The following is a 52258-nucleotide window of genomic DNA, read 5'->3' as shown; positions in this document are numbered from 1 at the left end:
CATCGGACAGCGTGATCTCAACAGCAGAAGGTCCACGATGCGACACACAAACAAAATATCAACTTACTTGCCTGATTTCAGGCGCGACACACTAGACAGCCGTGACCGCTCCTTCGTGCCGCTCTCCACCGGATCGGCCAATGGTTTCGCAAGCCGACCAGTTACTGGTATGCGTCTGTCTTCGGCACGTCGAAGTAGTGGTGTCATCGGCTCTGAATTCGCTGTAGCTGCCTGTAGTCGCGGGCGTTCTCATTTCATGAATTCGACTCCCGCGCCGTGGTTTGCGCCGGTGCAAGGGTGTCCTCGATTCCCATGCGGGTGAGCAGACGCACACGCTGGACTTCGGCAACCGCGGCGACCGGGATGTCTCCGAAGTCGGAGAAGTCGACCGTGGAGCGGTAGGGACGTCGGCCGTGGGGCAAGTCGACGATCCGCGCGATTTCGTCGGCGACTGCTTGGACGTTTTGCACCACACCGGGTGCGAACAGCGACTCGGTTGCTTCCTGATTCCGTGCGATCGTCTCCCCGTACAGCTCCTGATAGTCCGCCGTGACCTGGTGGTCGTCGGCCATGCCTGCGTTGGGGAAATGAGCGGTGCCCTGGGTGAACGGGCCGGGCATGACTATCGAGGTCTCGATTCCGAAGCGGGCGACTTCCACCGAGATCGACTCGGCGAACGAATCCATCGCGGCCTTTGCCGCAGTGTAGGGAGCAAGGAAAGGGGGTACGACGAAACTCGTACCGCTGCCGACCCAGAGCAGGAGACCGGAGCCTTGCTTGCGCATTACCGGTAGCGCCGCCCGGTTGACCCGCAACGGACCGACAGTGTTCGTGTCGAAGGCGGCGAGGATCTGCTCGGGAGTGAAGGCTTCGGTGATTCCGTACAGCAGGTGGGCCGCATTGTGTACGACAACGTCGAGCCGACCGGAGGATCGGACGATCTCGGCGACGGCGGCGCGAGCCGACTCCTCGCTGAGGATATCGAGTTCGACGACGTCGAGGTGGTAGCCGTTGGCGCGGCCGAAGTCGCGCAGGTCGGCGGCCTTGTCCTGGTTGCGTCCGTCGGGATCGCGCATCGAGGCGACGACGTGGTGTCCGCCGGCGGCGAGTGTGCGTGCGGCCAGGCGTCCCATTCCCGTGCCTGCTCCGGTGATCAGGATGGTGGACATCGCGTGGGACTCCTTCGGTTCGGTCGAGTGGTGGAAGACGCGGGGATGGATTTCGGCGGCCGGTTGGTGTGACGTCGAGGTCAGATCGCGCCGCCGTTGGCGTAGATGACCTGTCCGTTGATCCACCGCGCGGGGCCGGCGAGGAAGGCGACGACCTCGGCGATGTCGCCCGGTGTTCCGAGGCGCTCGAGCGGGTTCATTGTCGACATGCGGTCGATGGTTTCCTGGTCCTTGCCGTCGAGGAACAGTGAGGTCGCGGTGGGTCCGGGCGCGACGGCGTTCACGGTGATATCGCGGCCGCGGAGTTCCTTGGCCAGAATCAGGCTGATGGCGTCCACGGCACCCTTGGAGGCGGCGTAGGCGGTGTAGCCGGGCAATGCCAATTTCTTCACGGAGGTGGAGAAGTTGATGATGGCGCCACCCGGACGCACGGTGCGGGCCGCGAGCTGGTTCACCACGAAGGTTCCGCGAATGTTGGTGCGGTGCATCCGGTCGAGCACCGCGAGGTCGAAGTCGGCGAGCGGTGCGAGCGTCATGCTGCCAGCGGCGTTGACCACGACGTCGATCCCGCCGAACCGGGCCGCGGTCGCATCGAACAGGGCGGTCATCTGATTCTCGTCCGCGACGTCGGCGCGCATGGCGAATGCCGACCCGCCACCGCCGGCAATCCGGGCGACGACCTCCCCGGCCGCCTCCTTGTCGCCGGCGTACGCGATGGCGACGGCCATTCCGTCGGCGGCAAGTCGCTGGGCGACTTCGGCACCGATGCCACGCGACCCGCCGGTGACGATGGCTACTCGAGGCTGGCTGGCGATGCTCTTTGTCACGTCGAACTCCTGTGTTGTCATCGGTAACTATCTACCGAATACAACGGTAACACTACGTCGATAACGTGCAACTGATAGCATCGATCACATGAATGGTGGATCTGGGCCCGGTAAGTCCGGGCGGGCCTCCGGAAACTCCACCGCCGGGTCGGAGCGGGAAGAGGGCGCCGCGGGGGAGCGCGACCGGCGGCGCGATGCCCAACGGCACGCCATCGAGGCTGCTGCGCTGCGGCTGTTGGATGAAGGCGGGCCGCAGGCGGTGACCAGTCGCGCGGTGAGTGCCGCCGCTGGGGTCCAGGCCATGTCGATCTACCGCCTTTTCGGGGACATGGATGTACTGATCGCGCGGGCCGCCGCCAAGGGATTCGCCGAGTACGTAGCAGCGAAGACGAATCGTGAACAGTGTGACGATCCGGTCGACGACCTCAGGGCGGGATGGGATCTGCACGTGGGGTTCGGGCTGAGTCACCCCTACGTGTACGCCCAGATCTACGGTCGTCACGCTCCGGGGCAACCGAACCCGGCGGCTGACGAGGCGGCCGTTATCTTGCGAGGCCTTGTGCAGCGTGTTGCGGAGGCCGGTCGGCTGACCCGTGATGTCGAGGGCGCCGCGGTGTTGATTCATTCCGCGGGTTGTGGTGTCACGCTGACGCTGATGTCTGTTCCGCCGGACCGCAGAGACATGTCGATCTCGGACTTGTGCCGGGAGACGATCTTGGCTGCCGTCACAATGCCCTCAGCGGGGGCGCTGGAGGATGGCGCACCCCCGGTGTCGTCCAGGTCGGCCGAAGCGGCGCGGCATGCCGTGTCTCTGGCCGCGGTCCTTTCGGGAGGCGGCGATTGGCAGCCGCCGTTGACCGAGGCCGAACGGGGCATGCTCGGTGAGTGGCTGGAACGCTTGTCTTGACGCACATGTCGGGCCCGTTTGCGTGCGAGCCGGCCTGGACCGGATGCTGACCGCGCTGGTCTGGGGGCTTCCCGTCACCTGTCGGCCATAGGCCGCACCGTACTTTACGTCGGCCCCGTTGCTACTCAACGTCATCCAGCGGTCATCCCGCCGTCGATCGCGAGCGCGGCTCCTGTGATGAACCTTGCTTCGTCGCTCAGCAAAAACGCTACGAACGCAGCGATCTCATCCGGCCGGCCGATTCGCCCGACCGGGTGCAGCGCCCCGGCCGCGCGCAGCGATTCTTCCGGTGTCGCGCCCAAGTTGCCCCGCAGTAGGGGAGTGTCGACGCCACCGGTGACCAGAGCGTTGATCCGTATGCCTGCCGCGGCGGTGTCGAGCGCCGCCGACCGGGTGAGTCCGACCACGCCGTGTTTTGCGGCGCCGTAGGAAGCCATGCCTGCTTGTCCGGTGACACCGAGGACGGACGCGTTGTTTACGATCGCGCCGCCGCCGTTCGCCCGCAGGGCGGGAATTTGATGCTTGAGGCCGAAGAAGACGCTGCTGAGGTTGAGTGTCAGGTCGGCGTGCCAGGCGTCGCCGTCCACGTCGGTCACCGGGCCGATCGCGGTGGCGGCGCCGACGTTGTTGAATACGCCGTCGATCCGGCCGTACCGGCTCATCGCCTGCCGGACCAACTCCGCCTGCTCGGCCTCCACCGTCACATCCACCCGCACGAAGGTGGCCTCTCGACCGGCGGCGCGGAGGTCGGCTACCGCAGCATCGCCAGCCTCCTTGCCGCGGGCCGCCAGGACGACCTTCGCGCCCTCGGCGGCGACTCGTTCGGCGAGGGCGCGGCCCATGCCGGAGGTGGCGCCGGTGATCAGGATGACCCTCTCTGCGAAACGTGTGGACACGATCTTCTCCTTGTCGGGTGTCAGGTGGTGAGCACGAGCCGTTCGTGGCGGTTGTCGGCTTCGGCCGCTCGCTTGATCGCAGTTCCCGGGTGGTTCCGTATGGATACCAACTACGCCTTTCGTACCTTGCATCCTTGCGACGGAGGCGGCAAGAGAGCACTTCGAGGTGCGCAGGTATCGCCGGGAGAACCATCCCAGGCGAACCTGGTATCGCTCGTATACTGCGAACCATGGCGCATCCGATCAGGGCGGCGGACGACACCGAGGTCGAATTGTGCGAGCAGGGCCGCGACCTGATCCGCGATGTGCTCGAACGGATCGGTGACAAATGGTCGGTGGTGGTCATCTGCCAGTTGGGCGACACCACCCGACGGTTCAACGAGTTGCGCCGGATGAGCGAGCCGATAACCCAACGCATGCTCAGCGCGACACTGCGGGGGCTGGAGCGGGACGGCCTGGTGACGCGAACCGTGCACGACACCAAACCCCCGCGGGTCGACTACAGGCTGACCTCGCGCGGGGTCAGTCTGCTCGAGGTCGTCCGTGCGCTGGCCGGATGGGCGGAGGACAACGCCGCCGGAATCCTGGATTCGAGGACGGCGTTCGACGCCCGATGACCTGGGTCGTCACGGTCATGGTCTGGCGGCAGGGCAGGACAGCCGCCTGCCGGGGCCTCGCTCGGAACGGCAGGTTCGCCATGAAACCGATGGTCCGCGTGACGTCCCGGGGCTGATGCCGACGTAGGCGCGGCGGCTACCCGGTCGGGTATTGACGGCAGTGGTCGCGCCGAGGCGCCGGACGCCGCGACAAGGTGGGTGATCAGGCTCACGAATAGGTACCGGCAGCTCGTGAGAACGGCAGCTGAACAGTATTTTTCGCGAAGAGTGCGGGTGGATCGGCTAGAAAATCACATGATTTCTGTCGGTGCGGACCGCAATACTGACGCGCGCCCGATGAGTTCGAGCGGCCGATTCCGTCTCCACCCCTGTGGCGCCGGGAATCGATCCGATGACTCGGCGACGGGCCACATATTCCTGCCAGCACCCATGCCCCGGAGGTATCCGATGTCCGCCGAACCATCCGTCCCCGCGTTAGGAGGGCGGACACCGACCGTCATCCGGGTCCTGGTCCTCGCGACGTTCGTGGTGATCCTGAACGAGACCATCATGATCAACGCGATTCCGCGGCTGATGGCCGACCTCGCGGTCACCGAGCGGGCGGCGCAATGGGTTTCGACCGCGTTCATGCTGACGATGGCTGCGGTGATCCCGACCACCGGTTGGTTCCTGCAGCGGGTGTCGACACGGCAGGCGTATGCCGTGGCGATGGCGGTCTTCCTGGCCGGTACCGCGCTGTCGGCGGTCGCGCCGTCGTTCGCGGTGCTGCTCCTCGGACGGATCATCCAGGCCGGCGGCACCGCGGTGATGATGCCGCTGCTGATGACCACGCTGATGACGGTGGTGCCCGAACAAGACCGCGGCCGGGTGATGGGCAATGTCACCCTGGCTATATCGGTGGCACCCGCGATGGGGCCGGTAATTTCCGGAGCCGTGCTGCAGATCGGCTCGTGGCGTTGGCTTTTCGTGCTGGTGCTGCCGATCACCGGAGTGGTCGCCTGGCTGGGTATGCGCCGACTGGAGAACGTGGGCGAACCGCAGGCCGGGGGAATCGACTCGGTCAGCGTGGTACTGGCCGCGCTCGGGTTCGGTGGTCTGGTGTTCGGGCTCAGCCGGTTCGAGAGCGGCAACCTCACCGGCCCGGCGGTGATCGTCGCCGCGGGCTCGGCCCTCATCGCCGCGTTCGTGTTCCGGCAGGTGCGGTTGCAGCGCACCGGCACTCCGTTGCTCGATCTGCGGGTGCTGCTGTCCGGCACCTACACCAAGGCGCTGGTCCTGATGTCGGTCGCGTTCCTGGCGATGCTCGGGTCGATGATCCTGCTGCCGTTGTATCTGCAGAACCTACGTGGTCTGAGTCCCTTGCAGACCGGTTTGCTGGTGATGCCGGGCGGGTTGGCGATGGGTCTGCTCGGACCGACGGTCGGTCGCTTGTTCGACCGGTTCGGCGGGCGCTTGCTGGTGATTCCGGGGTCGGTCGGGATCACCGCCGCGCTGGCCGGGTTCACCCAGATCTCGATGACCATGCCGTACTGGCAACTGCTGGGTCTGCACATCCTGCTGATGGTGTCGCTGGCCGCGGCCTTCACCCCGGTCTTCACGCTCGGTCTCGGCGCGCTCGCGCGGCAGTTGTACTCGCACGGTAGCTCCATGCTCGGCACCCTGCAGCAGGTCGCGGCGGCGTTCGGTACCGCCTTGGTGGTGACGGTGATGTCGGCCCGCAGCAGCACGCTGGTCGCCGAGGGCGCCGACATCATCACCGCCCACCTCGACGGAATGCGCCTGGCTTTCGGGGTCTCGGCCGGACTGGCGGTGATCGTGATCGTCATGGCAGTGCTGTTGCCGAGTCGGGCCGCCGCTGTGGAAGAAGTCGAGACCACGAGCCCCGAATTGGTCAAGCGCTGAGTGGGATTTAGCACGAAATGTGTCCTGGCCGAGACGGACCCGCAGAGGTCGCGTTGAGTGGATCGACCCGCCGAGGTTGGTCGTGGACGTGGACGTGACGAGCCGAGCCGATGGTGGTGCGGGCGCTGCGTGAATCCCCCGCATCGTCCCTCATACTGCGACGTCGACCCCCGCGCAGCCGTTACCGCGAACGTGTTACCGGATCGGCCCACCGTGCCAGTGCTCGGTAAATTCAGTACCGGCGGCACCGGAGGTCTTGATCTCGATGGTGAGTGTCCAGTAGCGGTGATCGACGCTAGTCGATCCAGTCGGACTCCCTGACTACCGCCAGCGACGAAATCCCTACCACATCGCTGATCCGGATAATCGGTAGAGCTCGGTTTGACCGCAGGTCACTTCTCGGCAAGTAGGTTTTTCCCCCATACCGCTTGATCGTCAGGCATGAAAGACTTGGCTCGTGGTAATCACTGTGTGCTGCCGTCGCCCGACGGGTATCGCAGATATCGCGAAATCGCCACTCCCACGCTGTCACCAGCCGATCGCAGTAGATCTCGAGGAGGTGCGCGATCGGCCGTCGGCCGGTCCGTTCCAAGCTTCGACGGCACCGTCGCGTACCTCTGCGATTGCCTCTTGCGCGGGACGTCGTCGGCCGCTAGCGCCTGCACCGTCGTTCTGCATTGAGAGATCGACGGCGCGAGCCGTCACCAGGGGGTGAGCTCATGGCGGATCGGCTGGTTGTCGACCTCGCCGAGTTGGCGCGGCTGGCCAGAGAATATGCGGTGCTGGCAGACGAAGCGATGGGGTGGCTACAGCAGCTGAAAGTCGGCCTCGGCACGCTGGGCGCGCCATGGGGCGATGACAAACCCGGCCGTACTTTCGCCGAGACGTATCTGCCTGCTCTTGACCAGTTGCTCGACGGATTGCACATCACGGTGCAGAACGTTCAAATGCATGGCGAAAACTTGGCTGGATTCGCGAAAAACATTGCCGTCCAGGACTATAGTCTGGGTGACTCCGTGCGCGGAGTCGAGAATTCGATGGACGCTATACCATTCGCCGGCTCGCTCTCGAGCTCGGCAGGGGCCACCACGACTCCCGCCGCTCCCGGCGTCGTGGCGCCGACACCGCCCGCTGGCGATCATGCTGCGAAGGCTGTTGCTGCCGCGCAGCCAGCTTTCCTTCCTTCCCCAACCGCATCAGCCGGCCAGCCAATGCCGACTGAGCAAGTCGCCCTACCGCCGTCGGCCCGACAGCCGCCCTCGCCACCCCCTCGGACGCCGTCGCCACCCGCTGAATCGCCGTCGCCCCCTCAGCTGAAGTCATCGACTGGTCAGCCGCAGTCGCAGGACCGTGTCCCGCAATCACAGCAGCCGATTTCGCAGCGTCGGGGCCAGATTACCGCAGGACACGATCGGTCCAGTGCACGAACGACAGCGACTGCCGCACCTGTAGGCTCCGGAGCGACCGTGTCACCGGCGATGCCTCGCGGGCCCGGACCCGTATCTCCGCAGCAGCGACCGAGCGTGCCAGCTGGAGACGCCGATCCGCCGCCGCGCGGATCCGGCAACACCAAGCGTGACTCGGCGAGTCCGGCTATGGCGCCACGGCCGAAGCCGGATAGGGACAGACCAGCGATCACCCGGTCTGTGATCGAGCGTTACGGAATCGAGGTTTCAGGGTTCGACGACCCGGATATCGATGACGACGTCGTTGTCGAGTTCGCCACCGCGCTCGACGACGTGCTGCCCAGGTACCCGGCAATCGATCTCCGCGGGGTGGCGATCTGCGAACTGCGGGCGGACGAGGTATCTACCGCGACGTGGAATTGGACGCCCGCACCGGACGGCCCGCACCCATACACGGCGCGAATTGCGCTGGCCAGCGCGGTCGCGCGCGATCCGCTCGGCCTGGCGCGTCGGGTTCGTCTGGCTGTCGAGTCCCGAGAATTCGTCTCCGGATCCGAAGAACGGCCGGTGTATTCGACAATTGTTCGAGAGTTGGCCCGAGCCCTTGATGTGGCAGGTTGTTTCCGAGCCCGCCGCCGGGCGCAGAGTGCGCTGTTGGCGCACTTCTTGCCGTCGATCGGGAACCGGGATGGTGTGCGCACGGCACTCGATTCCTACCGCGAGTGGCGTAGCGCGTTGAGCGGTTACGCCTTCTACGGTCGGCGTCTGCATCCTGGAAGATGCCTCGCCGAGGCATTCACCGAGGTGCACCTGCACGGTACTTCGGCATCAGCGCCCGCACAGGTGTTGCACCATCTGCTTGTAGAGACTGCCTGGGAGGTGAGTTCTCCTCTGACTTTCGACAGTGATGAGTCGTCCGTCCGGAGTAGGCATCCCCGTCGTCAGTTGTCTGAATGGCAGGCCAGCGCGAGTGCGTCTGCCAGGTAGCGATACAGGGAAGTCGAGCACAGCGATGCCCGGGGGACTTTCGCGGCGGGCGATGCGCAACGCATTCACCGATGCGCTGGAGGCGGCACTCGGCGGTTGTGACCTCTCGCTCGACGGCGGATTCGGGCCGGACACCGAACAGGCACTGATTGATATCGCTTTCAACCGGGTCGATCCTGATCACAATCGGATCACCAAGGCACGGAGCACTTTCCGGACCGAATTGGCATTGGCGCCGGACTCGCTGCCGTCGTACCACGAGGCGACACGGCGGATGCTGGCCCGGATGGCGCACTGTTCGCTGGTGGCATGGCAAGCGGCGGGAGAGGATCCGCCGGATATCGAATCGGCCCATCAGCACCGCGACCGCCGTCGGACCTTGCTTGCGCGGATGGGCACGCTCGATACCGATCATTTCGATTCGGACGATATCGATCCGATTGGCGGCGCGATACCGATCACCAGCCTAGTATCGGAACACCATCCGCCCGAAACGCTTGAATCAGATGCGCTCATTGCAATTTTCGACCACGATATTGTTCCGGAGATCTTCACCGCGAACAACCCTCGTGCCGAGCCGAGTGCACTGTTGCTGTGCCGATCCTCGGCGAATCGGCAGTCGGCCTTACGCCTCGCCGTCGAGCGCGACTGCGCTGCAGTCGATCCCGATTTGCTCGCGGCCTATCATCCGCATGCCGCCGTGTCAGTGAATGCGGGGGTGCTCCACGACACCCTCCTGTGGACGGTGATGGCGATCAGGTATGCGGTAGAGCGCAGCCTAGATGTCGTCGTCCAGACTGCCGCGGATGAGCCACAGCGGACCGCCGAAGTAGCGGCCTTGTTCGCCCATTCCGGCTACCAGGTTGTGGTACGCGGCGTTGACGGCAAGGAGGTTGGCTTGCCGGTGGAGTCGGGTAGCGAACGGTGACCATCGAAATTCCGCCGGATATTCCGCAATGGGCAGTGGTCGCCGCGGCGGGTGAGAAGTTCCCGCTCCTGGACGAAGATCGCATGCGTGCGTTACAAGCGCTCTTGCTGCAGGCGATGCAGGCATCCGAACGCTCGTCGTCGAACTTCGACAATCTATTGGCCCAGCTGAGGTTGTCCGGTGAAAGCGAGGCGGTCACTGCGGCAGTACAGTCCGGCCGAGAGATCCTTCTGGCCTGGGGTGGGCTGACCGCTGGGTTGGGCAAGGTGGCGTCACACGTCGGGAAGACGGCGGGTGACGGCGAATTCACCAAGGTCGTCATCATCACCGCGCTAAGTCAACTCGTAGCGCAAGTAGGACTAACGGTGCTGTTCCCGCCAGGTGCGGTGGCGGCGGACTTGAGAGCCTTCGCCGCGGCACGGGTGGCGGTGCGGGAGGCGATCGAGTGGCTGATCGCCAAATTGGGTGGTCGCGGCCTGCATTTGGTGGTGCTGGGCGGTGCGGCACAAGGCGCTCTGCCGAACTTGGTGGCGCAGTTGTACCAGATCGACAATGGGGAACGCCAAGGAATCGATCGCAAATCTCTGGGAACAAGCATCGTTGCCGGCGGCGTCGGTGGAGTCGCCGGACAGAAGGCGGCAGAACGACTGATGCCGGTGCTGAATCGCATCGATCAGCGCTATGTGGCGCAGCTTCCGCAAAAGTGGCTGCAGAAGTCCGCTCGCGGCGCCGAAGTATTAACGCTGATCGGCGCGGCTGGAGCAGCAGGTGGTGTGGCGGGTCTCGTCGCGGCGACCGTTGGGTCGTCGCAGGAGTTTTCGCTGAGCTATCTGGTCAACGCAGCTGCTGGGGGTATGTCGGGCTCGATGATCGGCGGCGCGGTACATGCCTTTCGGTCCGGCCACTCGATTTCCGGGACGGATAAGCTCGGCGAACTCGCCAAGGTAGAGGCTGCCGATCCATATCGTGCCGATCTCCTCGCGGCCTCGTCGATGAGCAAACGGGTATGGGAGGACGCTGTCGTCGCCCAGCGCGCTGCCACACCTCAGCGTCAGGCCGCGATGGTGCCCGCGGCGACGGCAGAATCTGTAGTGATCGCACCCGGTGAGGTTTCGGACGAGGCCGCGGATGGTCAGACACCGACCGCGGTAGTACCCGCCGTCGCGAAGGCCGCGCCCGCAACCCGCCCTGGTACTGATGTTGTGCCGATGGACTCAGCTGGGCCGTCGCAAAGTCGCACCACTGGAACGAGTTCCGGCGTTGGTGCGCCTGCCGGTGTCCCGGGCGTGGCTGCACCGCATCCTGACGGGGGCATCCCGCGCATCGGTGACACCGAGGCCGGTGTGCTGGTCGAGCCACGGCGGCCCGAACTCATCGCCATGGACGCTACCGCTGCCGCCGCGTCACAGCCCATCGAAGTCGCCCCCCGAACCAGTGGATCAGTCGGGACCGCCCGACCGGATGACAGCCAAACTGCCCACGGGGCGAGGCTCGCGCCGGCCGGCGCGGCGGAGGCCATCGGTGATCGCGTCGGCCAGGAAGGTGGCGTTCGCCCTGGCCGGCCCGCGGCCGACATCGGTGTTTCCAAGGTCATCGCTCCCGAGGTCGTCCGTCCGGTCGCGGACTCGATAACCGATCGGCGCACGTCGGTGGCGCCTTCCGAAGTGAACTCGGCCGCACCTCATCCCGCGACGGCCGGCGCCGCGACAGTTTCCGGCGCGACCACGAGGGACCAGGTCCCGGCCGCCCCGGCGCGCTCGTCGACAGCGCCGTATTCGCCCGACGCGCGTGCGGCAAGTGCCGACGCGGCGCCAGGGTCGATGGAGCTCCCGAACGACGATCGGTCCCAGCTGGAGGATGCGGTCATCGGCGGTGCGCTTGCTGACGGGGATCGGCAATTCAGTAGCGGTGACGACGGGGTCGTGGACCGGAGACTCGACGTCGAGGAATTGAACGGCAAGCGACTCACCACTACCCAGCAACAGTTGCGCGCGGCCGCCCAGGAGATCCTGGACGAGTACCACGCCCGCTCCAGCGAGCTCGTCCCGGAGTCGATGCGGCTGAACGACGTGCCCGACGAGGTGCTGAAGTTCGGTCTGCTGCACGGCGACGAGCACGATTCGTTCCTAGCGGCGATCGAGACCATTCGACGTCATTCGGGCAAGCTGTTGTACCGCGAACAGTTGATGGGCGTGCTCGCCATGCGAGACGGGCTGATACCCGAGATGGCCCCCGGCAGCGGCAAGACGCTGACGGCGGCGGTGCACAACGTGTGGACGGCGGTGCATCGCGGTCCGACGCTGCTGGTCACGAGCTCCGATCCGCTGGCCTACGAAGCCTTCGTCGAATACAACGCGATATTCGGTGAATCCGGTGTGAAGTTCGTGCGAATAGACCCGGACCGTCCGGTGCCGCCGCCGCAGCCTGGCGAGCCGACCGTCTACATCGCCACGCAGGACGCGCTCGGTTTCGCCGAACTGCGTGGCCATCTGGACAACTTCGCGTTCGAGTTGGCGACGATCGACGAGATCGACGCGGCGCTGTTCTACATGAACCCGACCTATGTCATTAGTGACGGCGCGGTACGCCCAGCCAGCCCGGAAACAGCGCAGGCGATCGTCGAAGCTCGTGATTTCGTCGATGACGCCTTGGCGGCGACCACATTGACCGACATCGACTTCGGCCGCGACCCGGCGCTGCCGCGTTCACCAGCTCGATTGACCGACGAGGCACTGGCGAACGTACGCCGGCTGTGGGAAGGCGAGTTGACCGACGACGATGTGAAGCGGATCAACGCCGCCGCGGCGGTCGCGCTGGGCGACTTCGTCGAGGGGGATCACTTCGTGATGCACGAAGGTCGCCCGGTCATCATCGATCAGGTCTCGCACAAGGTGATGCGCGATCCGCGCACAGCGACCGAAAGTCGATGGCACGACATCGCACCCGCGATCGAAGCCGCGATGGCGAAGAAATACGACGCGGCCGGGCGCGAGCACACTGTCGTTATCCACGGCAATTCGGAAACATCGAAGAGTACGACCCTCGGCGAGGTACTGCGGCGGCACGTCGACTCGCTGACCGGCACCTCTGGCACTGTCATGAACACCGCCGAGTCGATCTCGACGGTCTACGGCACTGGCGACGCCGTCGCGATCCCCCGCACCAAGCAATATCGACTGGAGCACGGCGGCACGATCGTCGCGGAAAGCCAGCATGAAAAGCGAACCGCCCTGATCGACAACATCGTCGAGGTGTCAGGCAAGGAAGGACTTCCGCAATTGGTGCTGACGCATCGCAATAGCGATGTCGCCGGTATCGCCGCAGACCTCCGCACTCGCCTCCCCGACGAGTCGATCGCCGTCGTCGACGCGAAATGGATTCTCGACCAGGGCGCCGATTGGGAGGACCGGCTGCACGAGATCGTCGAGAAGGCCGGCGAACCGGGAAAGATCACCCTTATCAATATGCAGGGTGGCCGCGGCAACGACTACAAGGTGCCTGACGAGATCTCCCGAGACGGCGGTATGGTCGCGCACCTCTACGGGAACTCGTCCATATCCCAAGACGTCGACATGCAGGCGCGAAACCGCGTCGCCCGTAACGGTCAACGCGGCCGCGTCTACGAGTACCTCGCGGTCGACGACGCCCTCTTCGACCGGACCGGCCACCCGCCCGCGCAGCTGGTCATCACGCAGTACCGCGACGCCGCGACCGCATACCGCAACGATCCCAGCGAACAGCACCAAGCCGCTCTCGACCATGCCGCCAATGACGTCCTCGACATGGTGCCCGTGCTGCAACAACTATCCCTGCACCGTCTGAAGTCGCTGTTCCTGCCCACCAATATCGCTGCCTTGGTCGACGGACCCAGCTCTTCCGGGGCCATCGAGCCAACGGCTTTCGTCTCAGAGCAAACCAAGCCTCAGGCAATGACCGCGCCCGAGTCCGCGCCCGCCGACCACCACGATCGAGACCAGGTCCGCAATCAGGTGGCCGACCCCAGTGACAGCCTCGAACCGTTGCCATCGCCCATGCGGGTGCCCACCAACGTCGCGTCTGATCCTGCATCCACCGAACACGCCGACCCTGCCCCCGACACCAACGCTGCCGAACTCGACAGCACTGGACGGCTGCGCCAGCCGCCACCCACAGCCGAGTTACTGCAGCAGGCGCAGCATCAGATCGCGACGCGCGACCTGATGGTTCTCCTGCCCGGCGAAGTATGGCCCACCATGCCGCACCACCTGGACTCGGCGGGCGGTCCCGGCCGCATCGACCCGGCCATCGTGCAGCCAACCGATCCAGGCTTCGCTGCTCCCACCACAGACGCGGCGGAGACAGCGCCGCGACTCGCTTCGATTTCCCCGCGACCCGCCGCCACGGTGTCACCGGTAGCGGTGGAACAGCTGCCGCAGTACACGACGACCACCGACTACCTGGAAGCCGAATCCGGCGCGAGGGTTGTGGCATCCGCCGCTGATGCGGTGAACACCGCTATGGGCACGACGCCGTGGTCGCACGCGCCCGAGCACCACCAGCGACGGCGGTCACCACGGTCACTTCGACCACCCCGAGGGAAAAACGCGTCTACGACACCGTGGCAGGCGCGGCGTCCCCCAGGTGATCCCGCCGCCGCGGCCGGAACGCCGTGGTCGTCGGCGCGCAGTCAGGTCATCCCGGTCGGCGGCTCTCCTTCGGCGGGGTTCGATGTGTCTGGGTTGTTGCGTCGGCAGGGGGTGGAGGTGGCGTTGTGGCAGGCCGAGCGGGCTGGTGATGTTGTGACTGTTGCTGAGTTGCGGGCGTTGGCTGTGGGGTTCGATGAGGCGGGGAGTTCGGAGTTGGTGCGGTTGTTGGATGCCGCGGTTGTGGAGGGGGTGAGTGCGCCGGCGCGGCGGTTGTCGGGGCTGGGTGGTGTGGCGTGTGCGGTGGTGGTGGCGTTGCGGTTACGTGATTTTCAATCGGCGTTGGGCAATGAGTGGGATAGGGGAATTCCTCGGGTTGTGCTGGGTGAGGAGGAGGTCGACCCGATCGCGTGGTCGACTGTGCTGGGTGGGCATGGGGAGGATCGGCTCGGTGGTGGGGTGGGTCATCGGTGGGTGCAGGATTTCCTGTTCGGTGTGCGCGAAGGCGAGTCCGGCTCGGTGACTGTAGAGCAGGCAAGGAGGTTTCACGGTCGTGCCGTGGTGGTGATGGACAAGGTGGGTGCCGGGTCTGCGCATACCTACTTGGTTGTCAATTGGAAAGGCACGCTGCTTGTTGTCGATCCGGCTGGTTATGAGCGGCCGTTTCGGTTCGATCCGTCTCGTGCGGGGTCGGTCCAGGCTGTTCGTCTGGTGCGGTTGGAGGCCGATGGCAGACCGTCCGATCCGATTGTCACGCAGATCGTCGATGTGCGGGTCGACGGTGCGAGGCCTCGCACGGTGGTCGAGGATTATTGGAAGTCTTTGCCGACCGAACGCCCGCCGGATGCCATCTCCCACAAGGACTGGATGCCCGCTGTTTCCGGCGTCGAGTCCAGGGGGCCGATTCCCGACCCGGCGGATCGGAACGATCCCGAGCAATCTGGTGAAACCCGGCCGATGGTGTATCAGGCCATGCATGTGGTCGCGCCGACGCGAAGAGATGAGATCGATCCCGATCCTTCCCCAGAGCTCGATCGACTCGGTCGCCTCGTCGAGTCCGACCAGGAACTGATCAGCCACCATGCGTCCTGGGATCCGGAGGAAAAGGCATTCACCTATCTCCTTTTCGACGGCAGGGTCGGCACGATCGAGCTGCGGATGGACCCGGATTCCGCCGCCGCTGCCGTCCGGCGGGAGACCGATATTCCCGGTGGCCGTCACATCCTGCATGTCGCCACGTGGGCGTTGCGGGCAGACGCGTCGGACGTGCAGGTCGGTCGCGGTATCGCGCGGCACGTGGAGGGCATCCGTGCGAATGACCAGCAGCACGCTGTGCCGACCAGATGGAACCACGAAGACCCCACGACGATATCCGTGGACATGATCGGCAAATTCGCGGAATTGCGGTATGTCGTCGGGAGAATCGACCGGGGCGATGCCGATCACTTGCCCGAGCTGACCCGAGTCCTCGAAGAGTTGGTTACCGGTCTCGGTCTGCCTCCGAACGAACCCCACGCCGCGACGCGCATGACGCTGCTGAACGCCTGGGATCCCAGGTCTCGCCTAGCTGATCGGCTTCGCGAAGTCATGCCCTCGTTGACGCCCGATCGAGACGGTCGGTTCTGGTCTCACCTCGCGGAGTCGAAAATCGCGCGGCTCGAACGGCTGTGGTACCAATCCAGGGTCTATCGCAATTTTCCTCCCGAACGGCTCGGGATGGCCCCACTGGAACAACTCCATAGCGAGGCGCGCGGATCGGACCCGTCGCACACCCATGCCGAACTGCTCCGTCAGGTCGACGCCGACAGCGACTTGATCACCCGAGGTTACGGGTTCTGGGATCCCACCACCGCCAGGTTCACCTTCATCGATGGGGATAACCAGCGTGTTGAGCTGGTGGTCTGGACCAGTCCGGACCCGATCCCCGGATCGGCCGGCAAGGTCCATCAGAGCGACTACGTCGACGATGTCTACCATGTGTTCGTCTCGCCCACCGTACCGGCCGCGCATGGCTCGCTCGTCGTCGCGGATGCGTTTGGCCAGATCCGACACTTGCGGCGGCACGCTGTCGGGCCGTCCGCCCCGATCGGTAGTCGTGGGGCACGTATGACTGTTGCGATCGCAGGGCGGTTCGCGCAGCTGGGCGTCTTGGTGGGAAAACTCGACCGAGCGATGGCAGGTTCCGGCACAGAGTCGGTATCGGACCTTCGTATGGACTTGGCGCAGGTGGTTTCGGATTTGGACCGGCAGTTCTCGGGTCCGGACTCGTTCACCTGGCCGACCTTGCTGGCCAGATCTGACGCGCTGCTGGCGGAACGGGTCGCATACTGGCAGTCGAGGTTCGGGTCCGAACATACCGAGGTGACACCGTCGATCCTCGATGACATCGATTACCCATACAACGTCGAGGTGCGCAACGTTGGCGACTTCCACGGCCGCGCCCGCCCCGACAACCTGCCCGACTTGACTGACGACGAGCTGAGACACCACATCGAATCGGACCTCGCTCTGATCCTCGACGGCAGCCAGATGCGGTGGGTGCAAGATCACTTCGAATTCACCACCCGAGAGGGCTCGATCCAATATCTCTATGTCACAGCGCACAAGGTCCGTTCCTACATGGTCGCGGCATGGGGCCATGACTTCGGCAGGAGCTACCGCGTCTCGGTATCGCCCAGAACACACCCCGAGGATGTGTCGCGCGCTGTCAAGGGTGCGTTGGATCAGTTCACCGACGACTACAACGAACCACGAATTCCTTGGATCTACGAATACGGTCAGTTGCGCTTTGTGGTCAAAAAGCTCGATGCGGCGTCAACACTCGGACAGGACGCGGTAGTAGAGGTCTTGGGCCGGAAGTTGGCGGCGTTGGCCGCCGACCTCCGTATACGGCCCGCTGATCCCGGCTCCGATCACCGGATGCGGGTACTGGCAGAGCGCGACGAAGACCTGGCGAGACGATTGACCGAGTGGATACCGCGAACACAGCGCAACCGAGTGCCGGTCGACGCCGTGTATCGCACACGGCCACAGGCGGTTTTGAGTTTGCAAGGCGCGGCTGTTCGGGCTAATGCGGCGGTGTTGACCCAATCCCGCGAGACGGTCATCGGTGAGATATGGGACCTCGCGCCGGTGGAATCGGCACGTGCCATGCGTGAAGGCGGAGTACGTGAGCTGCACGCGTCGCTCCAGGTCGCGCTGCAACTGCGCCGCGCGGGAGAAACGTTGCCGATCATGGTAACCGGGCTGGCGGTCGACGAATACCTCGCGACGGCAGCGATCGAGAATGATCTGACTATCAGCGTCTCCTCGATCGACCAACTTCAGGTGGTGGTGGCCATCGCCCAGTTACGCGGCAAAACAGCGAAGGTTGCGGTGGAAGTGGACACGGGCAAGCACACCGGTGGGGTTCCCGTGTCGGAATATCTGACGATGTTGATCGAAATCAGCGGACACGTCGCCGATGGAACAATCGATCTGTGCTCGATCTTCACCGAGCTCGCCCACGACGACGATCCCTTTAATCCGATGATCGACATCCAGGTCGATCGCTTCTACCAGGTGCAGCAGACCACACACAGGTACGACGAGCTAGACCGTCCCGGAATCTTCCACATCGCGGGAGCCGCATTGGCGGTACGACCGGAACTGGGTCTGGCCAGCGCGGCCCGATTCGGTGCGCCACTGTATGGGCACTTGCCCGTGGAGTTCCCCGGCCTCGTGTTGCAGCACGCCACGACGTGGTGGTCGCACGTCATCTACATCCAGGATGTGCCCGCCGGGGAAGGGGTTGGCTACGACGGCGTACCGGTGGACCATGCGCGGCGGATCGCGTGGATCGGAGGCGGATACGCCGATCGCATGCCCTATGAATGGGGCCGATCGGCCAAAGATCTCCACGTATCGGTCAATGGGTTTCGCCTTCGGGTGGCCGGACCCGTGAGCATGGACGCATTTCCCGTCGAAATCCCACCGGGAGCAGAGGTCGACTTCGGTGACGTCGCGGTACTGGCGGGACCGGGAGCCGACGGCGAACTCACCCTCGATCAATGGTCCGATGTACTGGGAGTTCCAGTCGAACAACTGCTCAATACGCCGCCCGGTCGGACCATGGTGGCCAGCCATGACGGGATCGCTCTGGTAGCCCCGGAGATCTTCGACCGGAGTACCTTCGACCCGCGTCTGGCCTCAGCATGGGCGTCGGCCGATACCGATGCGTTGGCGAACAACTTGGCTGTTACCAGGCATCGAATCAGCGACAAGATACGCCGGACGGATCTGCCTCTCGTAGAGCCTCGGGTCATGTTGGTGCTGAAGGCGGATGCGTACGGCAATGGTGCCGAGGTCATCGCGCTGGCCGGTGCGCAGGCGGGTGTCGACTTCATCGGAGCGGCGCTGATCGACGAAACGCTCAAGTTGCGCGCCTCGGGCGTCACCACGAGGCTGCTGGCGTGGCAAACTCATCCCTACTCCGACTTCGCCGCCGCCATCAGGGCAGATGTGTCGGTCGCGGTGTCATCGCTACCCGTGCTACGCGCGGTGGCGGCCGCCGCGGCGGCCGTCGGCAGGCCGGCGAAGGTACATCTCGCGGTGAACACCGGCCTGAACCGCGAAGGCGTCTCGCCGGACCGATTGGCCGAATTCATTCCACAGCTGTGGGACTCGATCGATCACGGATGGATCGAGTTCGAGGGGGTGATGTCGCATGTCGACCATGTGGAGGAGCGATGGGAGACGCAATATCGCCGGTTCAGCGCGGCAGTCGAACTTCTTGTCGCATCCGGTCTGACGCCGGAATTGCAACATCTGTGGGCGAGTGCTGCGCTCGACGTCCCGGCGGATCGGCTCTTCACCATGGTGCGCACCGGCATCGCACTGTATGGCATGCCCTCGGATCTCGGGCCGGATCCCGATTTGCGACAGGTGCTACGGGTTCACAGCCGGGTGGCGCACGTGATGGCGATATCCGAAGGTGCGGGCGTCGGCTCCCGACAGGCATGGATCGCGCCGCGTGACACCACGATCGCACGAATTACGATCGGGTACGGCGATCTTCAATTGCCCCGGCCAGGAACGTACCAGGTATGGATCGAGGGTGAACGCTATGAAGTCGTCGGACAAGGGCGCGACTTCATCCTCGCCGACCTCGGCCCGAATTCGGACATCCGCGAAAACACCGAGGTGGTCCTGCTCGGGCCCGGCGATCGTGGCGAGCCGACGCTGCGCGATTGGGCGATAGAGGCCGGTTTCAGCGAGGCGCCCATGCTCGGCCGGCGGGTCGCGGTCACTGCTGTCCACGCTGAGCCGGGACTGTCGGATCAGCCCTCGTCGACACCAGCCGACGAGGGCCACCGTGGCGAGACCGCGACGACACGTTCGCGCGCGTCGGCGGACGCTACAGGCCGGTCGGCTACCGGTGCTGTCGCGACGGGCGAAGTTCTCGTCGGACGGGATGCTCTCGGGCAGGTGGAAGGCGACGAGATGGCATCCGGTGATGGGGCGGTGGCGTACCAGCGGCCGCGGGATGGTCGAGGCCATGCGGACAACCAGTGTGGGCCGATGGTGGTTGATGATGTGGCCGAGCTGTTCGGCCGCGGTGATATTCGACGATTGGGCACCGCCGGTCTGAGCGGGGTCTTGATCAGTGAACTCGAGGGGGCACTGGGGGGACATGCGCAGCACCTGACGGGGACAGTGGATGCGGTAGCGCGGTTGGCTGCCTTGGGGCGAGCATTGGATGTCGAGCAGCCCGGTCGAGGCAACGGCGTGGCGGTGGTGGTGTTCGAGCCGGCTGTGTCGGGTCGGCGGGGGGATCTGGGACATGCCTGGTGGCTGATTCGTCGCGTAGGGCCGAATGCGACGGAGCGCTTCGAACTGCGAGATCCGGGGAAAGGGCGAGTACTTTCGGATTTCGTTCCTCCGCAGAGCGCTTCGAACGGTCGTGGCGTCTTGGCGTTGTACTTGGACAACAAGGGTCATCCGGTCGCCGGAGGTGCTCCCGATTCGAATGGTGTTGTGCGATGGCGCGGTTCGTTCGACGACTTCGCAGTGGGCAGAGATCTCGATCCCGCGGTCGGCGCGCGCTCGGCGATCGCGGGGTTCGGCCCGCACCATGGGCTGGTCGACGGGCAATTCAAACAGGTCGAGGAACTCGACAAACCCGAACGGGCCGGGCGTCTCACCGGGGACACTCGGTCGGCCGCCGGAGTCAGTAAAAAGGGCGCGAACCACGAGCGCAACGACGACGCGATGATGGTGGTGGAATTCACCCGCCACGGGAAACCGGTCGTGGTCGCCGCGGTGTTCGACGGGGTAGGCGGAGCGCCGGATGGCCACCGCGCCGCGCGCGAAGCAGCGGTCGAACTCGGTGCCTACCTGAAGGCGAATTGGCCACACACGCTGTTCAAGCGCACCCTGACCAGGGAGGCGGTGCTGCGCGACGCGTTACATCATGTCCATCAGAAGGTCCAAGCCCTGGGACGACAGCCCGAATACGCCGACTCCGAGGACAAGCCCCAGTGCACCGTCGCGGTGGCGATCACGGAACCGGACCGGTACACCGTCGGGTGGGTCGGGGACAGCCGGGTCGGCTGGGCATCCGCGGATGGAAGACATGCGATGTGGTGGACCGCTGACCACTCCTACATTCGGCGATTCGCGAAGGAACTCGGTATAACCGAGCCGCAGGCGATCCAACAATTCCCGTGGCTGGAAAACAGCCGGCACATCATCGAATACGCCCTCGGCCGGGCGATCCCGGCGGGACCGAACGACCACAAAGCGTCGGAGGAATACGTCACGACAGTTCTGGTGTCGGATGGTATCGACGCGCCGGTGAGAGCCGAGAACGGCCAGCTCGAGGCGCCTCGCGGCGGTGTCGTGATAGCGGGGACCGATGGTGCGGTGAAGACGATGTCGACTGCAGAGGAGTTCGGCAGCGTCGTTCGTAGGCACGCCGGAGACCTGGGCGCCATGGCAAATGACGTGGTCGACCGCGCGGTCGAGTCGGGGGAGAACGATGACATCACGGTCGTCGTCGTACAGCACTCGCCGCAGGAGCGCCGCGCGTGGTGGCGGCGCAAGCCGAGATCCGAAAGGGAGGACGGCAGGGCGAGCGCCGCGCCGCAGGCCTCGAAAGACGGCACGGCCGAGCGCGTTCCGGTGGCGGCGAGCCCGTCGGCGCATGAACTCAACCAGTGCGGACCGGAGGTTCTGAAGCTGCATCGTCAGGACACCGGCAATCCGGGCGTGGTGACGACCCGCGTGGTCGGTCTGGGCGGGATGTGGGTCAAGGACTTGGCGGCTGACTCCGGAGGGCGACTGCAGTATTTCTCCGTCGACCGGAACCGGGCGCACCTGCATGTCGAGGCGGGATTGCGGGCGCTGGTGGCGGGATTGCCCGAAGGGCAGCGCGATGGAGTGTCGGTGCTGGTAGTTGACGGCCATCGTGAATTCGGTGAGTACGGGGTGAGTGGTCACGTCTACCGGTTGGTATACCGGGCTGACGAGAATGGCGAGAACGGGTGGATCGAGGTGCAAGATCCGGGCAAGGGACTGTCCGGACTATTCGAGGACACAGTAAATCCGGATGATCTGGAGGGAATTTGGGCGATGGCGTTCGACAGGAACGGCCATGCGCTCGAGCTGCCGGGCGGCGCGACGGACGGTCCTACCCCCGAATTCTTTGTCGGCCGGTCCCGAGACCATGACGAACAGCATGCTCCGACGGAGCCGGTCCCCAGTGCGGCCGTTGAAAACGAATCGACTGTCGGCAGGCCTGTCCAGACTTCGGGCAGCCAGGCATCGGAAGCGGGCACAGCCCGGTCTGCAGCAGGTGGACTACTTGTCGGTGGGCGGCGCACTGATGACCCGACCGACCCGCATCGGCCGCTTCGGGTCGTGACCTGGAACATTGCTGGCGGTCGCCGGGTACTGTCACAGGATTCGAATAAGCCGTTCGACTATGGCGGGGTCGATCTGCCCTACTTTGTCGAGCAGCTCCGGCGGATTGATGCCGATGTTATCTGTCTGCAGGAGACCGAGATCGACCCGGACGGCTCTACCGCGCAACAATTGGCCGCGATGCTCGGCTACCGGTATGTCTACGAGACCGAGATGAGTCCGTCGCATATGGATACCAGCAAGCGATTGGGAATCGCGGTGCTCAGCCGACTCCCGATCCAGGATGCCGAATCGCAGCGACTACCTTCCCCGCAGTTCGAACTGAGAGTCCGAGCCGAGCAGGTGCAGCCTTACGCCCGCTTCGCGCAGGTCGTCACAGTTGCGGGCATCCCGGTGGGGAATGTTTCGCCGATGCCACTGCACGTCTTCAAAGACGAAGCGGGAAGACGATATACCTACGAGAGTGGCGAAGGCGCGACACTCGCCAAAGAGATCGGTCGGACTGTTACGGCAATGATGCGAGGTCGGGGCATATGGGTCGGCGACACGAATACAGATAATCCGGTCTTGGTGTACGGGCCGGTCTTCGACAAGCTCGGTATGATCGCCGCGCTCGATCCCACCGCAAGAACTGTCCCGCCTCATCCGCGCCGCCCGGTTGGCGCGCCGGATCAGTTGTGGGCAACGGCTGAAACATTCGGTGTCGCCGCCAGCGGCACCGTAGCTACCGAGACCGACCACTATCCGGCTTGGGTGGACTGGGATGTCGCCGACCCGGAATTGGCCGGACTATTGAGGGCTACGCGGCAAGTCGAACGCGAGGTTGCCGCGGGTGAAGATTCGAAGCCCGAGCGTCCTGGCGACACCAGCGGGGTGGACAGACCGAGTGCCGCTGACGGAGGCACGACGGGGCGGGCATTCCAGGTGGGTGGAGCCACATTCTATGCTACTGGTGAACAGGTGCTCTCGGATCCGCCGAGTGATGGCGCGAACACCGGCACCACCGCGACCGAATCGGGTAAGCGACTCGGCTCACAAAATGATGTCGTGTCCCGCAATCCGGCAAAGGTCGATTGGGACACACTGCTGGGTGGACCGGGGCAACCTCGGGTGGTGCTGCTCGGAGAAGAACACAGCAATAGCCGGACCAGGTTCTATGTGGCGGACCTGGCAGCAGAATTAAAGGCCGCGGGTGTTACACATTTCGGCATCGAAGCCCTCGATCATCCGCAATTCGATGCGCTGAACAACGGTGAATCTGTCGACCTCGAGGGGGTGTCGTGCGGTCCCGGTCGATATGGACTGGGCGCTATCGGACGAAGCTACCGGCAAATGGTCCTGGCGATCGCGGCACAAGGAATCAAAATTGTGCCGATCGACCTCAGCATCAGCAACCCGCGCAGCATCGACTGGCGCACCCTGCTCGAGCGGGAGGAGCATATGACGAATGCCGTCGCCGGTGCATTGGGCGAACGGCCCGATGCCAAAGTGGTCGTCCTCGTGGGAAAATCGCATGTCGGTCCTGAGATATGGGGCAATAAATCCCTGAGTCGACGCCTTCGCGAAGAACAATATCCGGTGACGTCGGTCCTGCTCGAGGGCGGATACGACTCGAAAGAACCAACATTCGAGGATGGGGTCCTGAACCTTCCTCCAGGCATGGACCATCTGCGACTCGAAGCCATTGCCGAGACACATGTCGGTTTGCTGGGGCACGGTTTGCCGTCGCCGATGGTACAGGTCGCCAGCGGGGTGGTCTCTACCCTTGTCTGTCTCATGGACGGCGAAATGCAGCTGAAGTTGCGCAATCTCGCTGATCGCGGTGTCGATGTGCTGGATGTCGGCTTGACCGGCCAGGCGGGCGGGGCGTCGTACATGGTTTTGAATGGTCCGCCGGGCGACCCGATACTCGAACAAATACTGCATGTGCGTATGCGAGCCGAGGACCTGGTCGCGCGGGATATGGGTCAACTGATCTCGGAGATGTTGTATGACTGCGACCATGTCTCGACGCTTTCGGGAACTGTCGCCGCTTTACTCACCCGGCTGCCCGTTCACCCACAAGATGATTTCACGTGGTCCGCGAGCGTCGGCCGTGACCACACGGGAAGGCGAATGTTGCAATGCTCGGTCTATGACCAAAGGGGCAAACCCCTTGCTGATGTGAAGATTCCACTATTAACTGTCCCGAACGACACCCGATCGCACGACGCGGGTGCGGAACTCGCACCGCCGGATGGTGAAGGAAGCCTGCCGATCGGCGGTGCGGCCTCATCGATTGCGCAGCAGCGTGCTGCTGCGGATCCGATGACCGCACAGCGGATACCCCATCTGGTGGAGTCTTCTGACAGCAGCGGGTACCGGGGAACCGATATCATCGTCTACCTGCCGGCCGAATTGGCGCGTTCCTTGCTCGGGACAGTGGGGGAGCCGGGGCGTAGAGCTCGGGAGATATTGGACGAGTATGGGATCAGCGTTTCCTATGGAAGTTACCCGGTCTCCCGATACGACACGGTGCGCAACCATATCGATCTCGAACTCTGGGAAGACGGGCATGCGGGCCGTCTGGTCGAGATGACGGTGCATGCCAAGTGGGCTTTGGAAGGTTGGTCGGCCCGGAATGATCCGGTCGCATTCGCCAGGGACGTGTTTGTGCACAGAGCCCATGAGGAAGACGCTGCGGCTGCTGTCGAACGCATATTCGCCACGATGGAACTGCAACAACTCGACCCGGGCGTCCCGGATGCGCCTGCCCAGCGGGAGTATCGAGAGGGATATCGACTGGCGCTGGCAGAAGCCGAGTCGGCTGGACTCACCGTTGAAGAACAATTGGACGCAGCTGACCGGGGCGGGCGTAGTGCAGTGTTTCGGCATCTTGTTGAAACCGATTTCAAAAATCCGGGCGCGGATTGGGATATCGCGATGGCGGAGTCGCAAGACACATCAGAGTGGGTCGATCTCTACAGTGGGACAGACCGCAAATGGGCTGCTGTCATTCGATCCGACGGAGTGGATACCAATTTCCCGAGATATCGTTGCGACTTCGGCCAGGGCTTCTACCTCACTCGTGACCGTGCCCAAGCCGAGGAGTGGGCAAGTTTACATCCTCATCCAGAGGTTTTGCATTACCGAATTCGCTGTCAGGATTTGGATGCCCTCAGTCGGAAGTCGTTCAGCGAAGAAAGCCATGATTTGGCTGATTTCGTCAGGCACTATCGTACCGGCGGTGGTGGCACACCCCACGATGTGATCGAGGGGCCGATGCTTCTCAACCCGCGGCAATTCCTGGCGGGGGATCCTCCGGAGTGGGGTGGTAGCCAAGTAGTTTTCTTCAGAGCAACCGGCGCGATGCTCGATGCGGCCCTGCAACCGTAACTGACGTCGGATAATTCGCGCAGGTCCCGCCCGGTGCCCCCAGCAGCATCTCACCGCCGTGCGGAATGATGGCTCGAGTGCGCGGACGTCCCTGCTGAGCGGCACAGCTGTGCCTGTGCCGAGCCACTCGCCAACGAAAGGTGGTGCCGGTGCGAATCCACACCGCACCGATCACGCCGACTCGTCACCAGCAAGCAGCACCGCGGCTAGACTGGAGCCCACCGACAGCCACGCCAATACCTGAGGCAGTCAATACGATTCACGCCCAGAGTCCATAGCTCATCCTGCTTTCCGCTCGCCGAGCCGCCGATCACGTCATAGTCGCCCAGCTGCGGTGTACATCCGGACGCCGCCCAGAAAGATCGAAATGTGAACACTGCGTTCGCAATACTTCGAGCGGAGATCGAATCATGAAATCGGAGAACGACGAGTACCAGGGCGCCTCACCGGATGCGGTACGGCATCACTACGACGTCGGGACCGACTTCTACCGGCTGTGGCTCGACACCAGCCTGACCTACTCGTGCGCGCTGTGGGCCGACGGCGACGACCTCGACCGCGCACAGCTGCGAAAACTCGACTACCTCATCGACTTGGCGCGCATCTCCGGCACGGAGCGCGTGCTCGACATCGGCTGCGGCTGGGGAAGTCTGCTGCGGCGGATCACCGAACGGCACGAGCAGGTCCAGGTCACCGGCCTCACTCTCAGCCGCGACCAATACGACTATGTCCGTGCCTTCGCCACGGACCGAATCGACGTTCGCCTCGAGCACTGGAACTCGCATCATCCCGACCAGCATTACGACGCGATCTTCTGCATCGGCGCACTCGAACACTTCGTCCGGTTCGGATTGTCCCGGCAGCAGCGCACTGCGGCCTATCGCGCGTTTCTCACCCACTGTCACGGTGTGTTGCGCCCCGGCGGCGCGCTCGTCGTCCAAACGATCGGCAAAGGCAACCGGCCGCTCGACCACAGTGCCATCCCGGATGTGCAATTTCTCGCCAATGAGATCTTCCCGGAATCGGATCCACCGCGGTTGGCCGAACTCACCCACGCCGCGGAGAAGCTCTTCGAAGTCCGTTCGCTGGTCAACGACCGCCAGGAATACTCGGCGACCTGCGCGGAATGGCTGCGCCGACTCCGGTCGCATCGCGACGACGCAGAAGGAATCGTCGGCACTCACAGCGCTGACGACTATGAACGCTACCTGGAGGCGTCCATCCAGCAATTCGACGACGAACACCTGGTGCTCTACCGAATTTTGCTTCGGAAGGTGCCCGATCGGTCGTCACCACCCGACTGACCGACCCGAGTTTGTTCGATCCGCAGGGTCACCCCCGGCGATAGCCTTCTAGATCGTCCGCCGGGTCGGTTCGGTCAGCGCTCTCGAGTAGGCGTTTCGGATGCATCCCATCAACTGCACCCATGAACGGTGGATGAATGCTGTAGCCGAGCATGCGCCGGATGTCTTCGGAGACTGTCCGTGCGGTGTGTCGACTGGTGGACAGCGTGAATGCTTCCTGCGGTCGTAGCCAGGGTTCGCAGTACTGTGCCGTCACGGCCAGCCGCGGAGCGTTTGTTCGGTTCGCGCCGCCACCGTGCCACAGGGTGCCGAGGTAGAACACGCACGATCCGGTGGACATCTGTGTGATCACCTCGGCATCGGATTCGCTCGGTCGACGGACCGAATCCCAGCGATGGCTGCCGGGCAGGATGACCGTGCCGCCGTTGGCATCGGTGAACGAATCAATCGCCCACATCGTCGCGGCACTCAACGGTGGGCGCGGACGCGGGATTGGGTAGAAACCGTCGTCGTGATGCAGCATCTGGGCCTGTGCACCGGGGAGGATATTGATCACCTGCAGTTGGGAGAGCAGGTAGTTCGGTAAGAACAGCCGGTCGAGCAGAGCCAGGATTCGAGGGTGGTCGACCAGACGGTCGCAGGCGCGAGTCTTCTGGAGCAAGCTGTACACCCGCTGGGTTCGCTCGCCTTCGAAGACATTACGGCCGGTGTGGCCGAGCAGACGCGCGACCGCCGCGCGTATGCGCTGGCATTCGTCCGGAGTGATCAGGTTCTCCAGGATGATGTACCCGTCTCGGTCGAGGGCGGCCAAGTCGGCGTCGATCAACTCGGGATCGGCCGACGCTCCCTGCCCCGCGGTACTGCGATAGCGGCGGGCCAAGTCGGCACGGAGGTCATCCATCTCGGTGATGACGTCGCCGGCGCGCGGCGTGCGTGCGGGATTCATGGCTTCTCCTCAGCGGATGGGGCGTGACCGACCGCCTCGAATCACCGATGCGGCGTTATTCCTGCTCGTCGCAGCCCGAGCGCCGGAAAGTAACGCGCAGGCGCACGGCGGAAGTCTCACCTACGTCCCGATGCACATCCATAATCCACGATCGGAGTGTGCTCGGTCGCGGATCGGGTGAATATGCCCGCGTTCGCACTTCGCGAGGCGGATCACCGAACATGGTGCTACCGACCGATTGACGTCTGGGGTGGTCGGTGCGACGGCGGGTCATCCACCGGTGGACCGGGCAAGTTCGCTCGCGTGCGGTTCGCACTGCTGCTGTGTCGAATCATGTGGCGAACCGAATCCAATCCGACTCGATCCGCGCGCTTGCGCACGCAGCCCGCGATCTGGGCACCATGATGCTGTGACGCCGCTCGGGCGGGCAGCTGACGGCCTGTCGGGCGGGCATCGTCGGTGTGGGATGTGGAGCACAACCAACCGGGGTGCGATCGGCGTGTGACCGGGAAAAGCGCCCGCGTGACCGGGAGCGTATCCGGTTGATCGGTGGACTACGCGTAGTCCGCCGATCATCTTGATTGGGCGCACCGTGCCCGGGTACGCGGCTGATATCAGCCGATCAACGATTCGGAGGTATGTCATGCCGGAGCACCAGAGCGGACCTCGGGAAGCTGTCGAGGGTGTTGTAGAGGACCTCAAGGGCAAGGCGAAAGAGGCTGCCGGCGTCGTCACCGACGACGAGGGCCTGAAGCAGGAAGGTCGTGCGCAACAGGACAAAGCCGAGTCGCAGCGCGACGCGGCACAAAAGGAAGCCGAGGCCGAAAAAGCCCGCGCGGAAGCCGATTTGGACGAAGCGAAGCAGAGCGCCTACCAGCACGGTAAGGACGCTTAGTCTCCTGAGCGAGATTCGCTGCGGCGGTACGGCGGTACGACTCGGTCCCGTTCGGCGGCGATCTGCCCTCGCCGCGCCGCCATCGCTTCAGCGGGTGTGGAACCTGCGGAAAGGGCGTGGTAGATCGCCGCGGCGTCCTCGATGGCATCCCGTGCGCCGACGCCTTCGGCGGGGGTGATGGCGTGATCGGCATCACCGCACAGGACTACCGGCAGCGCGGGGGGACGGGCGGCGGTGAGGGGCACGTTGCGTGCGTTCGAGACATGGACGGTTTCGGTGCCGGCGAGTAGACGTTCCACCACATCGGCAATGCCCGGAGCGACGGTCCGAATGAGTTGCGCCCAGTGTTCGACCGGATGGAATCCGATGTCCCGCAGGGGAAGCGGCGGACAAGTGACTCTGGCAAACCAGACCGAGATTTTGTCGTCCCACAGGTGCCCGAACGCCCCCGCGGGGCGGCCGTCAGCGCCGATCCGGGCGTCGAAGTGCAGCACCGAGCGGTCGGTGCGCAGCCGCAGCGGTTGCTCGGTGCGGCCGTAGAACACGATTTGACCAGCGTATTGGGGCGTTCGTTCGGGTTCGAGACGACGGCGGGCCATGGAGTCGATGCCGTCGGCCGCGATGATCACCTCGTCGGCGGCGAGCCGGGTGGCACCACTGAACAAGACACCTGCGGCTATGTCGACATCGGTGACCGGAGTGCCGTAATGGAATACCGCCGGTGTGGCCGCGGCGAATTCGTTCAACACCCGCATCAGCTCGGTCCGCAGATACAGCCGATGTCCCCGGCTCGGACCGGTGCGGGCTGGTCCGGGCAGGTATGCGACCTGGAGCGCGTCCACGGTATGAGCGACTCGGCGCAGTTGGTCGGCTGGTACTCCCAGGCCGGTCAGCGCGGCCTGCGCGCGATCATCCAGCACCAGGAACGCGCCCGACCCCACGGACGGCTGACTCTCGTACACCTCGACCGGAATCTGTTCTCGTCCAAGCGCTCCGGCGAGAGCGGTCCCGGCGATCCCGCCGCCGATGATTGTGACCATGCACTCAGCGTAGGGGCGCCGGAAGCACCGATACCCGACGGCCGGTGCCGGCGAGCGTTACCTGCGCTCAGCAGTTACTCGGGGCGGGCTCACCGCGGAACCGCGCGTCGACCCAGGCCAGCGCGAAGGGCGCGCCGAGCACGGCGGCGGCCAGATGGTCGGTACTCGGCTCCAGTTCGGACTGGACACGCACGCCCGCGTCGCAATATCGCCGCATCGTGTTGTCGATCGAGTCCACCGGGATCAGCGGGTCTTGAAACGCTCGCCACTGGAAGATCGGCACCGCGGGCACCTTGTCGTAGAGTTCGAGACTGTTCTCTTCGAGTACGCCCCGTGCGCGCTGGTCGTGGGCGAGCGAAGTGGAGGCGGCGACGTCGGTGATGCCCTGTCCAGCGCCGACGTACAGGATGTCGTTGGTACAGCTGTCCGAGATCCGGTCGCGCACCGACATGCCGAACGCGTTCAGATTCTGGCTGACCGGTAGCTGCGTCGGGTACTCGCGCTCCAGACCGATGGCGGCCGCGATGATCAGGCCGAAGGCCGGATGCCGGCTGTATCCGAGCCCTTCCATCATCTTCAGCAGGTTCATCGGCACACCGCCCTCCGCGGCGCCCACGATCGGGAGTTCCGGCGCATAAGTGGGCGCCATGGCGGCCGCCCACGCGGTGGCCATGCCGCCGCCGGAGTAGCCGAGCATGGCCACCGGGCTGGTGGCCAGACCCAGTTCGGTGACGCGGCGTGCGGCGCGGATGCCGTCGAGGGTGATCATGCCGCCGAGCTTCGCGGCACCATAGGCGCTGGTCGGGCCGAGGTGGTCCGGAAGGGCGACCGACCAGCCGCGCAGCAGTGCCGCGTTGAGTGCGAAGGCTTCACGCACCATGAGATTGGGGTCGGTCTCGTACAGCGCGTGGGACACGGCGCATCGCGCGCCGAGGCCGTTGATGATGTGCTGGTAGGACAGCAGCGGCCGGCCCGGGGCGGGATTCGGCGGGGTCAGCACGGTGGTGGTTGCCGCGATCGGCTTGTCCGCCGAATTGGTGGAGCGGAATTTGATGAGCGTGACGGTTGCTCCCGGGAAGCCGAGCGCCTCGGGCATCGGTCGGACCGCGAGCACATCACCGGGTGCGGCGCGGTCGACATCCGCCGGCGCGGCGTAGAACGGATCCGGGTCGGGTGCTGGATAGATCGGCTGCGCTGCGGCAAGTGGTGCCACCGTGAGCACGGCCACCGTGGCGGTGAGGACGGTGCGAAGCATGGCTACTGATCGACTCCCATTCATCACGGCGCTCTTTCCGGGTGGGACCTTGGTGGACGAAGTCGAAACTCCGGGTAGCGGTGGCATTGCCACAGATACTCGAACTCGAGTCACATTAGGGGAAGATCGAAATGCTGGGAGGTAGCCGCGCCGCGCGATGTGCTGCCGGGTCGACCACACTACCGCTCGTCGGTGCGGCGACCGCTACCGTGGCCGGGTGATTCTGCTCGTCATCGGTCTGATCCTGCTCGGCGTGTTCGCAGTGCGATTCCACCGGGACCGGCGGCGGCTCGGGCACGGTGTGTACCTGCTCCTCGGCGGGACGTTCACCGGTGCCTGGGTGATCGGCTCGGGCGCGGAACGCGATCTGCCGGTGGTGCTCGCGCGGCTGTTGGTACTGCTGTCTCCGGTCCTGGTCCTGGTGCTCGCCGGGCTACTGATGGCCAACAGCGTGCAGATGGTGCGGCAGGAGGGGCTGCGCGTGTCGAATCTGCTCCCGTTCGGGCTCGGCGTCGTGCTGGTGGTGCCGTTCATCGTGCTCGCCACCGCCATCCTCACCCAGGATCGGTGGTTGGTGGTGGCTCTGGCGTCGTTGACCATGGCAGTCGGCTATATCGGGTTCCTGTTCGCGGCCTTCCTGCTGTATTCGCTGTGTTATGGCTGGCTGCCCTATCGGTCCGGGATGGACGCGATCGTCGTGCACGGTTCCGGACTGGTCGATGGCGGAGTGCCGCCCTTGCTGGCCGCACGGCTGGATCGCGCGATCGAGGTCTTTCGCGCGGAGGTCGCGGCCGGTCGGACACCGCTACTGGTCGCCAGCGGCGGAAGAGGTTCCGATGAGATGGATTCGGAGGCGTCGGCGATGGCGGGATACCTGGTCGACCACGGGGTGCCCGCCGACCGTGTACTGCGCGAAGATCGGTCGACGACCACCGAGGAGAACCTGTCGTTCACCCGACAGCTACTGGGAGAACGCGGCCCGACCGCCCGAATGGTCCTGGTGACGAGCAACTTCCACATTCTGCGGACGGCGATCCTGGCGCGCCGCCTGAACCTCGATGCCGAGGTGACGGGCGCCAAGACCGCTTTCTACTACCTGCCGAGTGCGTTTCTGCGCGAGTTCGCCGCGATCGTCGTGGCCTACAAGTGGATGAATGTGGTCACGGCGATTGCGCTGGTATCGCTCCCGCCACTGGCCCTGGTGGCTACCCGCGGTCTGCCCACGCACTGAGCTCAGTCGGTGAAGGACTTGTGCGGGATACCGGCCGTGAGGCCGCCGTCGATGACGAACTCGGCTCCGGTGGAATACGACGATTCATCGCTGGCCAGGAAGGTCACCAAGGCGGAGACCTCGGAAGCTTCTGCGGCCCGGCCGAGCGGGATCTGCAGGAAATCCGCCGGGATGTTCTCGGTCATCGGGGTGCGGATCAGTCCGGGGTGCACCGAGTTCACCCGAATCTTGTACTGCGCCAACTCCAGTGCCGTGGACTTGGTGAGTCCGCGCACGGCGAATTTGGTGGCTGTGTAGCCGTGCAGACCAGGGCTGCCGCGCATGCCCTCGACCGAGGAGATGTTGATGATCGAGCCGCCGCCCGCCTCGATCATGGCGGGCGTCGCGGCCTGCATACCGAGAAAGGTGCCGGTCAGGTTGATGTCGACGATGCGTTGCCATTCGGCGAGCTCGAAAGCGACGAGTAGGTTGCCGTTCGCGATGCCCGCGTTGTTCACCAGCACGGTCAGCGATCCGTAACGCCGCACCGCCTCGGCGACGGCTGTGCGCCAGTCCTCCGGCTCGCGTACGTCGAGGTGTACGTAGGTGGCGTCGTCGCCCAGTTCCGCCGCGACCGCGGCGCCCTCGTCGTCGAGCACGTCGCCCAGTACGACACGCGCGCCCTCGGCGACCAGGGCTCTGCCGTGCGCGGCGCCCATGCCGCGTGCCCCGCCGCTGATCAACGCCACCTTGCCGGTCAACCGCCCCATGGCGGCACCTCCGTCTCTAGATAACCGCAACACGTCCTGGACATGCGCTCGTGCGCGCACCACGCGACAGTAACTCAGCGCGCTGCCCGAGGCCGGTCGCGCATGAGGCCGGCGCGACTATCGTTCGACGAGTGAGCGAGCCGACTGTTTTCACGATGGAGACGCTGCGGACCGCGCTGGGCGCCGACCTCGGGGTGAGCGGCTGGATCGAGATCGGCCAGGAGCGCATCGACGCGTTCGCCGCGGCGACCGGGGATCACCAGTGGATCCACGTCGACCGGGAACGTGCCGCCGACGGGCCGTACGGCACCACCATCGCGCACGGGTACCTCACGCTTTCGCTGTTGCCGTCGATCATCGGCGAGGTTTTCCGGATCGATGGCGCCGCCGCTCGAATCAATTACGGCGTGAACAAGGTCCGTTTCCCTTCGCCTGTTCCCTCGGGGGCTCGTATCCGGGGCAGGGCGACGATCGTGCGGGTCGAAGACGTTCCCGGCGGGCTGCAGGCGGTCCTCGCGGTGACGGTCGATCGCGAAGGTACAGACAAGCCGGTCTGTGTCGCGGAGACCATTGTGCGTGCTCTGGCGTGATCGACGGGCGTCGTTGCCCAGCGTGCTGGTGACGGTGCCGATGTGTCGTAATCGCGCATCCGGGGCCGGAAGGTGAATCGGCGGCAAGTCCTTGCTCGGCGGCGGTGGCGAGCCGGGCGGCGGCAGAATCCGGTGGGTATTCGGTGATCAGGCCGATTCCCGTGCCGCGGTGAGTAATTCGGTGAGCGCGCGGGGCACGGCGTCGGCCAGGTCCGCGATGTCGGGTACCAGTTCCTTGCAGGCGATGAAACCGATATTGAGCTTGTCGTTGTTCGATAGCACAGTCGCGGTGAGCCCTGCGCCGTGGAACACCGGCCCGAACGGGTACATCCCGTCCACGCGCAGGCCGAGGAAATACAGCGGCATCGGCGGGCCGGGCACGTTGGACACCACCAGGTTGTGTACCACGGGGTGCATCTCGGCCAGTCTCAGCGACGAATACATTCGTGCCGCGAGCCGAAAGGTGTTCGGCGGACTGTACTTCGACAAATCCTGCAGGAAGTCCGCGCCCATCAGGTCGTGCTCCTCCTTCGCTCCGCGATTGGCCTCAGCGACCTGGCGTAGTCGTTCCACCGGATCGGCCACGTCGGTGCCGAGTCGCGCGAACAGCGCGGACACCTTGTTGATGCCCGAGGTGTGCCGCGTCGTGTCATGCACGGATACCGGCACCGACGCGATCAGGGAGCGATCCGGCAACTCGTCGCGCTTGCTCAAATAGTCGCGCAGCGCGCCGGCGATGACGGTCAGCACCACATCGTTCACCTTCACCGCGAACGCCGCCCCGATCTCTTTGGCGGCGCCGAGGTCGGCCTGGGTGAAGGCGACGGTGCGGTGTGGCGTGATGGTGACATTGAACGGCGTGCGCGGAGCGGAGAACGGGGTCGCCATGCCGGCCTCGTTGTTTCGGCGGCGCTGCGCGAACCTGGCGATCACGCCGAGGGTTTTCGGCATCATCCCGACGATGCCCGCTTTCGCCGGAAGCTTCAGTGCGGCCTCGGCCAGTAGCTGCCAGTCGTTCGGGCTCGGCTCGGGTTGCCGATCCTGCTCGGGTTCGGGCCGCACGACGCCCGGTTCGAGGTCGCACAGGTGCATCATCATGTCGGCGCCGGTGATGCCGTCCATGGCGGCATGGTGGTATTTGCAGATCACCGCGACCTTGCCGTCGTCGAGGCCCTCCACTACGGAGAACACCCAGAGCGGGCGATCGCGGTCCATCGGCCGGCTGGCGATATCGCCGACCAGTTCGGCGAGTTCGCGGCGTCCGGCCGGTGCGGCGATCGCGATCCGGCGGAGGTGGTAATCGAGGTCGAAGTCGTGGTCTTCGACCCAGACGGGATGGTCGAGGTTGAGCGGCACCTCGTGCACGCGGCGGCGCAGCTGCGGAATCAGTGGCAGTCGCCGACCGAGTTCGGCCTTGAATTTCTCGAACGAGTAGTCCCCGGAGGACGGGTCCAGGATCAGCAGGGCGCACACGTGGAGGTGCTGGGTCCCGGTTTCCAGATAGAGAAAGCTGGCATCCAATCCGGTCAGTCGTTCCATAGCGAAAGACTACTAAAACGCGTTCTACTTCGGCGGTGAACCAGGGCGTCGGTGCGGGATTGCACCGCGGCCTCGGCGGGGTGGTCATCCGGGAAAGCCGCTGCTCACTCGAGTGCCGGTGACGGGCGGAACCCATATTTTCCGGCGCCCGGCGTAAGATCAAGAACGTTGGTGCACGGTCGGTGTTCGCCGATCTGCGACCGGGGTGGCCGCGAGGAAGCGGCTCACAAGGGAGCTGAGTGTGCGCATCGTGGTGGATCTGAACAAGTGTCAGGGATACGCGCAGTGTGTCCCGCTGGCGCCCGATGTGCTGAAACTGCTCGGTGACGAGGCGCTCGCGTACGACCCCAACCCTGATGAATCACAACGCCAGAGGGTGCTGCGGGCTGTGGCGGCCTGCCCGGTGCAGGCGATCATCGTGGAGAGGTACACCCCCGATGCGGAAGATTCGCGGTGAGCACCGCGGCGTTGCTCACCGAGCTGGTGGCGACGTTTCGCGCGGAGGGGCGTATCGTGATCGTCGGCGCCTCGCTGGCTGGTCTGCGTGCCGCGGAAGCACTGCGGGAACGTGGTTTTCGCGGCAGGCTGACGCTGATCGGGGACGAGCCGTACGAACCCTATGATCGTCCACCGCTGTCGAAGCAGGTGCTGCAAGGGTGGGTCGGGGCCGATCGCACCAAACTTCCGCGGCTGCGGGCCGTAGCTGCCGAGTGGCGGCTGGGGGTCGCCGCCACCGGGCTGGACCGGGTCAACCGCCGAGTGCTGCTGGCCGATGGGGACACGGTCGACTACGACCGACTGTTGATCGCCACCGGGGTACGAGCACGGTCGTGGTTCAACCCCCGAGAAGGTGCGCTCGAGGGCGTTTTCACGCTGCGCACCTGCGATGACGCGGCACGTCTACAGACCGCGCTGCACGCCGGCCCGCGGCGGGTCCTGATCGTCGGGTCGGGATTCGTGGGATCGGAGATGGCCTCCGCGTGTTGCGCATTGGAGCTGCCGGTGACCGTCGCGGAACGCGCGAACGGGCCGCTGGTCGGCGCGCTGGGCGGGGTGATCGGTGATATCGCCGCCGACATGCAGCGCGATGCGGGCGTCGACCTACGCACCGGGGTCGCGGTCGAGGCACTCGAGGCCGACAGCGGCGGCCACGTGCGGCGGGCTCGGTTTTCCGATGGAACCGATGTCGATGTCGATGTCGTGGTCGCTTCGCTGGGGTCGATCCGCAACGTCGAGTGGCTCGAGGGCGCCGGGCTGGCCAGCGGGTTCTGGGGCGTGGGGTGCGACGCCGGTTGCCGCGCGTTCGACGTCAACGGCGTGGTGACCGACAACATCTTCGTGGCCGGGGACGTCGCGCGCGCCCCGCACGTGCTCTACGAATACCAGTTCATCGCCATGGAGCACTGGGGCAACGCGGTGTCCGGAGCGCAGGTAGCCGCCAACAATATGATCAGCCTGCAGGCCGAGCGGTGCGCGCACCTTCCGCTGCCGATGTTCTGGTCGGCCCAGTTCGGAGTCAACATCAAGGGCGTGGGCGTGTGCTCGTTCGGCGACGAGATCGTGTTCACTCGGGGTTCGCCTGACCAGCGCCGCTTCGCCGCCGCCTACGGCCGTCGGGGACGCATCGTCGGCGCGGTGACATTCGACCACGGCAAATGGTTGGACTATTACGGTGCTCTGATCGAGCGGTCGGCGCCATTCCCGCCGCCACCGCCCGGGTCCGACCGGCCGGTGCAGACGGCACCGATCCCGGCGCGCTTCCCGGATCCGCGCGTGCCCACCGAGCTTCCGACCGTTGTGCTCACCGGCTACGACCCGACCTCGCGCGAAGCCGAGTTCCGTCAGCCACGCCGACATCAGACGCCGCCGCCCGTCGAATCGAGGAGATCATGACCGCACAGACGGCGTGGGCGGCAGCGATGACCTACGACAACCGCTCCGATCCGTACCCGTTCTTCGCCGAGTTGCGCAGAACTCCCGTCGTGCAGGTGGCCGACGATGTCTACGTCGTCACCGGCTACCGCGAGCTGCTCGCCCTGGCGCACGATCCGCGGATCAGTTCCGACATCAGCCGCAGCCCGCTCGTAGCCCACTTGACAGCTGGCGCCGAACCGGCCGCGGGCGGCGCGGAATCGCAGGCGCCCGGCAGCCGTCGACCGAGCATCATCGTGTCCGATCCGCCGGATCATGACCGAGCCCGCCGGCAATTGCTGCGTCACTTCGGCCCGCCGCACTCGCCCGACCTGATCGCGAGTACGGAGCCCGGCATCATCACGTTGTGCAACAGGCTGCTGGATGACATCAAGACCCGCGAGTCGACCGGGTTCGATGTGGTCGACGACTACGCCTACCCCGTTCCGGTGACCGTGATCTGCACAATCCTCGGGATCCCCCTTGCGGACGAACCAACCTTTCATCTCTGGATACGTGACCTGTTGACGGGTGTGGATCTGGGCCCGGATGGCGCCACCGACGAAGGAAGGGCTCGCGCGGCACGAGGCCGCGCCGCCGCCTCGGCATTGCGGCACTACCTCGCCGAGCTGCTCGAACGGTACCGTCGCCAGCCCGGAGATGGCCTGCTGTCGAACCTGATCAATGACACCGACGGGCCGGACGGTCCGATGTCATTGGAGGAAGCGATCTCCAACGCGCAGCTGTTGTTCGTCGCCGGCCACGACTCCACGGTCAACACCATCGCCAACTGTGTGATGACGCTGCTGCGTAACCCCGGCTCGTTCGAACTGCTGCGGCAGCGCCCGGAACTGATCCCACGCGCCATCGAGGAAGTCCAGCGACTCCAGTCGGCCGTGCAGTTCTTTCCCAGCCGCAGCGCCACCGACGACATCGAGATCGCCGGCACGGTAATCCCGAAGGGTGCGGCGGTGCATCTGATGTACAGCGCAGCCAATCGCGACCCCGCCCGTTTCGCCGACCCGGACCAATTCGACCCCGAACGCCCCGACAACGAGCACCTCGGCTGGGGCAGCGGTATCCATATCTGCATGGGCGGCCCGCTCGCGCGCCTGGAAGTCAACCTCGCATTGGAAACGTTCCTGCGCCGGGTGCGGGGCCCGCGCTTGGTGAAGGATCCACCGCCCTATCGCCGAAGCCATATTTTCCGCGGACCCTTGCACCTCATGATCGACGTCGACCGCATCGTCGACTGAGGCCACCTCATTTTCCGCCGCGCGGGTGCTCACCCGCGGCCGTGAGTGGTCCTGGCGAGTTCGGCGCGGACGGCTTCGACTCGCTCGGCCTCGATGCCCCACGGGTGGTCGACGCCGACCCGGCGGTCCAGATCCCACAGCACGCACTCCTCGCCCGGCGCGGCCACCAGCGACCACGCCACGACGGTGCGGCCCAGTTGCTGTGCCATGGCGCGGTGTGCGTGGTTCGGCGGCCCAGCGCCTTCCGGAAAGTGGTGGAGGAAGCGGCCGTAGGCCGCCGCGCAGAACTCGGCGTAGAGTTGCGTGCACAGGATGAAGCCGTGCCATGCTTCGTCGACCGCGTGCGACGGCATCCCGATCACCTGATCATCGCGCATCGCGGCGCCGCAGCAGACCAACCACTGCCGCAACCCCTTCGCCACCAGCTCATGTGGCTGCCACGGGCAGGTCTTGTAGACGGCCGCAGGGAACTCCAACGCGTCGACCACGGAGCGGACAGTCACCAAGTCGACCCCGGACCGGCGGAAGCTGAAGAACACCACGGTTCACTGTATGCGTATGCCGGCCTGCCTCTACCGTTTTGATATGAGTGCGGCAGTCATCCTCGTGTTCATCCTGTTGATCGTGGCGGTGCCCGTCACGGTGGTGTTGGTCGTGCTCCGCGCGCAACGCACTCGGTACGCTCCGCCGACGGATGGGCGCGCGGTGCATCGTGGCGGAGGGTATTTCAGCGGCGGATCCGATACTTCGAATCCGTTCTGGGCGGCAGGTGGGGCGGGTTTGGTCGGCGGCTACGACCCGAATCAGGCGAATGGCTGTGGCGGGGGCTGGAATCCCGGCGATGGGGGCAGTCACCATCACCATGGCGGCAATTGCAGTGGGGGAGCCTGGGGTTGTGGTGGGGGAGCTGGAGGCTGCGGTGGCGGCAGCAGTTGCGGTGGTGGAAGTAGCAGTAGTTGCGGTGGTGGAAGTAGTAACTGTGGTGGCGGCAGTAGCAGCAGCTGTGGGGGAGGGTCCTGATGATCACGGCTTGACCTCAACTGGTCTTCAGGTTCGATGCTGGTCGCTGTCCGATGTGGCAACGAACGATGGAGGCAGTGCTATGCGGGTTATGCGGGCTGTGCAAGCAAAGGAATTCGGTGGACCGGAAGTGCTCGCGGTGCGCGAACTGCCGGAACCGGTGGCCGGGCCGGGCGAGGTAGTAGTCGACGTTGCGGCCGCCGACGTGATGTTCCTGGACACCCGGCTGCGCGGCGGCTGGGGTGCCGATTTCTTCTCGATCGACCCGCCGTACGTGCCGGGCGGAGCGATCGCGGGCGTGGTCGCTGCGGTCGGCCCGGACGTCGATCCGGTCTGGGTGGGAAGGCGGGTGTCCACCGCGACCGCGGCCAGCGGGATCGGCGGCGGCTCACCCATCGGCGGATACGCGGAGAAAGCGCTGGCCAAGGCGGACACGCTGGTCACGGTGCCCGACGCGCTGAGCCTGCCGCAGGCCGTCGCACTCGCACACGACGGCAAGACCGCGTTCGCGGTGTTCGACCATGCCGCGGTGCAGCCGGGGGAGTGGGTGCTGATCACCGCGGCCGGGGGCGGGTTGGGAACTCTGCTGATCCAGCTCGCCCGCGCAGCCGGCGCGAACGTAATCGCCGCCGCACGTGGCGCCGCGAAACTCGAGCTGGCGGCACGACTGGGGGCGACCGCCGTCGTCGACTACTCCGAACCCGATTGGTCGGCAAAGGCGCGCGCCGCCACCAGGGGAGAAGGTGTCCAGGTCGTCTTCGACGGCGCGGGTGGCAGCCTCGGCGAGGCCGCGCTCGCGGTAGCGGCGGACGCCGGCCGGTTCCTCGGATACGGCGCCGCCGCAGGCGAATTCGCCGGAGTCGATCGCGCGGCCGCGGAGGCCCGTGGCATCGCTGTGTATGGGCTGTTCGACATCACCGGCGCCGACATCGACTGGCATGCGCTCGCCGAACGCGCCCACGCCGAGGCCGCCGCGGGTCACCTGGAGGTCGTCATCGGTCAGACGTTTCCGCTCGAGCAAGCCGACCGGGCGCACGCCGCCATCGAATCCCGGGCAGCGATAGGGCGCACTTTGTTAACAGTGTGAACTACCCCGCAACTGGCGAATCGTCGTAGTGCGCGGTGTCTGCGACGGCGCTAGGGTGCCTGCGTGGAAACTCTGATCGTCGTCGGTGTCGTCATCGTAGTCCTCGGTATCGTCATCGCAGTTGTGCAGTTCGCGAGCCGGCCGCCGAAGGATCCCGAGTCCTGGGACGATGCCGACGCCGAGGACTACGAGGACGACTGGGACGAGGACTACCGCGACGACTGAGCCCGCTCAGTCGACCGGGGTCAGCACAACGACCGCGATGGGCCGCTTGGTCAGCTTCTGATAGGCGCTGTAGCGGCCGTGGTTCACCTTGTCGACGATCGCCCATCGCCGCGTGTAGTCCGGATCATCCGGCATCGTTGCTCGCGCCAGCACCGACAGTTTCCGCCGCCCGACCTGAATCTCGCACTCCGGCTGCGCCTTCAGATTCGCCAACCACCCCGGCGGTCGCGGCGACCCGCCATTGGACGCGGTCACCAGATAGTCGGCGCCATCGCGTCCGTACGTCAGCGCCGCGGTCCGCGACATGCCGGTCTTGCGCCCCACGGTCCGCAGCAGTAACGTCGGATTTCCCAGCAGCAGCCGATGCCCCACCAGCCCACCGCTGCATTCGTACACCCACTGATGGACCTTCAGCGCCTTCGTGAAGAGATTGGCCATGTCTGACCCTCCAGTAAGTTTGCTGGACCAGGACATCGTAAGCGGGCCCCGCTCCGACTGGTCTCCACCCCACTCCAACCGGTAGCATCCCCAAGGCTCGCGGAATCACCCGCGACGAGGGGCGGTAGCTCAGTCGGTTAGAGCCGTGGACTCATAATCCATTGGTCGCGGGTTCGAGCCCCGCCCGCCCCACAAACACTATCTGATCAGCGGAAACGCTGAATTCGACAGCCGAGTTGGTCCAGAACAGCGCTCCGACAGCAATGTATTTTGCCGGTAGAATCCGGACATGGGGCTGGATCTGGACGACATTCGAGAGCTTGCGGAGGACTTCGCGACGGAGCTACGTCGCAGGAACCGGAGCAAGCAGACCATCGACGGCTACCTCACCCGAATCAGGTACTTCGCCGACTTCCTCGAGCAGCGCGAGCTGCCGACCACGGCACCCGACATCACCCGCGCCCATATCGGCGGCTATATCGAAGATCTGCTCACACGGCCGAACCAGCGAACCGGGGCGCCGTTGTCGCCGGAGTACGCACGCGGCCAGTATCGGTCGCTGCAACAGTTTTTCAAATACCTCGCGGCCGAGGAGATCATCGACGCGAATCCCTTCGACAAGATGAGCCCGCCGGCGGTGCCTGAGCAGAGGGTGCCGGTACCGAGCATGGACGCGGTGAAGGCTCTGCTCACCGAGTGTGATGGCACCGAATTCGCTGACAGACGAGACAACGCGATCATTCGGATGTTCGCCGATACCGGGATGCGGTGTGGCGAACTCGCGCCGCTCGAGGTGGAATCTCTGGACTTCAATGAGAACACCGTGCTGGTGATTGGCAAAGGTGGCCGGCCGCGGACATGTCCGTTCGGCGACAAGACCCGAACGGCACTGCGGAGGTACCTCCGCGTTCGGGCGAAGCATTCGGGCGCGAAGAATGACAATCCTGCGCTCTGGCTTGGATATCGCGGCTCGATGACCGACTCCGGTATACGGCAGATGCTCGAACGCCGTTGCGACGCTGCGGGTATCGAGGGACTTCACCCGCATCAGCTCCGCCACTTCTTCGCCCACACCTGGCTCGACAGCGGCGGCCAGGAACAGGACCTGATGATGCTCGCGGGGTGGCGGTCACGGCAGATGCTGGCACGTTACGGCGCCGCGGTGGCGGACAGCCGGGCGAAGTCCGCGCACCGCCGGGCGCGACTGGGCGACAAACTATAGTCGCAGCTTCCCGCCGCTCGTCGTGCGCCGCAGCTACGGTGTTCTCGTGACTGACGACCTGGTCGGTTGGGCCGAGAAAACCGCACGTGAATATTTGCGAGATCTGCCGCGGCGGTTGAGTCATGTTGAGGGTGTAGTCCGTCGCGCCGAACTTGTCGTCGACTTGGTGGACAACGCGGAGATGTTGGTGGCTGCTGCATGGCTGCACGACGTGGGGTACAGCGCCGCCATTGCACATACCGGGTTCCATCCGGTTGATGGCGCAGAGCTTCTGCGACGGGAGCGCGCGCCCCTCCGGCTATGCGCGCTCGTTGCGAACCACTCGTGCGCACACGTTGAAGGTCGCCGCCGACGCATTGACATCGGATGGCCTGACGAACGCAGCCTGCTACGGGATGCCTTGTGGTGGGCGGACATAACCACAACGCCGACAGGCGGGGTTACTGATGTGCGTTCCCGGATTGACGAGGCCCAGGAATCCTGAAGCTGTCATGAGCCGCAAAGTAGATCCGGCGCTTTGGTTGGTTCGGGGGTGGCAGATGTGTCGGTGTTCGGCGGTTGCGTTGATCGGCAGTGTCATTCGCGGTGGCAAATTTGGGGGATACGGTAGTGCCGAAGTCGAACGGGACCAGCTGGGATGCAGGGGAAGCCTGCCGGGGCTTGTTGTAGGCCTGGCCAATGATCCGAGTGTCGGTTATCCGGTGGGCGCTTGGGTGGGGTGGGGCTCGAGGGCGCGGTAGAGGGTGGAGCGGCCGATCTTGAGGTGTTTGGCGATGGCGGTGACCGACTCGCCGCGTTTGCGGCGGGCGATGGCGATGGTGTCGGGGTCCACTGCTGGGGGGCGTCCGCCTTTGCGGCCTTGGGCTGCTGCGGCGGCCAGGCCGTCGAGGGTGCGCTCGCGGATCAGTTCGCGTTCCATTTCGGCGGCCATGGCCGCGACCATGAACAGCATCTTCTCGGCCATGGTCTGGCCGTTGGGTTTGTGCAGGCCGGCGCAGATGCCGGTGAGGATGTGCAGGTTGACCTCGCGGGCGTGCAGCTGGTCCTCGAGCAGGACGAGGAGTTCCTTCATCGAGCGCGCGACCCGGTCCGGCTTGTAGATCACGAGTGTGTCGCCGGGCTTGAGCATGGCCAGTGTGGTGCGCAGCTTCGGTCGGTCGCCGCGCGTGCTGGCGGTCTCCACGATGACCTCGCGGCAGTCGGCCTCGGCCAGTGCATCGAGTTGGAGTTGGTGATCCTGTGATCGTCCGGACACCCTGGCGTAGCCGATCCGGACGGTGTTGGTGCGCGCCATCCCCGGATCGTCCCGCAAACTGTCCCGGAACTCAACGTCGGGCACCGGGTTGCGGGATGCATTCCGGGACGGCTCGTCGTGGGCTTTCGCGACTGCCCGTCGGTCGTCCCGGATTCGACCGATATCGGGACGACCACTCAGCCCGCCCGGTCAAGATCTCCGCACCAAACTCAACTTCAGCAGGGGCCAAACGTCAGTTTCACAAGATCGTTGGTCACCGGCCAGTACGGAACCGTGTTGGCGCGATGCCGCGCCAACCTACTGAATCGCGTCAGTGACAATCCGAAACTGGTGATTGCCGCCCGCGTTGAACAAGATATCGAGGCCGGCGGGTACGACCTTGGGCAGTTGGGCACCGAGGATGGATCGCCAGCGCGGCAATTTCGAGTGTTGTTTGTGAATTTCGGCGGTGACGACGAGTACGCATGGCACATCATCCGGGGCCGTACCGACACACAGCTGGCCTTGGTCGTCGCACCCGATCTGAACGACGGTATCCTTCAGTGTTTGGATGATCTGTTCGGCGCAGTTCTCGCCGTTGGTGATCAGTCGCAGTAGGGCATCAATGGGGTCGGTCGGGATCGAGTTGTTAGCGGGGATATAGCGTGGATTCGATTGGAACGGACCGAGACTGCCGTCCTTGTCGAGCCGCCAGCCTCCTACGATGACCTCGGCTGGGGGGTCACTGGGCGAACCTTCGGATTGCCAAGTGGGATCGAGGAGAACAAACCAGTCAGCTCGTCGGACAGCACCGGGCATCGGTTCCACGATGAAATCCTTTCAGTTGCGACGACGAGGTCGCGGACTCATGGTGCGGGAAATTGTTCGAATAGGGGTAAGGGTGTCCCGGCCGCGTCGTACTTCTGTACGACCGCGAGTTGGGCGAGGTTGTTGTTGTCGGTGTTGGGCAAGATGACATCTCCGTTAGCACCGTAGATGTTCCCTGTCACCGCACCGTCTTGGTGGAGGCGCTCGGCGGCTGCCCGGGCCGCTGAGCCGCCCGGCAGCGCCGACTCGCACGAGAGCATCACCACGGATGCTCCCGGATTTGCTCCCGCTGCTTGAGCAAAGTGCTTATCGGTGGACAACAGCCGACCGTAGGTCTCACCGTCGATGTGTAAGTTCATCCATTTCGGCCGCAGCCACGAGCCCTTGTTGACGCTGACGACGAATTGCTCCGGGTTGGCATGTGCCCAGGCATAGATCGGCAGTCTGCCCGATGTCATGATGTCATCGATCCATGGCGCATCCTGCGGTTCCCCGTAATCAAACCATCGGCCTCCTTCGCCGGTTGGAGGCGGGATCTCGTGGGCGGGAACCACCGCGAAATCGCTGCCTTTCGCCTTGATCCCTGCCACATCTATCTCGCTGGAAGCCCACGCCGGCACCCCCTTCTCGTCGGTGGGTTTGCTGGGAAACGCGGTGCCGATCACTCGTCCATCGGCGCCTTTGAGCGGGATGCTCTTGACCTCACGAGGGGTGAACGACACCATTTTGCCCTCACCGATACCAGCGAATCCACCCGCCGAACCGCTCTTCTCGGAGCTGGAGCGTGCGATCAGAACCGAAGCGCCGCTGTCAGCGGAAGCGAGCCGCTCCGCGCTGCCTCCGCCAGCGTCCAATTCACCGCGGAACCCCTTGTCGGCGTCGGAAAATCGTTGGGCTGCATCCTCGGCTTTACGAGCGATGGGCCCGATGCCGTGTTCGGCATCGGCCCTTGCGAGCCGCGTAATGCTGTTGCTCACGTCTCTAGCGGCTTGGAGCGCTGCCCGCGCAATCTCACCGGATCGGATCAGCAAAACAATGCCCTCGGCGCAACTCGTGCGCGGTCCTACTCCAGCAGCCGGAGACTGTGGTGGCTGCCCGCTCCAGTACGACAGCAACAACATCGGTCCAACGGGTCACCGTCACGGCAACACTCATGGGCGTATTCCTGGTACCTCAGTCTCAGTTCGGGCGGAACTCGATGCATGTTCGTGTCGTCGCACCACACCAGCGACGCGACCAGTCACATCCTGGTCCGCCGGAGCCAGTCGACCTTCCATCCCTTGGGAATATCGACGTCACACGCATCTCTTGATGCGAAACCCGCCGTCAGCATGTGCGGCCGGCCAGCGCCATCAGCCCTGGCGTGCGAGCCTGAAACCTGGGGCCGTCAGCCCGGGCTGGTTGGGAACAGGGCGCGTGGCTCGAGGTCCAGGTGGGTGACCGGCTCGGCGTCGGGTGGGGTGAGGTTGAGTACCCAGTCGCCGAAGCGGCGGATCGTGCTGGTGGTGTACGGGGTGATGGTGGCCAGGCCGGTTGCGACTACCCGTAACGCTGAAACCCGCTGCTATGCGGCCTGCCTGGCTAGGTCGAGGCGACGGTTCATATCCAGCAAGAACCGTCCGTAGGGGTTGATGCTGGACCAGAACAGTCCCGACAGGGCGCGGCGCTCGTTGTCTCCCATGAGGTTACGGAACTCCGGGTCTTGCAGCACCCGTTGCAGCAGCAGGGTGTTGATGTGGACCAGCGATGATTGCAGCAGGTGCAGTGCGAGCATGGACACCTCGGTGTGCTCGCGGTCCGGGCCGGTCAATGCGCCGTCTTTGCCGTAGTAGATGACGCCGTTGCCGGAGTTCCAGTTCTCCACCACCTGCAACCCGCTGTGGATCTCGTGACGCAGCTCCTCGGAGCTGAGGTATTCGCAGGCGAAGATGGTGCGCACCGCGCGGCCGAGTTCTTCGAGGGCCTGGTAGGTGGGGTGTTTCGGGCCGCCGCGGGTGAACCGGCGCAGGATCGACTCCGACTCGGCGGTGCCCAGCCGCAGCGCGGTCGCGTACTTGACCATCTGGTCGTACTGCTGGGCGATCAGATCCCAGCGGATCGGGCGGCTCAGCACCGGCCCGAGATTGCCGTAGGCGGCGTTGTCGTCGGGTCGGTACAGCCGGATGTGGCCGATGTTCTTCAACCTGGGCAACAGCCGAAACCCCAGCAGCTCGGTGAACGCGAACCCGACGATGTTCGCGCCATGGGTATCGACATAGTTGGATTCGATCTCGGCATCGGTGCAATGCCGCAGCAGGCCCTCGATCATCGACGCCACCTCCGACGACGAACACGACTTCAGCTGCGAATAGATGCAGACCCGGTTGCGCTCGACGTGCCAGTAGATCCATCACCCCGGCCCCGCCGTAGCGCTGGTGATACTCGGTCATGAAGTTCGACTCCCACGACCCGAACTTCTTCGAATTACTCGCGCACGCCGTCCCCTGGCCCCACCACTGCGGATCCCGGTCGGCGAACGTCGCGTTGACCAGCTTGACGATCGCCCGGCGCATGTTGTCGCGGGTTACGAAGTGCCGCCGCACATGCCGCAACGTGGCTTCGGTCTCCTCGTGCTCGCCGGTATTCACGATGGCCTTGATACCCATGTTGGTGCCCAACGCGAACAGCACCAGCAGCAACCGCCGCCGCAGCGTGTCGCGGTCCATCGACTCACGCGAGGCCACCGACACGAACTCCATGGAGAAGTCGGTCAGGAAGTCGGCTTCCTTCAACACGTCGAGCAGGTCGATCGTGCCCCAGCGACGGGCTACCTCGTCCTTGATCGCGGTCAGGTTCTCCGGCTCGACCAGTTTGTCCAGCTTCGGCACCGAGATCCACGGCTCGCCACGGCGCTTGGTGATCCGCACCCCGCCGGTACTCCCCTCGATCAGGCCCCTGTCCAACCCTTCCAGCCCGGCCGTCATCCGTGCGCGCAGATCAGTGATGAACTCGGTCGCATCCAGCGGCTGACGCAGCGCGGCGTAATGGACCTCGCGGGCCTGCTCGAAATCACCCGGCAGGTCGTCTTCCGGGTTGCGCCACCGGTTGCCGCCCTCGACGTAGATTTCGCGCCGGCGCAGCGCGTCACGCAACGCGACCAGCACGCACAGCTCGTACGGGATGCGCTCGACCCGGTCGCGGTCGTCGACCACGGCTTCACGCCAAGCTTTCGGGACCACGCCGTCCAACGGCACCAGGGCGTGCTGGTCGTAGAAGCGGACCTTGCCGTCGATCGTGGCATAGCGCGCCAACAGTTCCATCGCCACCATCACCGGCCGGTAGGCGGTGTTGTTGCACCGCAAGTCCAGCGCGGCCAGCAGCGGCGGCAGCATCCGCCGGTAGTGATTGGAGTACGAGCTGCGCAGCACCGTGCGGACCCGCTCCTGGAATACCTGCTCATTGGCCTTGGCTTCGGTGACCAGCTCCCGCAGCGTTTTCTCCCCGACCACCGGGAACAGTGCCTTGCGCACGATGTCGTCGGGGTGCTCCACGGCAGCCTCCGCCAGCTTGAACAGGATTCCCTCCTTCCCCCGGACCCGCCGCAGATCCTCGGTCAGCTCGCGCTCCACCCGCCGATCTGCGCGGGTATTGATCCGCAACACCAGACTGATCAGCAGATCCACCAGGGCGTCGGTGATCTCCGAAGACCGCATCCAGCACAGCACCGCCAGCAGCGTCAGCCGGACCGGCTCCGGGGCGTCGCGCAGGTCTGACGGGAACATCCGCGCCGCGCGTGCCCGCCAGGCGTCGACAAGTTTTTCGCTGGCATCGGCGAACAGCTCCGCCGGCAGCTTCAGCGAACGGACCGCGGTCAGCTTCTCGATCTCTCGCAGCAGCGTCTCCAGGCTGACCTTGCCGGGGTCGGACTTCAACTCCGCCAACAGATTCCGGCCGCTCGCCAACGCAGGGGCGGTCTCGGCGACCAGCTCGTTGAGAGCCTGGACCGACGCCGCACTCAGACGCGACATCGTGCGGGCGCAGAATCGCTGATCGAACGTCGATCGCGCCGAACCCACCAGTCGATCGATCCGGCCGGGTGTCGGCGGCTCCAACTTCTCGGCCCGACACCGCACCAGCACAGCCTCGCGCAGCCGGTCCTCACGCAACTCGACCGGGCACATCTCCTCAGCCAACCAGCCGATCAGCTGATCCTCGTCGCTGACAGCGAATTCCCGAAACCCGAAAGCAGCACGAACCTGGGCACGGTGATACTCGATCGTCCGGCCCGACCACCGATACGAGGCGAACAGCGCCGGATCGACCTTCACCTGCTCGGCGACGTAGCTCACCACCGCAGGCGGCACCTCCGCCGCCGCACGAGGGAACCTCGCCTCGATCTCGAAGAACTTCAGCAATAGCGCGAACCCGAGCCTGGTAGCTCCCGACTTGTTGCCCACCAACCGCCAGTCGTTCTTGCCGATCAGCGTCCACGACCCGACCAGATCCTCAGGCGACCACTCCAACTGCACGAAACGAAACCGTAAGGCCGATCAACAGTTACCCGCGCGTCCTACTTTGCGGCTCATGACAGCTTCAGGATTCCTGGGCCGACGAGGTTCGACAGCGGTACGGGCCAGAACATGTCGTAGCGGCGTCGGTTACCGAGGCCGAGCCGGACCTGTTAGCAGCGGCCGAAAGGGTCGAATCTGCATACCGCCGCGCGTTGGGGTGAGGTAAGGCGCTTCGCTGGCACTTACTGCGCAGCCTATGCGAAGCGCAATAGAGAGGAATCGGCGAAAGGCTGCGGGCGTCAGTGCTCGCTCTGAGAATCGAGGCCGTTACGTCCGTGATGCTCATTTTCGACGCTGGCAATTAGACGCACCAGTTGACGAGATATCGCGGGATTGGCAGCGATGGTATGGCGCGCGTGGGCAGTATGATCACTGCCATCGGAATCAGTGACTATCGCGCCACTTTCGCGGGCGATAAGTACACCAGCCGCAGTATCCCATGGATTATTCGACATGATGATGCAACCGTCTGTCCGCCCCTCGGCTACCCACGCCAGATCGAGCGCTGCGGACCCGAACATTCGTACTCGTTCCACGTTGGCGGCTAGGGCGGATGTCAACGAGATGCGCTGTGCATTCTTGTAACGTGCGTTCGCCCCGACAGCGTAGTCGCCGATAGAAACGATGGAATTGTGCAGCTGCTCGCCGCGACCGGTAGTGATCGGCTTCTCATTTGCGAAGGCGCCGCGCCTCTGCATTGCGAAGTACTCAAGGCCGAGGAAAGGTGCGTTGATAACGCCCATTATCGGACTTCCATCTTGGAGGAGTGCAAGTGAGACCGCACATAGCGGTATGCCATGGATAAAGTTGGATGTGCCATCGATCGGGTCTAGAACCCATGCCAATCCTGAAACGCGTTGGCCGAGGTCGAGCTCTTGGGTAGACTCCTCGCCTACGAATCTAATGTCGGGCGTCTTTGCTTCGAGAATTTGGCTGAGTGTGCGCTCGATCGTAACGTCGAGTTCAGTGACAAGTCTCTCTCGCTTTTCGCGGACACTTTTCCCGGATCGGCTGTTGACAGAAGGTGTGCACCTTCGGCAGCTGCTCTCCGCGCGATTTCGAGGAGCTTGTCATTGTCACTCACCCGGTTACCGTCTCTCTTCCGTCGTTCCACATGCTCTCGAAGACCGTTGCGAACGTATTGAAGATACCGTCTGTGTTCGACTTGCGTGCTACGAAGGTGGGCGACTCGACACCGCGGGCTTGAGGAAGATAGGGCTGCATGACGCAGAGTTCTTCGTCGACGATCGTGATGTTGAAGCGGACAGGCGCGTCGCACGTCCGTATCTGAATAGCTCCGAGTGCATCATCGCGAACGCGTCGCTGGACACGTTGCAAGCCGCGAATGTTCAAGTCTGTCAAGCTTGACAGAACACCTGTCGTGTGGCCTTCCTCGGCTTCGCGTTGGCCTATGTAAGTTCCAGTGGGATCGAGAAACAAGCATCGTTGAGCATAGCGCTCGCGAATTCTGTGGTCATCGTTACCGGATGTGACAGACGTTCTGGATAACAATCTTCTCGGAAAGGAACGATCTAGCTGCTGTGACGCTTTTGAATGTCCCGCGAGCGCTTGTTTAAGTACGCTGATCAATTCTTCGGAATATTCTGATATTGTGGATTTTTGATAGCCTGACTTGCGTATATCAGCGTTTCGGCGAACTGGCGCGTTTGTAAGGAGTCGTTGTGTTGCGATAAGCCTAACAGGTGCCGAATGGAGAAATTTTACAAATTCCGCTGGAGGATCTCCGGTTTCCTGTCGGCGCATGCGACGCATTCGTGAGGACGCATGTCGGTACCGTTCCATGAGCTCAATATCATCTACGACTTCTCCATCATCAGTGTCCACCCATCGACCGCCTTCGATGGGTGTCCATGATGTCGCAGATTCGAGATATTCGCGCAGATTCCGATGAAAGGTGCGACGTTCGAATTCCCAAGTGACCGGCATTAGTGCATATGGCTGTTCTAGTATTGCTTCGAACTTGAATCCATCAGGATCTTCCCTCGATATATCAATTGCCGAATCATGTGATTGAGTGCGCTGAATTATGAATCTGGTATCGTCATCGTAGGCGAGTTCGAGTCGGTCGAAAGGTATCTCTGCTAGGTTCGCAAAGCGCATGCTCGATGCGAAGTCGATAAGCTCAAGAAATTTCGTTTTGCCGATTCCGTTTGGGCCATATATTAATACGAAGGGCCAGGATTGCGGGAAATCGACCTGGTGATCGAAATCGTCCAGTAGACCTTTAACAGTCGCTCGAACTATCTTCGGCATTCGTTCAACGCCCCTTCTTCCTGCCGACGCCACCTTGGAGTCCTCAGCCGAGTAGTAGTGTCCCCTATCTGCGGCGAGGTCACGGTAAGATGACGCAAACCTATGTCGGGCTCACCTGTCGTCACCCCAACGGTTCCGAGGGGTGGCACCCAACGTCTGGGCGTATTCTCCGGGGCTGCTGCCTCTGCGACAACGGGGCGAGGATCAAGAGGCTGGGCGATTCCATGCCTGGCGAATGTGGATGTGTCTCATGGACCACACCCGGCGGCTGGCGCACGCACGGCGTCGAGCCAGCCGGGCAGATACGAGCGCTCGTCGACGAGCTCAGGATCCACGAGGCCAAATTCTCCGACAGGCTCTAAGATCACCGGGGCTATTTTCGACACCAATGTATTTTGTCAAGTTGCCCACCGGTGACCGGTGTTTTCACTGGTCAGGACAGGGTCGAGGCTCTTTGATCTCATAAGCCAGCGCTACAGTCCGGGATCGCGCGGCTGGAGGCCACGGAAGAGCATCCGCTCGCCGCGGGGGCAGGCGGCCCGAGAGGGCCAGGGTGCATCGGTGACCGTCGGCGGGTTGGCTGCGGCCACAGGCAGGTGGACCGATCCCAGCGCCGTGTAGCGAGACCTGCAGCAACGTCTCTGAGCTGGCGGTGGAGCGTGAATGTTGACAAGTCTCCCGGACCCTTTGATCCGTAGGCACAGGCAGCAAGCGAGACCTGGCGTGACACAGTGCGATTCCCACGTTTCCAATGTGGCCGAGGTACGCGGTTGTCGTCGTCGTTGTCGTCGCACAGCCGGTGGACCAACTTGACCCCCAGGTCGGTCAGGGCTCCAACGTGCCTTAAAAATGGTCATTTTGGATAGTTTGCGTAATGGCTTCGACCAGCATGTCGTTGCGATATGTTCATAGCTTGTGGTCCCGTTCTGGTCCCGCCCTTGGAGTCCCCTACGCATGTTCAGACAAGCGATCCGAGTCATCCTGGGCCGTCCCCCATAGATGAGGCCGCTCGGTATTAGAGTCCTTGTTTGGCCTGGTGAGGGCCGAGAAGGGACACTGAGGGACATGGCAGGACGCAAGCGGCATTCCGCGGAGGACATCGTGCGGAAGCTGCGCCGTGCCGACG

Annotated in this window: 33 protein-coding genes, 1 tRNA gene and 1 pseudogene; 18 read left to right on the top strand and 17 right to left on the bottom strand. The window is 64.4% G+C overall.

From position 1 onward, the window contains the following. Positions 1 to 254: 254 nt before the first annotated feature. Together AB0B25_RS26390 and AB0B25_RS26385 are read right to left on the bottom strand one after the other, a co-directional pair. Positions 255 to 1169 carry an SDR family oxidoreductase gene (locus AB0B25_RS26390; RefSeq protein ID WP_357184674.1) on the bottom strand — a complete coding sequence of 305 codons (915 nt, stop codon included), beginning with the start codon at positions 1167 to 1169 and terminating at the stop codon, positions 255 to 257. Positions 1170 to 1249: 80 nt separating this feature from the next. Further along, on the bottom strand, positions 1250 to 2017 hold the full coding sequence (locus AB0B25_RS26385) for an SDR family oxidoreductase (protein WP_357184671.1): 768 nt from the start codon (positions 2015 to 2017) through the stop codon (positions 1250 to 1252). 67 nt (positions 2018 to 2084) lie between these two features. Here AB0B25_RS26385 and AB0B25_RS26380 point away from each other — a divergent pair, with 67 nt between their 5' ends. After that, positions 2085 to 2903 (top strand): TetR/AcrR family transcriptional regulator, encoded by an 819-nt coding sequence (locus AB0B25_RS26380; RefSeq protein WP_357184668.1) that lies wholly within the window; start codon positions 2085 to 2087, stop codon positions 2901 to 2903. 131 nt (positions 2904 to 3034) lie between these two features. On the opposite strand, the gene AB0B25_RS26375 is transcribed toward AB0B25_RS26380, so the two are convergent. Further along, a complete protein-coding gene (locus tag AB0B25_RS26375) occupies positions 3035 to 3799 on the bottom strand; it encodes a glucose 1-dehydrogenase (RefSeq protein WP_357184665.1) in 765 nt (254 codons plus the stop codon). A gap of 230 nt (positions 3800 to 4029) precedes the next feature. Between AB0B25_RS26375 and AB0B25_RS26370 the strand changes: the two genes are divergently transcribed. Beyond that, positions 4030 to 4416: a helix-turn-helix domain-containing protein gene (locus tag AB0B25_RS26370; protein WP_357184662.1), complete on the top strand. Its 387-nt coding sequence runs from the start codon at positions 4030 to 4032 to the stop codon at positions 4414 to 4416. Between the two features lie 447 nt (positions 4417 to 4863). Then, positions 4864 to 6318, top strand: a complete 1455-nt coding sequence (locus tag AB0B25_RS26365) for an MDR family MFS transporter (protein WP_357184659.1) — start codon at positions 4864 to 4866, stop codon at positions 6316 to 6318. An 806-nt stretch (positions 6319 to 7124) separates the two neighbouring features. Here the strand turns inward: AB0B25_RS26365 and AB0B25_RS26360 are convergent. Continuing rightward, a complete protein-coding gene (locus AB0B25_RS26360) occupies positions 7125 to 7271 on the bottom strand; it encodes a hypothetical protein (protein WP_357184656.1) in 147 nt (48 codons plus the stop codon). A 693-nt stretch (positions 7272 to 7964) separates the two neighbouring features. Here AB0B25_RS26360 and AB0B25_RS26355 point away from each other — a divergent pair. The 4 genes from AB0B25_RS26355 (at position 7965) to AB0B25_RS26340 (ending at position 26842) form a co-directional block, all read left to right on the top strand. After that, on the top strand, positions 7965 to 8711 hold the full coding sequence (locus AB0B25_RS26355; RefSeq protein ID WP_357184653.1) for a hypothetical protein: 747 nt from the start codon (positions 7965 to 7967) through the stop codon (positions 8709 to 8711). Between the two features lie 52 nt (positions 8712 to 8763). Then, positions 8764 to 9639 (top strand): zeta toxin family protein, encoded by an 876-nt coding sequence (locus AB0B25_RS26350; RefSeq protein ID WP_357184650.1) that lies wholly within the window; start codon positions 8764 to 8766, stop codon positions 9637 to 9639. Then, entirely contained in the window at positions 9636 to 25538 is a 15903-nt protein-coding gene (locus tag AB0B25_RS26345) for an alanine racemase (RefSeq protein ID WP_357184647.1), read from the top strand. The genes AB0B25_RS26350 and AB0B25_RS26345 overlap by 4 nt, the downstream gene beginning before the upstream one ends. Positions 25539 to 25948: 410 nt before the next feature. Further along, positions 25949 to 26842 (top strand): class I SAM-dependent methyltransferase, encoded by an 894-nt coding sequence (locus AB0B25_RS26340; protein WP_357184644.1) that lies wholly within the window; start codon positions 25949 to 25951, stop codon positions 26840 to 26842. A gap of 28 nt (positions 26843 to 26870) precedes the next feature. On the opposite strand, the gene AB0B25_RS26335 is transcribed toward AB0B25_RS26340, so the two are convergent. Next, positions 26871 to 27788: a phytanoyl-CoA dioxygenase family protein gene (locus AB0B25_RS26335; RefSeq protein ID WP_357184642.1), complete on the bottom strand. Its 918-nt coding sequence runs from the start codon at positions 27786 to 27788 to the stop codon at positions 26871 to 26873. Between the two features lie 643 nt (positions 27789 to 28431). On the opposite strand from AB0B25_RS26335, the gene AB0B25_RS26330 reads away from it, so the two are divergent. Next, positions 28432 to 28683 (top strand): CsbD family protein, encoded by a 252-nt coding sequence (locus tag AB0B25_RS26330; RefSeq protein WP_357184639.1) that lies wholly within the window; start codon positions 28432 to 28434, stop codon positions 28681 to 28683. On the opposite strand, the gene AB0B25_RS26325 is transcribed toward AB0B25_RS26330, so the two are convergent. Continuing rightward, entirely contained in the window at positions 28680 to 29723 is a 1044-nt protein-coding gene (locus AB0B25_RS26325) for a hypothetical protein (protein WP_357184636.1), read from the bottom strand. The two genes, AB0B25_RS26330 and AB0B25_RS26325, sit on opposite strands and share 4 nt — an antisense overlap. 67 nt (positions 29724 to 29790) lie before the next feature. After that, positions 29791 to 30978, bottom strand: coding sequence for a lipase family protein (locus tag AB0B25_RS26320; protein ID WP_357184633.1), 1188 nt, complete (start codon positions 30976 to 30978; stop codon positions 29791 to 29793). A 217-nt stretch (positions 30979 to 31195) separates the two neighbouring features. Between AB0B25_RS26320 and AB0B25_RS26315 the strand changes: the two genes are divergently transcribed. Continuing rightward, on the top strand, positions 31196 to 32209 hold the full coding sequence (locus tag AB0B25_RS26315; RefSeq protein ID WP_357184630.1) for a YdcF family protein: 1014 nt from the start codon (positions 31196 to 31198) through the stop codon (positions 32207 to 32209). Between the two features lie 2 nt (positions 32210 to 32211). On the opposite strand, the gene AB0B25_RS26310 is transcribed toward AB0B25_RS26315, so the two are convergent. Next, on the bottom strand, positions 32212 to 32958 hold the full coding sequence (locus AB0B25_RS26310; RefSeq protein ID WP_357184627.1) for a glucose 1-dehydrogenase: 747 nt from the start codon (positions 32956 to 32958) through the stop codon (positions 32212 to 32214). A 155-nt stretch (positions 32959 to 33113) separates the two neighbouring features. Between AB0B25_RS26310 and AB0B25_RS26305 the strand changes: the two genes are divergently transcribed. Next, the gene (locus AB0B25_RS26305; protein ID WP_357184683.1) at positions 33114 to 33548 is read left to right on the top strand and encodes a MaoC family dehydratase; all 435 of its coding nucleotides are present in this window, start codon (positions 33114 to 33116) and stop codon (positions 33546 to 33548) included. Between the two features lie 147 nt (positions 33549 to 33695). On the opposite strand, the gene AB0B25_RS26300 is transcribed toward AB0B25_RS26305, so the two are convergent. Further along, positions 33696 to 35087, bottom strand: a complete 1392-nt coding sequence (locus tag AB0B25_RS26300) for a wax ester/triacylglycerol synthase family O-acyltransferase (protein WP_357184625.1) — start codon at positions 35085 to 35087, stop codon at positions 33696 to 33698. Between the two features lie 241 nt (positions 35088 to 35328). Here AB0B25_RS26300 and AB0B25_RS26295 point away from each other — a divergent pair, with 241 nt between their 5' ends. Genes AB0B25_RS26295 through AB0B25_RS26285 form a run of 3 tightly spaced genes read left to right on the top strand, consistent with a single transcriptional unit; the run spans position 35329 to position 38254 of the window. Then, positions 35329 to 35544 carry a ferredoxin gene (locus AB0B25_RS26295; protein WP_357184622.1) on the top strand — a complete coding sequence of 72 codons (216 nt, stop codon included), beginning with the start codon at positions 35329 to 35331 and terminating at the stop codon, positions 35542 to 35544. Continuing rightward, complete coding sequence (locus AB0B25_RS26290; protein ID WP_357184619.1) at positions 35541 to 36980, top strand: FAD-dependent oxidoreductase; 1440 nt, start codon at positions 35541 to 35543, stop codon at positions 36978 to 36980. Before AB0B25_RS26295 ends, AB0B25_RS26290 begins: the two co-directional genes overlap by 4 nt. Next, positions 36977 to 38254, top strand: coding sequence for a cytochrome P450 (locus AB0B25_RS26285; protein WP_357184616.1), 1278 nt, complete (start codon positions 36977 to 36979; stop codon positions 38252 to 38254). The genes AB0B25_RS26290 and AB0B25_RS26285 overlap by 4 nt, the downstream gene beginning before the upstream one ends. 29 nt (positions 38255 to 38283) lie before the next feature. Here the strand turns inward: AB0B25_RS26285 and AB0B25_RS26280 are convergent, their stop codons facing one another. Beyond that, a complete protein-coding gene (locus tag AB0B25_RS26280; RefSeq protein WP_357184613.1) occupies positions 38284 to 38796 on the bottom strand; it encodes a hypothetical protein in 513 nt (170 codons plus the stop codon). Positions 38797 to 39356: 560 nt separating this feature from the next. Here AB0B25_RS26280 and AB0B25_RS26275 point away from each other — a divergent pair. Both AB0B25_RS26275 and AB0B25_RS26270 read left to right on the top strand, forming a co-directional pair. Beyond that, positions 39357 to 40361 carry a zinc-binding dehydrogenase gene (locus AB0B25_RS26275; RefSeq protein ID WP_357184610.1) on the top strand — a complete coding sequence of 335 codons (1005 nt, stop codon included), beginning with the start codon at positions 39357 to 39359 and terminating at the stop codon, positions 40359 to 40361. Positions 40362 to 40424: 63 nt separating this feature from the next. Further along, complete coding sequence (locus AB0B25_RS26270) at positions 40425 to 40586, top strand: hypothetical protein (RefSeq protein WP_357184607.1); 162 nt, start codon at positions 40425 to 40427, stop codon at positions 40584 to 40586. A gap of 6 nt (positions 40587 to 40592) precedes the next feature. Here the strand turns inward: AB0B25_RS26270 and AB0B25_RS26265 are convergent, their stop codons facing one another. After that, a complete protein-coding gene (locus AB0B25_RS26265; RefSeq protein WP_357184604.1) occupies positions 40593 to 41024 on the bottom strand; it encodes a nitroreductase/quinone reductase family protein in 432 nt (143 codons plus the stop codon). A 118-nt stretch (positions 41025 to 41142) separates the two neighbouring features. On the opposite strand from AB0B25_RS26265, the gene AB0B25_RS26260 reads away from it, so the two are divergent. From AB0B25_RS26260 to AB0B25_RS26250, 3 genes are all read left to right on the top strand, one after another. Further along, a tRNA-Ile gene (locus tag AB0B25_RS26260) sits at positions 41143 to 41216 on the top strand. A gap of 97 nt (positions 41217 to 41313) precedes the next feature. After that, entirely contained in the window at positions 41314 to 42246 is a 933-nt protein-coding gene (locus AB0B25_RS26255) for a tyrosine-type recombinase/integrase (RefSeq protein WP_357184602.1), read from the top strand. Positions 42247 to 42292: 46 nt separating this feature from the next. After that, complete coding sequence (locus AB0B25_RS26250) at positions 42293 to 42730, top strand: HD domain-containing protein (protein WP_357184599.1); 438 nt, start codon at positions 42293 to 42295, stop codon at positions 42728 to 42730. A 210-nt stretch (positions 42731 to 42940) separates the two neighbouring features. Here AB0B25_RS26250 and AB0B25_RS26245 read toward each other — a convergent pair whose 3' ends face one another. The 6 genes and pseudogenes from AB0B25_RS26245 to AB0B25_RS26220 form a co-directional block, all read right to left on the bottom strand. Beyond that, positions 42941 to 43540: a recombinase family protein gene (locus AB0B25_RS26245; protein ID WP_357184596.1), complete on the bottom strand. Its 600-nt coding sequence runs from the start codon at positions 43538 to 43540 to the stop codon at positions 42941 to 42943. Between the two features lie 258 nt (positions 43541 to 43798). After that, positions 43799 to 44299, bottom strand: coding sequence for a type VII secretion system-associated protein (locus AB0B25_RS26240; protein WP_357184680.1), 501 nt, complete (start codon positions 44297 to 44299; stop codon positions 43799 to 43801). A gap of 47 nt (positions 44300 to 44346) precedes the next feature. Then, on the bottom strand, positions 44347 to 45339 hold the full coding sequence (locus tag AB0B25_RS26235; RefSeq protein WP_357184593.1) for a hypothetical protein: 993 nt from the start codon (positions 45337 to 45339) through the stop codon (positions 44347 to 44349). 533 nt (positions 45340 to 45872) lie between these two features. Further along, a pseudogene (locus tag AB0B25_RS26230) lies at positions 45873 to 48816 on the bottom strand (Tn3 family transposase). 281 nt (positions 48817 to 49097) lie between these two features. Next, positions 49098 to 49808, bottom strand: a complete 711-nt coding sequence (locus AB0B25_RS26225; protein WP_357184677.1) for an inositol monophosphatase family protein — start codon at positions 49806 to 49808, stop codon at positions 49098 to 49100. 130 nt (positions 49809 to 49938) lie between these two features. Then, positions 49939 to 51165 carry a DUF5919 domain-containing protein gene (locus tag AB0B25_RS26220; RefSeq protein WP_357184590.1) on the bottom strand — a complete coding sequence of 409 codons (1227 nt, stop codon included), beginning with the start codon at positions 51163 to 51165 and terminating at the stop codon, positions 49939 to 49941. Positions 51166 to 52258: the final 1093 nt, after the last annotated feature.

The organism is Nocardia sp. NPDC049190 (genome assembly GCF_040648115.1).
GTDB lineage: Bacteria > Actinomycetota > Actinomycetes > Mycobacteriales > Mycobacteriaceae > Nocardia.
The sequence above is the reverse complement of the archived record's forward strand: the minus strand, read 5'-3'. Positions and strand labels throughout refer to the sequence as shown.

Excerpts from the sequence above, each read along its gene's own strand:
- AB0B25_RS26390 (WP_357184674.1), bottom strand. The coding sequence starts at position 1,169 with ATGTCCACCATCCTGATCACCGGAGCAGGCACGGGAATGGGACGCCTG.
- AB0B25_RS26385 (WP_357184671.1), bottom strand. The coding sequence starts at position 2,017 with ATGACAACACAGGAGTTCGACGTGACAAAGAGCATCGCCAGCCAGCCT.
- AB0B25_RS26380 (WP_357184668.1), top strand. The coding sequence starts at position 2,085 with ATGAATGGTGGATCTGGGCCCGGTAAGTCCGGGCGGGCCTCCGGAAAC.
- AB0B25_RS26370 (WP_357184662.1), top strand. The coding sequence starts at position 4,030 with ATGGCGCATCCGATCAGGGCGGCGGACGACACCGAGGTCGAATTGTGC.
- AB0B25_RS26365 (WP_357184659.1), top strand. The coding sequence starts at position 4,864 with ATGTCCGCCGAACCATCCGTCCCCGCGTTAGGAGGGCGGACACCGACC.
- AB0B25_RS26360 (WP_357184656.1), bottom strand. The coding sequence starts at position 7,271 with ATGCATTTGAACGTTCTGCACCGTGATGTGCAATCCGTCGAGCAACTG.
- AB0B25_RS26350 (WP_357184650.1), top strand. The coding sequence starts at position 8,764 with ATGCGCAACGCATTCACCGATGCGCTGGAGGCGGCACTCGGCGGTTGT.
- AB0B25_RS26340 (WP_357184644.1), top strand. The coding sequence starts at position 25,949 with ATGAAATCGGAGAACGACGAGTACCAGGGCGCCTCACCGGATGCGGTA.
- AB0B25_RS26335 (WP_357184642.1), bottom strand. The coding sequence starts at position 27,788 with ATGAATCCCGCACGCACGCCGCGCGCCGGCGACGTCATCACCGAGATG.
- AB0B25_RS26330 (WP_357184639.1), top strand. The coding sequence starts at position 28,432 with ATGCCGGAGCACCAGAGCGGACCTCGGGAAGCTGTCGAGGGTGTTGTA.
- AB0B25_RS26325 (WP_357184636.1), bottom strand. The coding sequence starts at position 29,723 with ATGGTCACAATCATCGGCGGCGGGATCGCCGGGACCGCTCTCGCCGGA.
- AB0B25_RS26320 (WP_357184633.1), bottom strand. The coding sequence starts at position 30,978 with ATGCTTCGCACCGTCCTCACCGCCACGGTGGCCGTGCTCACGGTGGCA.
- AB0B25_RS26310 (WP_357184627.1), bottom strand. The coding sequence starts at position 32,958 with ATGGGGCGGTTGACCGGCAAGGTGGCGTTGATCAGCGGCGGGGCACGC.
- AB0B25_RS26305 (WP_357184683.1), top strand. The coding sequence starts at position 33,114 with ATGGAGACGCTGCGGACCGCGCTGGGCGCCGACCTCGGGGTGAGCGGC.
- AB0B25_RS26300 (WP_357184625.1), bottom strand. The coding sequence starts at position 35,087 with ATGGAACGACTGACCGGATTGGATGCCAGCTTTCTCTATCTGGAAACC.
- AB0B25_RS26285 (WP_357184616.1), top strand. The coding sequence starts at position 36,977 with ATGACCGCACAGACGGCGTGGGCGGCAGCGATGACCTACGACAACCGC.
- AB0B25_RS26275 (WP_357184610.1), top strand. The coding sequence starts at position 39,357 with ATGCGGGTTATGCGGGCTGTGCAAGCAAAGGAATTCGGTGGACCGGAA.
- AB0B25_RS26265 (WP_357184604.1), bottom strand. The coding sequence starts at position 41,024 with ATGGCCAATCTCTTCACGAAGGCGCTGAAGGTCCATCAGTGGGTGTAC.
- AB0B25_RS26255 (WP_357184602.1), top strand. The coding sequence starts at position 41,314 with ATGGGGCTGGATCTGGACGACATTCGAGAGCTTGCGGAGGACTTCGCG.
- AB0B25_RS26245 (WP_357184596.1), bottom strand. The coding sequence starts at position 43,540 with ATGGCGCGCACCAACACCGTCCGGATCGGCTACGCCAGGGTGTCCGGA.
- AB0B25_RS26240 (WP_357184680.1), bottom strand. The coding sequence starts at position 44,299 with ATGCCCGGTGCTGTCCGACGAGCTGACTGGTTTGTTCTCCTCGATCCC.